This window comes from Ahrensia kielensis DSM 5890 (assembly GCF_000374465.1).
GTDB lineage: Bacteria > Pseudomonadota > Alphaproteobacteria > Rhizobiales > Rhizobiaceae > Ahrensia > Ahrensia kielensis.
Genome location: NZ_KB894532.1, coordinates 1 through 57,671, shown reverse-complemented (window position 1 = coordinate 57,671; position 57,671 = coordinate 1). Strand labels below are relative to the sequence as shown.

Annotated in this window: 55 protein-coding genes and 2 pseudogenes (1 of these 57 running past the window's edge); 23 read left to right on the top strand and 34 right to left on the bottom strand. The window is 49.3% G+C overall.

Annotated features, from left to right (window positions below; all coding sequences use genetic code 11):
* Nucleotides 1-6 carry the 5' end (the start) of an EAL domain-containing protein gene (locus C504_RS17965; RefSeq protein WP_018690018.1) on the bottom strand. 867 nt of this gene lie to the left of the window's left edge, so only the first 6 of its 873 coding nucleotides appear in the window; the start codon lies at nt 4-6; its stop codon lies beyond the left edge, outside the window.
* A 226-nt stretch (nt 7-232) separates the two neighbouring features.
* On the opposite strand from C504_RS17965, the gene C504_RS0114140 reads away from it, so the two are divergent.
* Entirely contained in the window at nt 233-1,435 is a 1,203-nt protein-coding gene (locus tag C504_RS0114140) for a pyridoxal phosphate-dependent aminotransferase (RefSeq protein ID WP_018690017.1), read from the top strand.
* A gap of 94 nt (nt 1,436-1,529) precedes the next feature.
* Here the strand turns inward: C504_RS0114140 and rsgA are convergent, their stop codons facing one another.
* From rsgA to C504_RS0114125, 3 genes are all read right to left on the bottom strand, one after another.
* Nucleotides 1,530-2,600 carry a ribosome small subunit-dependent GTPase A gene (gene rsgA, locus C504_RS0114135; protein ID WP_018690016.1) on the bottom strand — a complete coding sequence of 357 codons (1,071 nt, stop codon included), beginning with the start codon at nt 2,598-2,600 and terminating at the stop codon, nt 1,530-1,532.
* Nucleotides 2,601-3,170: 570 nt separating this feature from the next.
* The gene (locus C504_RS0114130; RefSeq protein WP_018690015.1) at nt 3,171-3,584 is read right to left on the bottom strand and encodes a hypothetical protein; all 414 of its coding nucleotides are present in this window, start codon (nt 3,582-3,584) and stop codon (nt 3,171-3,173) included.
* 149 nt (nt 3,585-3,733) lie between these two features.
* On the bottom strand, nt 3,734-4,207 hold the full coding sequence (locus C504_RS0114125) for a tRNA (cytidine(34)-2'-O)-methyltransferase (RefSeq protein WP_026317521.1): 474 nt from the start codon (nt 4,205-4,207) through the stop codon (nt 3,734-3,736).
* Between the two features lie 187 nt (nt 4,208-4,394).
* Between C504_RS0114125 and C504_RS0114120 the strand changes: the two genes are divergently transcribed.
* From C504_RS0114120 to C504_RS0114100, 5 genes are all read left to right on the top strand, one after another.
* Complete coding sequence (locus C504_RS0114120; RefSeq protein WP_026317520.1) at nt 4,395-4,787, top strand: MAPEG family protein; 393 nt, start codon at nt 4,395-4,397, stop codon at nt 4,785-4,787.
* Between the two features lie 23 nt (nt 4,788-4,810).
* Nucleotides 4,811-5,170, top strand: coding sequence for a YciI family protein (locus C504_RS0114115; protein WP_018690012.1), 360 nt, complete (start codon nt 4,811-4,813; stop codon nt 5,168-5,170).
* Nucleotides 5,171-5,173: 3 nt separating this feature from the next.
* A complete protein-coding gene (locus C504_RS0114110) occupies nt 5,174-6,412 on the top strand; it encodes an RNA polymerase sigma factor (RefSeq protein ID WP_018690011.1) in 1,239 nt (412 codons plus the stop codon).
* 104 nt (nt 6,413-6,516) lie between these two features.
* On the top strand, nt 6,517-7,158 hold the full coding sequence (locus C504_RS0114105; protein WP_018690010.1) for a hypothetical protein: 642 nt from the start codon (nt 6,517-6,519) through the stop codon (nt 7,156-7,158).
* Nucleotides 7,159-7,170: 12 nt separating this feature from the next.
* A complete protein-coding gene (locus tag C504_RS0114100) occupies nt 7,171-8,133 on the top strand; it encodes a YHYH protein (protein ID WP_018690009.1) in 963 nt (320 codons plus the stop codon).
* 44 nt (nt 8,134-8,177) lie between these two features.
* Here C504_RS0114100 and C504_RS0114095 read toward each other — a convergent pair whose 3' ends face one another.
* The 5 genes from C504_RS0114095 to C504_RS0114075 form a co-directional block, all read right to left on the bottom strand.
* The gene (locus C504_RS0114095; RefSeq protein ID WP_018690008.1) at nt 8,178-8,657 is read right to left on the bottom strand and encodes a GNAT family N-acetyltransferase; all 480 of its coding nucleotides are present in this window, start codon (nt 8,655-8,657) and stop codon (nt 8,178-8,180) included.
* 165 nt (nt 8,658-8,822) lie between these two features.
* Nucleotides 8,823-9,731, bottom strand: coding sequence for an NAD(P)-dependent oxidoreductase (locus C504_RS0114090; RefSeq protein WP_281167597.1), 909 nt, complete (start codon nt 9,729-9,731; stop codon nt 8,823-8,825).
* A gap of 43 nt (nt 9,732-9,774) precedes the next feature.
* Nucleotides 9,775-11,166 (bottom strand): D-alanyl-D-alanine carboxypeptidase family protein, encoded by a 1,392-nt coding sequence (locus tag C504_RS0114085; RefSeq protein ID WP_018690006.1) that lies wholly within the window; start codon nt 11,164-11,166, stop codon nt 9,775-9,777.
* Between the two features lie 195 nt (nt 11,167-11,361).
* Nucleotides 11,362-12,012: a GntR family transcriptional regulator gene (locus tag C504_RS0114080; protein WP_018690005.1), complete on the bottom strand. Its 651-nt coding sequence runs from the start codon at nt 12,010-12,012 to the stop codon at nt 11,362-11,364.
* Between the two features lie 185 nt (nt 12,013-12,197).
* Complete coding sequence (locus C504_RS0114075) at nt 12,198-13,592, bottom strand: aminotransferase-like domain-containing protein (RefSeq protein ID WP_018690004.1); 1,395 nt, start codon at nt 13,590-13,592, stop codon at nt 12,198-12,200.
* A 121-nt stretch (nt 13,593-13,713) separates the two neighbouring features.
* Between C504_RS0114075 and C504_RS0114070 the strand changes: the two genes are divergently transcribed.
* The 5 genes from C504_RS0114070 to C504_RS0114050 all read left to right on the top strand — a co-directional run bounded on the left by C504_RS0114070 (nt 13,714) and on the right by C504_RS0114050 (nt 18,859).
* Nucleotides 13,714-15,021 (top strand): hydroxymethylglutaryl-CoA reductase, degradative, encoded by a 1,308-nt coding sequence (locus C504_RS0114070; protein WP_018690003.1) that lies wholly within the window; start codon nt 13,714-13,716, stop codon nt 15,019-15,021.
* A gap of 33 nt (nt 15,022-15,054) precedes the next feature.
* The gene (gene dctP / locus C504_RS0114065; protein WP_018690002.1) at nt 15,055-16,101 is read left to right on the top strand and encodes a TRAP transporter substrate-binding protein DctP; all 1,047 of its coding nucleotides are present in this window, start codon (nt 15,055-15,057) and stop codon (nt 16,099-16,101) included.
* 62 nt (nt 16,102-16,163) lie between these two features.
* Nucleotides 16,164-16,658: a TRAP transporter small permease subunit gene (locus tag C504_RS0114060; protein ID WP_018690001.1), complete on the top strand. Its 495-nt coding sequence runs from the start codon at nt 16,164-16,166 to the stop codon at nt 16,656-16,658.
* On the top strand, nt 16,655-17,977 hold the full coding sequence (locus tag C504_RS0114055) for a TRAP transporter large permease (RefSeq protein WP_018690000.1): 1,323 nt from the start codon (nt 16,655-16,657) through the stop codon (nt 17,975-17,977). The genes C504_RS0114060 and C504_RS0114055 overlap by 4 nt, the downstream gene beginning before the upstream one ends.
* A gap of 9 nt (nt 17,978-17,986) precedes the next feature.
* Nucleotides 17,987-18,859: a hydroxymethylglutaryl-CoA lyase gene (locus tag C504_RS0114050; protein ID WP_018689999.1), complete on the top strand. Its 873-nt coding sequence runs from the start codon at nt 17,987-17,989 to the stop codon at nt 18,857-18,859.
* A gap of 41 nt (nt 18,860-18,900) precedes the next feature.
* Here the strand turns inward: C504_RS0114050 and C504_RS0114045 are convergent, their stop codons facing one another.
* Nucleotides 18,901-19,515, bottom strand: a complete 615-nt coding sequence (locus C504_RS0114045) for a TetR/AcrR family transcriptional regulator (RefSeq protein WP_018689998.1) — start codon at nt 19,513-19,515, stop codon at nt 18,901-18,903.
* 89 nt (nt 19,516-19,604) lie between these two features.
* On the opposite strand from C504_RS0114045, the gene C504_RS0114040 reads away from it, so the two are divergent.
* The gene (locus C504_RS0114040) at nt 19,605-21,650 is read left to right on the top strand and encodes an NADH:flavin oxidoreductase (RefSeq protein ID WP_018689997.1); all 2,046 of its coding nucleotides are present in this window, start codon (nt 19,605-19,607) and stop codon (nt 21,648-21,650) included.
* A 49-nt stretch (nt 21,651-21,699) separates the two neighbouring features.
* Here C504_RS0114040 and C504_RS0114035 read toward each other — a convergent pair whose 3' ends face one another.
* The 5 genes from C504_RS0114035 to C504_RS0114015 form a co-directional block, all read right to left on the bottom strand.
* Nucleotides 21,700-22,107, bottom strand: coding sequence for a WYL domain-containing protein (locus tag C504_RS0114035; protein WP_018689996.1), 408 nt, complete (start codon nt 22,105-22,107; stop codon nt 21,700-21,702).
* A 140-nt stretch (nt 22,108-22,247) separates the two neighbouring features.
* Complete coding sequence (locus C504_RS0114030) at nt 22,248-23,264, bottom strand: AbrB family transcriptional regulator (RefSeq protein WP_018689995.1); 1,017 nt, start codon at nt 23,262-23,264, stop codon at nt 22,248-22,250.
* Nucleotides 23,265-23,269: 5 nt separating this feature from the next.
* Nucleotides 23,270-24,781 (bottom strand): tripartite tricarboxylate transporter permease, encoded by a 1,512-nt coding sequence (locus C504_RS0114025; RefSeq protein WP_018689994.1) that lies wholly within the window; start codon nt 24,779-24,781, stop codon nt 23,270-23,272.
* Nucleotides 24,782-24,785: 4 nt separating this feature from the next.
* Nucleotides 24,786-25,226: a tripartite tricarboxylate transporter TctB family protein gene (locus C504_RS0114020; RefSeq protein WP_018689993.1), complete on the bottom strand. Its 441-nt coding sequence runs from the start codon at nt 25,224-25,226 to the stop codon at nt 24,786-24,788.
* 55 nt (nt 25,227-25,281) lie between these two features.
* The gene (locus tag C504_RS0114015; RefSeq protein ID WP_018689992.1) at nt 25,282-26,274 is read right to left on the bottom strand and encodes a Bug family tripartite tricarboxylate transporter substrate binding protein; all 993 of its coding nucleotides are present in this window, start codon (nt 26,272-26,274) and stop codon (nt 25,282-25,284) included.
* 150 nt (nt 26,275-26,424) lie between these two features.
* Here C504_RS0114015 and C504_RS0114010 point away from each other — a divergent pair, with 150 nt between their 5' ends.
* Both C504_RS0114010 and C504_RS0114005 read left to right on the top strand, forming a co-directional pair.
* Entirely contained in the window at nt 26,425-27,102 is a 678-nt protein-coding gene (locus C504_RS0114010; RefSeq protein WP_018689991.1) for a response regulator transcription factor, read from the top strand.
* Entirely contained in the window at nt 27,065-29,533 is a 2,469-nt protein-coding gene (locus tag C504_RS0114005) for a sensor histidine kinase (protein WP_211097979.1), read from the top strand. Before C504_RS0114010 ends, C504_RS0114005 begins: the two co-directional genes overlap by 38 nt.
* 183 nt (nt 29,534-29,716) lie before the next feature.
* On the opposite strand, the gene C504_RS0113995 is transcribed toward C504_RS0114005, so the two are convergent.
* The 3 genes and pseudogenes from C504_RS0113995 to C504_RS17960 form a co-directional block, all read right to left on the bottom strand.
* Nucleotides 29,717-30,712, bottom strand: a complete 996-nt coding sequence (locus tag C504_RS0113995; protein ID WP_018689988.1) for an LLM class flavin-dependent oxidoreductase — start codon at nt 30,710-30,712, stop codon at nt 29,717-29,719.
* Nucleotides 30,713-30,847: 135 nt separating this feature from the next.
* Nucleotides 30,848-30,987: pseudogene (locus tag C504_RS19120) on the bottom strand (IS6 family transposase); the annotation flags it as partial.
* A gap of 121 nt (nt 30,988-31,108) precedes the next feature.
* Nucleotides 31,109-31,984 (bottom strand): helix-turn-helix domain-containing protein, encoded by an 876-nt coding sequence (locus C504_RS17960; RefSeq protein WP_083923195.1) that lies wholly within the window; start codon nt 31,982-31,984, stop codon nt 31,109-31,111.
* A gap of 189 nt (nt 31,985-32,173) precedes the next feature.
* Between C504_RS17960 and C504_RS0113985 the strand changes: the two genes are divergently transcribed.
* Genes C504_RS0113985 through C504_RS0113965 form a run of 5 tightly spaced genes read left to right on the top strand, consistent with a single transcriptional unit; the run spans nt 32,174 to nt 37,384 of the window.
* Nucleotides 32,174-33,208, top strand: a complete 1,035-nt coding sequence (locus C504_RS0113985) for a TRAP transporter substrate-binding protein (RefSeq protein WP_018689986.1) — start codon at nt 32,174-32,176, stop codon at nt 33,206-33,208.
* Between the two features lie 2 nt (nt 33,209-33,210).
* Nucleotides 33,211-33,777, top strand: coding sequence for a TRAP transporter small permease (locus C504_RS0113980; RefSeq protein ID WP_245555219.1), 567 nt, complete (start codon nt 33,211-33,213; stop codon nt 33,775-33,777).
* Nucleotides 33,774-35,096, top strand: a complete 1,323-nt coding sequence (locus tag C504_RS0113975) for a TRAP transporter large permease (RefSeq protein ID WP_018689984.1) — start codon at nt 33,774-33,776, stop codon at nt 35,094-35,096. Before C504_RS0113980 ends, C504_RS0113975 begins: the two co-directional genes overlap by 4 nt.
* 10 nt (nt 35,097-35,106) lie before the next feature.
* The gene (locus tag C504_RS0113970; protein WP_018689983.1) at nt 35,107-36,828 is read left to right on the top strand and encodes a thiamine pyrophosphate-requiring protein; all 1,722 of its coding nucleotides are present in this window, start codon (nt 35,107-35,109) and stop codon (nt 36,826-36,828) included.
* Nucleotides 36,829-36,850: 22 nt separating this feature from the next.
* Nucleotides 36,851-37,384, top strand: a complete 534-nt coding sequence (locus tag C504_RS0113965; protein ID WP_018689982.1) for a 2,4'-dihydroxyacetophenone dioxygenase family protein — start codon at nt 36,851-36,853, stop codon at nt 37,382-37,384.
* Here C504_RS0113965 and C504_RS0113960 read toward each other — a convergent pair.
* From C504_RS0113960 to C504_RS0113900, 13 genes are all read right to left on the bottom strand, one after another.
* Entirely contained in the window at nt 37,381-38,145 is a 765-nt protein-coding gene (locus tag C504_RS0113960; protein ID WP_018689981.1) for an SDR family NAD(P)-dependent oxidoreductase, read from the bottom strand. The two genes, C504_RS0113965 and C504_RS0113960, sit on opposite strands and share 4 nt — an antisense overlap.
* 10 nt (nt 38,146-38,155) lie before the next feature.
* Nucleotides 38,156-39,655, bottom strand: a complete 1,500-nt coding sequence (locus C504_RS0113955) for an aldehyde dehydrogenase (protein WP_211097978.1) — start codon at nt 39,653-39,655, stop codon at nt 38,156-38,158.
* On the bottom strand, nt 39,624-40,343 hold the full coding sequence (locus C504_RS0113950; RefSeq protein WP_018689979.1) for an ABC transporter ATP-binding protein: 720 nt from the start codon (nt 40,341-40,343) through the stop codon (nt 39,624-39,626). Before C504_RS0113950 ends, C504_RS0113955 begins: the two co-directional genes overlap by 32 nt.
* Nucleotides 40,336-41,064, bottom strand: a complete 729-nt coding sequence (locus C504_RS0113945) for an ABC transporter ATP-binding protein (protein WP_018689978.1) — start codon at nt 41,062-41,064, stop codon at nt 40,336-40,338. Before C504_RS0113945 ends, C504_RS0113950 begins: the two co-directional genes overlap by 8 nt.
* Complete coding sequence (locus C504_RS0113940; RefSeq protein WP_018689977.1) at nt 41,061-42,020, bottom strand: branched-chain amino acid ABC transporter permease; 960 nt, start codon at nt 42,018-42,020, stop codon at nt 41,061-41,063. The genes C504_RS0113945 and C504_RS0113940 overlap by 4 nt, the downstream gene beginning before the upstream one ends.
* Nucleotides 42,017-42,889, bottom strand: a complete 873-nt coding sequence (locus tag C504_RS0113935) for a branched-chain amino acid ABC transporter permease (RefSeq protein ID WP_018689976.1) — start codon at nt 42,887-42,889, stop codon at nt 42,017-42,019. The genes C504_RS0113940 and C504_RS0113935 overlap by 4 nt, the downstream gene beginning before the upstream one ends.
* Nucleotides 42,890-42,919: 30 nt before the next feature.
* On the bottom strand, nt 42,920-44,149 hold the full coding sequence (locus C504_RS0113930; protein WP_018689975.1) for an amino acid ABC transporter substrate-binding protein: 1,230 nt from the start codon (nt 44,147-44,149) through the stop codon (nt 42,920-42,922).
* A gap of 866 nt (nt 44,150-45,015) precedes the next feature.
* Entirely contained in the window at nt 45,016-45,693 is a 678-nt protein-coding gene (locus C504_RS0113925) for a D-lyxose/D-mannose family sugar isomerase (RefSeq protein ID WP_018689974.1), read from the bottom strand.
* Entirely contained in the window at nt 45,690-46,664 is a 975-nt protein-coding gene (locus tag C504_RS0113920; protein WP_018689973.1) for an aldose epimerase family protein, read from the bottom strand. Before C504_RS0113920 ends, C504_RS0113925 begins: the two co-directional genes overlap by 4 nt.
* 14 nt (nt 46,665-46,678) lie before the next feature.
* Nucleotides 46,679-47,791, bottom strand: a complete 1,113-nt coding sequence (locus tag C504_RS0113915; protein WP_026317517.1) for an ABC transporter ATP-binding protein — start codon at nt 47,789-47,791, stop codon at nt 46,679-46,681.
* Between the two features lie 4 nt (nt 47,792-47,795).
* Nucleotides 47,796-48,680 (bottom strand): carbohydrate ABC transporter permease, encoded by an 885-nt coding sequence (locus C504_RS0113910; RefSeq protein WP_018689971.1) that lies wholly within the window; start codon nt 48,678-48,680, stop codon nt 47,796-47,798.
* Nucleotides 48,677-49,549: a carbohydrate ABC transporter permease gene (locus C504_RS0113905; protein ID WP_018689970.1), complete on the bottom strand. Its 873-nt coding sequence runs from the start codon at nt 49,547-49,549 to the stop codon at nt 48,677-48,679. Before C504_RS0113905 ends, C504_RS0113910 begins: the two co-directional genes overlap by 4 nt.
* Nucleotides 49,550-49,641: 92 nt before the next feature.
* Nucleotides 49,642-50,850 (bottom strand): ABC transporter substrate-binding protein, encoded by a 1,209-nt coding sequence (locus tag C504_RS0113900; RefSeq protein WP_425393385.1) that lies wholly within the window; start codon nt 50,848-50,850, stop codon nt 49,642-49,644.
* A gap of 250 nt (nt 50,851-51,100) precedes the next feature.
* Between C504_RS0113900 and C504_RS0113895 the strand changes: the two genes are divergently transcribed.
* Nucleotides 51,101-52,120, top strand: a complete 1,020-nt coding sequence (locus C504_RS0113895) for a LacI family transcriptional regulator (protein WP_018689968.1) — start codon at nt 51,101-51,103, stop codon at nt 52,118-52,120.
* Between the two features lie 366 nt (nt 52,121-52,486).
* Here the strand turns inward: C504_RS0113895 and C504_RS0113885 are convergent, their stop codons facing one another.
* A complete protein-coding gene (locus C504_RS0113885; protein WP_018689966.1) occupies nt 52,487-52,930 on the bottom strand; it encodes a DUF1330 domain-containing protein in 444 nt (147 codons plus the stop codon).
* 57 nt (nt 52,931-52,987) lie between these two features.
* Here C504_RS0113885 and C504_RS0113880 point away from each other — a divergent pair, with 57 nt between their 5' ends.
* Nucleotides 52,988-53,581 (top strand): TetR/AcrR family transcriptional regulator, encoded by a 594-nt coding sequence (locus tag C504_RS0113880; protein WP_083923194.1) that lies wholly within the window; start codon nt 52,988-52,990, stop codon nt 53,579-53,581.
* Nucleotides 53,582-53,802: 221 nt separating this feature from the next.
* Here the strand turns inward: C504_RS0113880 and recQ are convergent, their stop codons facing one another.
* The gene (gene recQ / locus C504_RS0113875; protein WP_018689964.1) at nt 53,803-55,620 is read right to left on the bottom strand and encodes a DNA helicase RecQ; all 1,818 of its coding nucleotides are present in this window, start codon (nt 55,618-55,620) and stop codon (nt 53,803-53,805) included.
* Nucleotides 55,621-55,907: 287 nt separating this feature from the next.
* On the opposite strand from recQ, the gene rlmF reads away from it, so the two are divergent.
* Nucleotides 55,908-56,834 (top strand): 23S rRNA (adenine(1618)-N(6))-methyltransferase RlmF, encoded by a 927-nt coding sequence (gene rlmF, locus C504_RS0113870; RefSeq protein ID WP_018689963.1) that lies wholly within the window; start codon nt 55,908-55,910, stop codon nt 56,832-56,834.
* 279 nt (nt 56,835-57,113) lie between these two features.
* Here the strand turns inward: rlmF and C504_RS19030 are convergent, their stop codons facing one another.
* Nucleotides 57,114-57,236, bottom strand: a complete 123-nt coding sequence (locus C504_RS19030; RefSeq protein ID WP_018689961.1) for a hypothetical protein — start codon at nt 57,234-57,236, stop codon at nt 57,114-57,116.
* Here C504_RS19030 and C504_RS0113855 point away from each other — a divergent pair.
* Nucleotides 57,235-57,671: pseudogene (locus C504_RS0113855) on the top strand (ornithine cyclodeaminase); the annotation flags it as partial. The gene C504_RS19030 and the pseudogene C504_RS0113855 sit on opposite strands and share 2 nt — an antisense overlap.

The following is a 57,671-nucleotide window of genomic DNA, read 5'->3' as shown; positions in this document are numbered from 1 at the left end:
ATCCATCCGACTCATTTGTGTAACAAGTCATGATCCCCCAATCCTTTAAATTTATGGTTAACGAATGGTGAATTCATTGGCTATAGAAAAGTTCATTTTTTCTGCTTTTTGGCGGCCTTTATCTGTACAGGGCGTTCAAACGCTTGCACCTTGAATAAAATTAGCGCATAGCGACGGCGCCTAAATGGAGGCAGCCTGCCTCCGGCTTTTAAACTCGATGGAGACTAAATAAATGGCATTCCTGGCTGACATTCTTTCCCGTGTAAAACCATCCGCGACAATTGCTGTCACGCAGAAGGCTCGGGAGCTTAAAGCTACGGGCAAGGACGTCATTTCGCTTTCCGTTGGTGAACCTGATTTTGATACGCCGCAAAACATTAAAGATGCAGCGATTGACGCGATCAATCGGGGCGAAACAAAATATACGCCCGTATCTGGTATCGTGCCGCTGCGCGAAGCGATTGCTGCGAAATTTAAACGCGAAAACGATCTTGAATACACACCGGCGCAGACGATTGTTGGCACTGGCGGCAAACAGATTTTGTTCAATGCTTTTATGGCGACACTGAACCCGGGCGATGAAGTGATCATTACCGCGCCTTACTGGGTGAGCTATCCTGAAATGGTGGCGATTTGTGGCGGCACGAATGTGTTCGTTGAAACCAAAATCGAAGACAATTTCAAGCTCACACCAGAGGCGCTTGAAGCGGCGATTACACCAAATACAAAATGGTTTATGTTCAACTCGCCGTCAAACCCATCTGGCGCTGCTTATTCATATGATGAGTTAAAAGCGCTGACCGATGTGCTTATGCGCCATCCGCATGTGTGGGTTTTGACCGACGATATGTATGAGCACCTTTGCTATGGCGGGTTCAAATATTACTCACCAGCGCAAGTAGAGCCTAAGCTTTATGATCGCACGCTCACCATGAACGGTGTTTCAAAAGCCTATGCGATGACAGGCTGGCGCATTGGTTATGCCGCTGGACCGCTTGAACTCATCAAGGCGATGGACATGATCCAAGGTCAGCAGACATCGGGTGCGTGTTCTATTGCGCAATGGGCAGCAGTTGAAGCGCTTAACGGCCCCCAAGACTATATTGAAGAAGCGCGCGGCAAGTTTGAAGAGCGCCGTGATCTTGTTGTGTCTATGCTCAATCAGGCATCTGGTCTTGAATGTCCAAAGCCAGAAGGCGCGTTTTATGTTTACCCATCATGCAAAGCGCTGATTGGCAAAACAGCACCATCGGGCAAAGTGATTGAAACGGACGAAGATTTCGTCATGGAATTGCTGGCCGAAGAAGGCGTTGCGGCTGTTCATGGCTCGGCCTTTGGCCTTGGGCCAAACTTCCGCGTTTCATATGCGACATCAACCGATGTTTTGGAAGTTGCTTGCGAACGCATTCAGCGCTTCTGTGCTGCCTGTAAATAAGCTGACTTAAATATGAATGATAAGAACGGGGGCAGGTGATGACCAGCCCCTGTTTTTGATTATCAAAATGCGCGTTTATTTGCGGCACGCCGCTTTATTTTCTGTTTTTCTTTTGGACTGAGCGGATCATTTTGTGCAGCGATTTACCGCTAGCCTTCCGTTCAGCCAAGGTCGATGAATTAAAGCGCTCTTCGGCGACCAATTTGTTCCATCGAGCAAGCCTTGGCGCGTCAATCTCTCCCTCTGTCAACGCTTTTTGAATGGCGCAGCCAGGTTCGGTCTCGTGGCTACAATCTCTGAAGCGACATTGAGATACGAGCGTGACTATATCGTCAAAGAGTTCTGCAATCCCAGCTTCAGCATTTGTCAGCTGAAGCTCACGTATTCCAGGGGTATCCAGTATTGCACAGCCATCGGGTGCGAAGTGCAATTGACGGTGCGTTGTCGTGTGGCGACCTTTGCTGTCATCTTCTCGAATGGCTGCTGTTGCTGCGATGTTGCTTTTAAACAGAGCATTGACCAGTGTGGATTTTCCAACGCCTGATGATCCTAAAAATGCGATGGTTTGTCCATGTTTGCACCATGGGGAGAGCTTGGCAATTGGCTCGTCGGTTCGAGCGTTGAGCACTTCCACGACGACACGGTTTGAAATTGCGCTTGCCGCTTCAACATAGGCTGCCGGATCATCACAAAGATCGACCTTTGTAAGCAGGATCACCGGCGTGACTTCTGCCTCGAAAGCCAGAGCGACATAACGCTCAAGCCTTGCAACGTTGAAATCATCGTTACACGAAGACACGATGAACGCGGTATCCACATTGGCGCCGATTAGCTGCCGTTCGTGATCTGTGCCGGGTGCGCGGCGTTCAAAAACACTGCTGCGCTCCAACACTTTGCTGCGGGATGGGTGATGCTGATCATATAAAAGCCAGTCGCCAACCGTTGCTTCGGGGCCGGGCGGGATCGTGATATCGATGCCGTCCCCAAATAGGCGCAAACCGCTTCTATGGATTTCGACTACGCGAACAGGTGGTGTATCAACAAGTTCGGCTACGCTGGTTTGCTGGCTAAAGAAAGGTTTCCAGCCAAGGTTTTCTAATGGGGAGCGCTCGCGTTTTGGAATGTCGCCTGAGGCTGGTAAAAAATGGGAATAGTCCCGTGCCATTGATAATATCTTTCGTTCTGGAACACGGGTAAAGCCCGCGCCGTAAAGTGTAGGTTGACTAGGTTGCAGAAAACCAGTCGCGCAAAGAGATTGGGCGTTATTCTGGTTTAACTTTGCATCGGGAGGGCGTTTTGCCTCCCCACTTTATCAGGACATAAAATCTCCAAGAACGAGCATGACATACAGCGCGGGCAGCACAGACGCATCCTTGCGGCGGCCACCCAATTTTGAATATCGCCATTATAATGATCGACAAGCACTGCGCATGTCAATGATAAAACTATTGTGGGAATTTCGCTGTCGAGGGTGCCGTGAGCGATTGGACGATTGATCCATTATATGGAAAAGTTGCAGCTTGCTGATGAAACTCGGTGATGCGCATTTAAAAGTTTGTCACAGACATCATTGGTGACCAAGATGGCGCTAAGACGCAAATTCTTTTGCAGCAAGAAGCTCCTGCATAGACCATTGTTTGTACAATGATCGTTATGCATGACGGGGCAATAGCTTCGTGAGTATTCAGCCGCCTAATGAATGCGCATTGAACCCAAAAGGCGGGGCAATTTCAGGTTAAGCAGCGATGGCTTCCTTGTGAATTTTCGCGCTCTCGATTGTATGAATGTTGCTGTCTTTTACTGTCTCAACTGGTGAAACGAGTGATCTTGCAGCTTCAAAATACTGTCTTGATAGCTCTCTTGAGCCAATTAAAACTCTTTTTTCGCTTTCAAATTCTTCCTGTAGCTTAACTTTGTTCAGGTAAAATTCCGCATTGTATTTTTCGACTTTACGAGAAAGTTCTTCAATCAACTTTTTGCATTCCGCTATTTTTGCTTGATGCGCAATATCTTGATTTCGTATCAAGGCTTCATGATTAGCCGTGAGAGCGGTGATCTTATTTCCTAAATTATTGAACTCTCTCTCGTGAAGAGATGAAGCATATTGAACCCGCTGTGCCGAGTTTAATTTTGAAACATTAACACCCATCGTCTGCTCCTAAATACCATTTTGTTAAGCTTATATTTATAGAGGTTAATGGAGTTATTATGGTTAACAGCCCGTTAATAGTTTCCGTAAAATCAATAAAAATGCATGCATTGTTTGATTTTATACTTCGATGTTGCTTGTTTTCAGGTTTAACCGCCGAGCTGTTTACGCATTGCCTGATAAATGACGGCCGTAGCGGTGTTTGCCAAATTGAGTGAGCGCACGACGGGGTTAAGCATTGGCAGGTTGAATACGCGGTCTTTCATGTCATCCAAGATTGCCATGGGCAGGCCCTTGGATTCGCATCCGAAGACTAAATACCCATCCTGTTGGTAATCCGGCTCGTAAACGCTCTGCGCGCCATGTTCTTCAAAAAAATAAAGGCTGTCGCGTGATGGTTTTCGTGTTTCCAGAAAATCTTCCCAATTCTCATATTGGGTTAGTTGAACGTGCTTCCAATAATCCATGCCAGCGCGCCGCACGGCTTTTTCTTCAAGCGAAAAGCCAAAAGGTTTTATCAGTATCAATTCTAAATTGAGGGCCACGCATGTGCGGCCGATCGCGCCGGTATTGTATGGAATTTCAGGTGTCACCAATACGATTTTCATGCGCGGTTCAGACATTGCGTTTGGGGCTTTCCAACTTTTTCGCGCATCTTTGCGCTTTTTGCACCCTGTTAACGCGGTGCGTGTGTGTTGGCAATGTCAGCTGCTCTCACATAAGAATTTCAGAAATAATTTTAGCGATGTCGAAATCTGCAATCCTCAAACGTCACAGGGGTATCGAAACCTCAAACGGATTGGAATGAATATGATTTTTGTTGTTACCCCTCTTTATGCGCTGCCTGTGGCGGCCATTTATCTTGCCCTGTGGATGCGTGTCTCAGCGATGCGCGGGGCCACAGGCGTGTCCTTTGGCGATGGCGGCAATGCCGCGCTGTTGCAGCGCATTCGGCAGCACGGCAATTGCGCAGAATGGATGAGCTTTGTGCTGATCCTCATGATGTTGGCAGAAGGCTTGGGCGCGCCAGCTGCTTGGCTGCACGTATCGGGCGTGTTGCTATTGATCGGGCGGATAGCGCATCCGTTTGGGCTAAAAGCTGACACGGCAGGGCATCCGCTACGCTATGTGGGCAATGGCTCAAACATTCTGGCCGCGCTCACTGCGATGGTTTATATCAGCATCCATATCATTGGCCAATAATTGACACAGCTAGGAATAATTTTATGCAATATATGCTTTTAATCTACAATGATCCTGCCAGTGAACCTGCTTATGGCACGCCTGAATTTAAAGAAATGATGGGCGGGTATTTTGCTGCAAACGAACAGATGAAGGCTGATGGTGTGATTGTATCGGGCGAAGGGCTTCAGGGCGTTGAAACGGCGACCTCGCTGCGCATTAAAGCGGGTAAAACGGAAACTATGGACGGCCCATTTGCAGAAACGCGTGAGCACCTCGGCGGCTATTATGTGATCGATGTGCCAGATTTGGATGCAGCGTTGAAATATGCCGCGCTAATTCCTTCGGCGCATTTCGGAACGGTAGAGGTGCGCCCGCTCATGAACTATAATCCAGCAGGTTAGGTCATGACCAAAACCGCTCCCTGTTCTAGCGCCCGCACCATTGCTGTGGCTAAAGAACTTGAACGTGTGATGCGTTTGGATAGGGGGCGGTTGATTGCGATATTGGCAGCAGGGCTTAGAGATTTGAGCCTTGCTGAAGAGGTGCTGCAAGAGGCAGCTATTTCGGCGCTCGGCCATTGGGGGCGGGCAGGGCTGCCGACTTCGCCGCAAGGCTGGTTGTTGCAGGTGGCACGCCGCAAGGCCATTGATCGATTGCGGCGCGATAAGCGAAGTAAACTTCACGCCGAAACATTGGCTATTCTTGCCGCTGATGATGTTGCGCCCACTGATGATGACATTCCAGACCATCGGTTGCGCCTGATCTTTGCCTGTTGCCACCCCGCTCTGGAAACCAAATCACGCGTAGCGCTGACATTGCGCACGGTGTGCGGGCTGACCACACCAGAGATCGCTCGTGCGTTTTTGGACAATAGCACCACGATGGGGCAACGCTTGAGCCGCGCCAAAGCCAAGATCGCGGCCGCTGGTATATCTTTTGCCGTGCCGGAACCTGAGTTTTGGGACGCGCGATTGGATGCCGTTTTAACCACCATATATCTGATTTTCACCACCGGCTATATCGCTGCGCCAGATGAGTCGCGTGACCTTTGCCATGAAGCTGAATATCTGATGCGCCTGATCGACCAGTTGCGGCCCGATGATCCAGAGATTGAAGGCGCGCTGGCGATGATGTTGTTGATTGGCGCGCGCCGTGCGGCGCGTATCGGACCAGATGGTGCAAGTTTGCCGCCAGCCGAGCAGAACCGCAGCCTTTGGGATAATGCGCGCATTGCCGAGGGGCGTACCATTCTTGCCCGTGCAGTTGAGCGACGAAAGGCAGGGCCGTTCCAGATTAAGGCTGCTATTGCCGATTGCCAGATGGCCGATACGGGCCCCGATTGGCCGCAAATTGCAGCCCTTTACGGCGCGTTATGGACGCATGAACCGACACCTGTCGTCGCGCTGAACCACGGCGTTGCCTTGGCTGAGGCAGGCGAGCTTAAAACGGCGCTAGCGTTGGTTGAAAGCCTTGAGAGCCAGTTGCCCAATTACCAACCTTGGCATGCGGCGTCTGCGGCATTGCATGCAATGTCTGGCGACCACAAAAAAGCTGCTGCTGCGTACCGCCAAGCGATTGCCACTGCACCAGGGGAGGCAGAAGCGTTATTTTTGAAAAAGCGCTTGGCAAAGCTGGCCCATTGATTTGAGCTTTTCAGCGGCAGGCAAATTTCAATGTTACTAATCCTTAACTTGTATACGTGGTGGTCGTGCTTACACAGTAGGCCTCAATCAACAATGAGGTTCCCATGATACGCGCCATCGCCACAGCAACATTGATTAGTCTCTTGCCGACTGTCTCCAGTGCGGAAACACTTTTTGCAGATGTGTGGGCAGACAATTGGTTTGAGATGAGAATTAATGGTCAACAGGTCGCTGAAGATAGCGTTCCGATTACGACAGAGCGTTCTTTTAACGCTGAGAGCTTTGAGTTTGAAGCCGAGCGGCCGTTTGTTGTTGGCTTGGTCGCCAAGGATTTTAAAGCGAACGATACGGGCTTGGAATATATCGGTACACGCCGGCAGCAGATGGGTGATGGCGGCGTGATTGTGCAGATCAAGGATGCCGGCGGTAATGTAGTGACTGCTAGCAATTCTGACTGGCAGTGCTTGGTCATTCATACCGCGCCGCTTGATAAGTCCTGCGAGCAGGCCAGTAATCCAATCGCCGGTGAAGGCGCGTGTACTTTTGAGGCGATGGATGAACCTACCGGTTGGGATTTAGCTGGTTTTGATGCATCAAACTGGCCACAAGCAAATAGCTACACGGAACGTGAGGTTAGCCCGAAAGATGGCTACGACCAGATTAGCTGGGCAAAAGATGCTGAGTTAATCTGGGGGCCCGATCTAGAACAAAGCAATACGGTTCTTTGCCGTATTGTTGTTGAATAAATAGGTGTGGCAATGAAATATGTAATTTCGACAACGCTTGGAATTTTGGTTTTTTTGACGGCGACGCCAGCCGCCTTTGCCCATGATGATCATTGTGAGGCAGTAAAAGATTCTGTTGCTGATGCTGGCTTTGATGACCGTGTCACTGTGTCGTGTACGGATGATCATGCCGTAATTACATCTGATACCTATCCCGACCATGAAAAGATGACGGGAATTGTGGGGACGAACGAACAGCTGCCTGTCCCGGCTGAATATTCTGCACCGATCATTTTATCACCGACACTTGGCACGACGGCGCTTACGCGTGATGCCGCTTTGGGTGTCGCTGTTAACGGTGTGCCTATTTATGATTACACGGGCGGCGGTGAAATGAGCCAAGCGGATTTAGCCCATCACCAAGCGCAACATGATACGCTGCAAACTGAACAGCTTGATGTATGCGGCGGCCATGCTGGGCGCGGCGATGATTACCATTATCACACTAAACCCACTTGCATGATTTCTCAGATGGAAAATGCTGGCGATGATGCGATCATTGGATGGGCGTTTGATGGGTTTCCGATTTACGGTGACAACAATCCTGATGGCACGGCAATTGCCGATGGCGATCTCGATATATGCAATGGGCAAGCGGATGGCACTTTTGGCTATCGCTATCATACGTCGGTTGATGCCCCTTACATCGTGCAATGCTTGATGGGCGTGGTGACTGATTTTGATCGCCTTCCGCGCGTGCGGCCACTTTCAGCCTCAAATGGCGGTGGTGCAGCACCGGGACGCCCGCCGCAGGGCGGGGTGCAGAACCTTGTCTATACAGAAAATCCAGATAGTAGCCGCAGCATGGATTATAACTTCCAAGGTGAGGCGTATTACATTCGTTATAAGCCGTCAGAAAAGCAGGGTTGTTATGATTTTGAAACGCGGACAGTGACAAATGACGGCGATGTGCAAAGCGGTGAATACTGCCGTTAGGTGGTATTTAGTGCGCTTTAGTAAAGCAGGCAGGAGATTAGGCTCTAATTATTCGTGATAGCTTTGCGCATATTGATACCCGTTGGCATATATCCTGCCCTCAAATACAAACGCTCTGCTGATTTATTATCGGCAGCTACCCGCAATCTGATCTCGTCGTAAGCAGAGTTTGAATATAGTTCTTCAAGCGCGATCAAGGCTGACGTGCCATAGCCTAGTCCTCGAAACTGGGGAAATATATAAAAGTCGCTAATGAAAATTGTTCGGTCTTTGATGTTAGGTTTGCACCAAAGATATCCGACCGGACTCTGGCTTTCATCGGTTTTGAGCGTTGGGCATAAAAGAACTTGGTCTGGTGTGTCGACACCCTGCCCAAGATCATCCTCGATGGAGGCTTTTGCTCGCGCTAAAGCCGTTTCCATGGTCACATCGTAATTTGAGGAAATTTCCGCCGCATAGTCTTGAATAAAATAGGCTTTGTATTGTGGAAATTCGTCTGCCTTCATTTTTCGAAGCTGTATCATTTCTTTCTCTCAATAGAAAAAGCCAACTGTTGTGCTCGTTACCTGCTGAGCCTGACTGCCAGACTGAATAGGGGCCGCGTATGACGAATTTAAAGCTTATGAGCGCGATGGTCACCGCTACTCATAAGTTTTAAATCGGAATGTTTTGGACTTTCGCCCTTCGTCTTACTTCCCGCTAAACTTGTTTAAGCGCGCTAATAGCGATGATGTGTCCCAGCGGTTGCCACCCATTTTTTGCACATCGCTATAATATTGATCGATGAGTGCGGTGCCAGGCAGGGACGCTCCATTGTTGTTTGCTTCTGCTAAACAGATCGCCAAATCTTTGCGCATCCAATCAACTGCAAAGCCGTGCTCATATTCGCCTTTGCTCATTGTCTTGTGGCGGTTTTCCATCTGCCAAGAACCGGCAGCACCTTTTGAAATGACATCAATAACGGCTTCAACATCCAGGCCTGCGTTTTGCGCAAAATGAATGCCTTCTGACAGGCCTTGAACCAGACCAGCAATGCAGATCTGGTTGACCATTTTGGTGAGCTGACCTGCGCCAGCGCCGCCCATCAGCGAGACCATTTTGGCGTAGCAATCAATGATCGGTTTTGCCGTGTTGAATGTTGCTTCATCACCGCCGACCATCACGGTGAGGACACCGTTTTCTGCGCCTGCTTGACCGCCCGATATGGGCGCATCTAAAAAGCCGAAACCAGCATCTGATGCAGCTTTATATAATTCACGCGCGACATCGGCTGAAACCGTTGTGTTGTCGATAAAGATTGCGCCTTTTTTCATCGTGCTGAATGCGCCATCTGCGCCCGTTGTTACCGAGCGCAAATCGTCATCATTACCAACGCAGGAAATCACAAAGTCGCAGCCCTCTGCTGCTTTTGCAGGGGTTGGTGCAGCCTTGCCGCCAAACTCGCTGGCCCATTTTTCAGCTTTTGCGAATGTGCGATTATAGACGGTGACATCATGTCCAGCCTTTGCGATGTGGCCAGCCATTGGATAGCCCATTACGCCCATGCCGATAAATGCAACTTTTGCCATTGATAAAAATCCTGATTTTGAAAATGCTATTGTTGTTATAAAATAGCAGTCTCAAATCAGTGACAACACCGCTCTACTTCTGAATCAGCGCCATGCACTCGATTTTTTTTGTTTCCATCAAATTACAGGCTTCAAAAGCATCTTGCATGCTCGCAAAGCCGATAATGCGGGCGCGGTATACTGTGCCGCGGCTTGTCTCAAGCGGAACGGTATATTGGCGCAGCGTTTCAGCGATGTTTTCCAAAGCGGGGCGGGCAAGTGTAAGCCTTTCCATCGCCCGTTCCTGGCTTGGCAATGCGCCAACCTGAATGGCGTAGCGTGAAAGCGTATCGCCTTGTGGATCGATTGAAGCGACTTGCGTATTGGCCATCGCTTCAGCAATTGCTTGTGGTTCAGTCATCACAGCGGGGGCTGCTGCTACAATCGCTTGTTCCAGTTTTTCTTCAGGCGCTTGCTGCACGGATGCAGTTATTTCTTTCGATTGCTTTTCGGCGTTGTCCTTTGTTTCCACGGCGGCAACAACGATGGCGGTGCTAATCTCGTCTGCAGCTTTTTGTGCTATTTTTTGTTCAGAGGCTTCTGCTTTGGCAGCAGCAATCTGTTCTGCTTTATCGGCGGCATTGCGCGCGATGAGTTGGTCTTTTGTGAGCTGATAGATGGGCTTGCGGCCGTTTAAGATATCAATCGCAATCTGATCGCGCTCTTTGGCGTTGCGCCCACCCATAACGACCACAATTTTGTCGCCTGAAATTTCTTCAGAATAGGTGACGACATTAAAGCCGGAGGCATTGATGAAACCTGTTTTAATGCCGGTAACGGTTTTCACTTTTTCAAGCAAATTGTTGTGGGTGTTCCACGTGCGGTCTTTATAGGTCACCGATGGTACGGAAAAGCGCGGGAAAAGCGTTGGGAAATCACGTTTTAAAGCCATGCCCAAAATTGCTTGGTCGCGCGCGGTGGTGACTTGCTCTTTGTTTGGAAGGCCAGATGCGTTTTTGTAAACAGTGTCTTTCATGCCAAGCTGGCGGGCCTTTGCGGTCATTTTGACGGCAAAATCCTCTTCGCTACCTGCGAGCATTTCAGCAATAGCGGCAGCAACATCATTGGCCGAGCGCACAACAAGCGCATCAATGGCTAGATCAACGGGGATGGTTTCGCCCATGCTGTGCCCAAGGCGCGAAGGTGGGCGATCTGCGGAATGACGCGATGCGACAACGCCCGTATCAAGCTTGATTTTACCGCTATCTAAGGCTTCAAACAGCAAATAGAGCGTCATCATTTTGGTCAAAGACGCAGGGTGGCGCAGTGCAGAAGCATTGTCATCAAACAATGTTTTGTTCTTATCAACATCAATGACCAAGGCTGAACGGGGTGGCTCATAAGCTGCAAAAGCAGTCGATGAAGCCATGATATATGAAAGCGTTGAAACGATGATAGCGAGAATAGCGCGGCGCGAAGTCAACATGATGTCCTGTGGGGCTGTAGTGAGTTTGATCGCAATGATCCAAGATCAGTCCACTAAAATGGTAAGCGCGGCATTAATATGGCATGCACGAAAATGAGAAGGCGAAAGTCGATTTTATCCCAAATTTAGAGGGTGCGGCGTACTAAACGGGCTTTTTTCATGGAATGGGACGCTAAAAACGGCCTTAAGTCAGCCTCATTGGCGAATTGCCAGCATGGCCTTTAACGCGCCGTTCAAATGAAGGCGCATGGCTTCTTGCGCGCCAGCCTTATTGCCGCACTTTAGAAGGTCGATGATCATGGCATGCTCTTTATTATAGTGGAGGAGCCGGCTTCTTGAACCAAGTTGAGATTTGCGAAAGGGCGCAAGTTTGAGACGGATATCATGCGCCACTGTTTTAATTTCGTCATTATGCGCGGCATCATAGATTTTAGAATGAAAGGCCGTATTGGCATCTGCATATTCGTCAAAGGATTCTTGAGTGATCAAAAATTCCATTATTCTGTGTTGCTCTTCAAGTTCGGCAAGCTCTTTTTCTGTAATGCGATCGACAGCAAAGCCTGCGCAAACGGCTTCCATTTCCGCCATTGCTTCGAACATAGCCTTAATGTGTTCAATGCTCACATCTTTGACCACAACGCCGCGAAATGGCTGGCGTTCAGCAAGGGAGCGCGAGCAGATAATTTGCAAAGCTTCGCGGATGGGTGTGCGCGATACGTTAAAGCGTTGCGTTAGAGATTTTTCGTCGAGCTTAGTGCCGGGTATTAAATGACCTTCAACGATTTCCGCTTCCAGTTTTTCAGCGATCATCGCGCTGTGAACATTTTTCGCTGTGCTTTTCTGCATCGTACCAAACTTCAAATGGATGAATACAGCTTAATTATTGCCGATCTTTTGGCAAGACGCACATGTTAGAAAAAAGACCTCACATATTTGGGCTTTGTTTTTGGGGGCATGTTAAATGCGGTTTCGCGTCGGCGGTAGCTGAAATGGTGGGGTAAATCTGCCGCGCGACGTTTGCGCTTTGAGCCTCATTGGCGAAGTTCTTCACGTAAAAACTCATAAAGGCGCGGATCTTCTGCATGGCCGACATTGAGTCTTATTCCATGTGGGGCTGAAGCCTTGTCGATAGAAAATAATGAACCCGGTGCAATGAAAATGCCTTTTGCGGCGGCGGCTTTTGCCAGTGCAATATCATCGAAGCCGCTCGGAAATCGCGGAAAGACATAATAGCCATTTTTTGGCGGGGCAAAGCAGTCGAGCCCAATGCTTTCAAGGTTTGATAGGCTCGTTGCTGTTGCTTTTTCAATGCGGTTTTTAAGCCGTTTGATATGTCGGCGGTAGTGACCATTGCTGATAACATTGCTGACAATGCGCTCAATATGGCCCGAACTATTGACCACTGTGATCATTTTTAAATCTGTGAGTGCGGTGATAAGATCAGCGCGTCCTGCAATGTAACCTGTGCGCATTGCCGCTGACAGCGTTTTGGAAAATGTACCGACGAAGATCACATTTTTGAACTGATCAATCGTAGACAGCAAAATATCGCTTGGTCCCATCAGATCTTTAAAGGGGTCGTTTTCGACGATGGTTACGCCGTGGCGCTCGGCAATTGAAAGCACAGCATGCGCTGTCGGTAAATCGATAGAGCTGCCCGTTGGGTTATGTGCATAGGACTGCGTGAAAAATAATTTGGCATTTGTGCGCTGAAGCTTTTCTTCAAAATCATCAGGACTTGGCCCATTGGCTAACCGTTTGACGCCAACAATATTAACCTGCGCTAATTTGAGTTTGGCAAAAAGTGGATAATAGCCGGGGTCATCGACGAGAACCGTGTCGCCCGGTGCGAGAAAGTATCGGATGATCATATCAAGCGCATGGTTGGCGCCCAGCGTCATCAATATCTGGTCAGGATCAACACTGATGGCGCGTTCGCCAAAACCGATGGCAACAAGTTCGCGAATTTTACGAATGCCTTGTGCTGCACCGTAACCTTCCTCATTTTTGCGCAATGCGTTCGGCCCCAAATAGCGCTTTATTTCAGACTCTTCTGTCCAGCTGGTTGGCGGCCTGCCGTCGCCTGCGCGGATGGAATAAGACTTATCTAGCTGAGCAGAAAGCAGCGAGACAATGTCTATCGCCTCTGAAACATGAACAGGGCGCGGTGACTGGCTTGGTGTTTTGGCAGCGTTCACGACGAAGCCAGAGCCGTGTTTGGGCGTCACTAATCCTGCTGATGCTAACCGCTCATAGGCTTCGATGACGGTGTTTTTCGAGACACCAAAGCTTTCAGCCGCCGCGCGAATAGAGGGCAGGCGGTCACCTGGGCGCAAAGCACCTGACTTAATTTGCACTTTGAATTGCTGGCTCAAGCGATCTGTGAGCGTTTGTTTTCGCGGCTTTGGTGGATGACCATATTGCATATTTGTACCCTGAATTTAGAGGGTACAGTTCAAGTTCAATTAAGCAAACTGTACCTTTTTATATGGTATCAGTTAGATAGGTTACGTCAAAATAAAAATTCTATCGGGGAGGTAGGCGGTTTTGTCTGGTACTGAACAAAAACAGCCAAGTGCTAATTATAATTCACGCGTTGAAGGACTTCGCGATCTTTCGCCCGATGAGCGCCGCGCAAAAATTGCGGGCATTGTTGGTCTGACGTCAGAGCAGAGTGATCTTTTGCGCGGCGTTGAAGCGCTGCCTTTGCACATTGCCGACGGCATGATTGAAAATGTCATTGGTAATTTTGAATTGCCGATGGGCGTTGCGAGCAATTTTACAATCAATGGGCGCGACTATCTTATTCCTATGGTGGTTGAAGAGCCGTCTGTGATTGCTGCTGCTTCTTACATGGCGCGTATTGCGCGTGGATGCGGCGGGTTCACAACATCAAGCAGCCAGCCGATCATGCGCGCTCAAGTTCAGTTGACGGGATTGACCGATCCCTTTGGCGCACGGGCCAAATTGCTTGGTGCACGCGATGAAATCGTCGAAAAAGCAAACCAGCAAGACAAGTTGCTCGTCAGCCTTGGCGGCGGATGCCAAGATGTTGAAGTTCATATTTTTGAAGATACGCCTGCGGGACCAATGGTTGTGCTGCATCTTCTTGTTGATGTGCGCGATGCGATGGGCGCCAACACTGTTAACACGATGGCAGAAGCCGTTGCGCCAATGGTTGAAACCATCACTGGCGGCAAAGTGCGGATGCGTATTCTATCCAACCTTGCCGACCGCCGTTTGGCGCGTGCCCGTGTGGAGCTAACGCCGCAAGCGCTTGCGACCAAAGACTTTACGGGCGAGCAGATGATCGACGGTATTCTTGAGGCGTGTGCCTTGGCGATCGTTGATCCTTACCGTGCCGCTACCCATAATAAGGGCATTATGAATGGCATTGATCCTGTGGTTGTTGCCACAGGCAATGACTGGCGTGCGATTGAAGCGGGTGCCCATGCTTGGGCTGCGCAATCGGGTCGTTATACATCGCTTAGCCGCTGGGAGCGTGATGGTTCTGGCAATCTTGTTGGCACATTGGAATTGCCAATGGCGATGGGGCTTGTTGGCGGTGCGACCAAAACACACCCTGCAGCCCGCGCAGTGCTTGATATATTGCAGGTTAAATCAGCACAAGAACTGGCTGAAGTAACCACAGCCGTTGGCTTGGCGCAAAATATGGCAGCACTTCGCGCTCTGGCAACAGAAGGTATTCAGCGCGGCCATATGGCGCTTCATGCGCGCAATATTGCAATTTTAGCAGGTGCTACAGGCGAGCAGATCAGTCAGATTGCTAGCGAAATGGCACAGGCAAAAGATGTGCGGGTAGACCGCGCAAAAGAAATTCTTTCGAGAATGTAAGACGTTACTGTCATAATCTATGGGAGGTCTAATATGACAAATAAATCGAGACGTAGTTTTTTCAAAGCAGCGGGCGCTGGCATGCTTGCCGCACCTGCAATCGTTGCAGTTTCAAGCTTGGAAGCGCGTGCGCAAGAAAAAGTCACATGGCGTATGCAAGCGCTATGGGGCGGCGGCACAACGCCAATGCTTTATGAAGAAAAATTTGCCAAACGGGTTAGCGAACTAACCGGCGGCAGCTTTGAAATCACAACATTTGCCGGCGGCCAGATCGTGCCATCTGCACAATCATTTGATGCGGTGCGCGGCGGTGCATTTGAGCTGATGAAAACATTTGACGGTTACACTGCTGGTAAAATTCCTTCACATGGATTTTCATCAACTGTACCGTTCGGTTTTCCTGAAGCTGATATGTATGAAGCATGGTTTTATGAAGCTGGTGGATTGGACTTGGCGAAAAAGTCCTACGCACCTGCTGGCCTGACATATGTTGCACCAACTGTTTATGGCGAAGAGCCGCTACACTCTAAAGTGGCGATCAGAACCATTGCCGATATGAACGGTCTGAAAGGCCGCTTTGTTGGTCTTGCTGCTTCTGTGTTGGCCGATTTCGGCGTTGCTGTATCACCATTGCCGACATCAGAAGTTTATTCTGCGCTTGATAAAGGCCTTATTGATTTTGCTGACCGCGGCGACGTGAAAGCAAACTATGAAGAAGGTCTGCATGAAGTTGCAAAATATCTGATTTTGCCAGGCTTCCACCAGCCAACAACAGCAACGTCTTATGTGGCCAATACGGCTGCCTATGACAAGCTCAGCGATCAACATCGCGCAGCGCTAGAAGTGTCGGCACGTGAAGTTTCAGGTGCATTGCGCCAGAACATTATGGTCGATAACGCTGAATATCTTGCTAAGTTTGAAGCTGCTGGTGTGGAAATTATCCGCCTAGATGCGGCTGATATTGCACAGGCACGCGTTAAAGCCGTAGCATCATGGGAAAAAGCTGCCAATGGCGATGCTGTTGCACTGGAAATGATGAACACACAAAAAGATCTTATGGCTCAATTCGGCCTTTTATGATCTAGGAATTCCAGACCGCATATATTCATCTATGCGGTCTGGTAAATCTGGGAAAATAACTCATGCTCTATGCAGCGCAACTCGTAACGCGGGTTAATAAACTTCTATTTGATAGCGTCAAATGGGTGATTTTTCTCATCGCAGGATTGATGCTTTTTGAAGTCATCTCCCGCTACACATTTACCGCGCCCACCTCTTGGGCACCGGAACTTGCCACCTTGCTTTTCGGCCCGTTCTTTTTGTTTGGCGGTCCTTATTTGCTGCATATTGGCGGCCATGTGGCCGTTGATATTGTCAGCGCAAAAGCCGAAGGGCGCACGAAGCTTTTACTGACGGCTTTATCGATGCTGCTTGCATTGGTTTTTGGCGCGATCCTTTTGCGCTTTAGCCTGCCATTAGCTGTGAGCGCTTTTGAATATGGTGAAACCAGCTATTCGGGCTGGAACCCTGTGATATGGCCCGCCAAAGCGGCGCTGCCTTTCGCGGCTCTACTTTTAATATTGCAGGCGCTTGCTGAGTTGATTGTTCTGTTTAGCGGAAAAGAGACTGCGCAATGACCAGCTCATTCATTCTTATTGGTATGTTCAGCTCCCTTGTCGCGCTTATGCTTTCGGGCGCTGGGCTGGCATTCGTTTTGGGCGCGATTGCGTTTTTGTCGACCATTTTCATCTGGGGTCCGAACGCGCTGATTGTTACCACGCTCAACACGTTTGAGACGATGACATCTGAATCCCTGATGGCTATTCCGCTCTATGTGTTGATGGCCTCAATTCTTCAGAAATCCGGCATCATTGAAGATCTATATGAAGCCATGGAAAAATGGTTCGGCAATCTGCATGGCGGGCTGGCTATCGGCACTGTGGTTATCTGCACGATTATGGCGGCCATGACTGGCGTTGTTGGTGCAGCGGTGGCGGCGATGGGCATTCTTGCACTGCCGTCTATGCTTAAGCGCAAATATCACCCACCTTTAGCGCTTGGCGCGATCTGTGCTGGTGGCACGCTTGGCATTCTTATTCCGCCATCTGTCGTGACGATTGTTTATGCGATCACAGCGCAGATTTCGATAGGCAAAATGTTTATTGCCGGTATCATTCCGGGCATTATTTTGGCGGCAAGTTACAGCATTTATATCTATGTGCGTGCACGGCTTGACCCCACGATTGCACCGATTAATGAAGATATGGCGGACATTCCGCTTGGCGAAAAACTGCGCGCTTTAAAAACGCTGATCTTGCCTTTCTTTGTCATTATCAGTGTTCTTGGTTCTATTTATGCTGGCATTGCCACGCCAACGGAGGCGGCAGCTGTTGGGGTGTTTGGCGCGATCTTATCAAGCGCTATTTCAGGACGCTTGAAGGTCGACCAGCTTTCACAAGCGGCGGCTGACACATTACGTGTGACCGCCATGATCTTATGGATTACCATTGGTGCGCGTGCCTTTATTTCCGTGTTTGTTGCAACGGGCGGTGCGGATTCTATTTTGAGTTTTGTGCAAGATCTTGAAGCATCACGCTGGGTGGTTTTGGCCGCTATGATGTTCATTTTGATTTTGCTTGGCCTCTTCCTTGATGAAATTGGCATCATATTACTGTGTGTTCCGGTGTTCTTGCCAATCGTGAAACTGCTTGGCTTTGACCCGCTCTGGTTTGGTGTTTTGTTCATGATCACCGCGCAGATGGCCTATATTACGCCGCCGTTTGGATACACCTTATTCTACTTAAAAGGGGTGCTGCCTGATCACATTGGCATTGGCCAAGTTTATCGTGGCGTTATTCCATTCTTTTTGATCCAAGTTGTGGTGCTGATCTTGTTTATTATGTTCCCGCAGATCGTTACATGGTTGCCGGAACTTGGTTCTGCGCAATTACAGTGAGCATGAATTATGCCTGATAAACCAGACATCACAATCTTTGAGGTTGGCCCGCGCGATGGCTTACAAAACGAAGCGCAACATGTCGGCCTAAACGACAGGTTGAAGCTGGTCGAATTGCTGATTGATAGTGGGTTAAAAGCGATTGAAGTTGGTAGTTTTGTCTCGCCGAAAGCCGTGCCGCAAATGGCTGACACGGAGGCGTTGATTGATCTTTTGCCGCGGCCAGACGGTGTGCGTTATTCAACGCTTGTTCCCAATCTTAAAGGCATGGAAAAAGCGATACAAGCACAGGTGCATGAAGTCGCAATTTTTGCCTCAGCGTCTCAGAGTTTTTCGCAGCACAATATTGCGTGCAGCATTGAAGAAAGCTTTGAGCGTTTTGCACCCGTAATGGCAAAAGCCAAGGCGGTGAATATGCCTGTACGTGGTTATTTATCCTGCGCGTTTGGCTGCCCCTATGAAGGCGTGATTGCCGTTGATGCAGTTGTTATGGTTGCGCGGAAATTGATTGAGCTGGGCTGCTATGAAGTTGCGGTCAGCGATACGATTGGAATAGCAACACCGCAAACCACGCAAGTGGTGATGCGCAGCGTGATTGACGAAATTGGGGCAGGGGTAACGGCTGCCCATTTTCATGACACGCATGCACGGGCGCTTGATAATATCAAAGCTTGCTTAGAGTTGGATGTGACCACTTTTGACAGCGCGGTTGGAGGGCTGGGCGGTTGTCCTTATGCGCCTGGTGCAACGGGCAATGTTGCCACTGAAAGTGTTGTTGATATGCTTGCTAAGCTGGGGCTAAACACTGGCGTGGACATAGCGAAAGTAAATGTGGCCGCAGCCTATATTTCTAATGTGCTCAAACCAAATGCAGCTCTTTAGGGCAATAGGGCGCTGTCTGTGCTGGTCATTCGCAGTGAGAATTATTCCTTATGCCGCGCCAAAAAGCGCTCAACATCTTGTTCTTCTGGCGGCGTTCCTGCAAAGGCCTCAACGTAATATTGGACGCGCTCTAACCGTTCTTGCCGATCTTCTTCAATCTGCATCGAAATATAACCAATTTGCGTGTAAATAACCGTCAAGCTACGCGCCTCGGCTTGTTTTTGTGAAAAGCCATAGCGTCGAAACATAGCTGCGACAGCTTCGATCCGGCGGTTATCTGCATCACTCAACTGGTTTTGAAGATCAGGGGCAACGCGCGCCCAATTGCGAATAGCCAAATCGAGGCGGGAATCAAACAGCGCTGTATCAAGCCAGCAATCCATCAAATTGAATAAAGCCCCACCAATATTGGCAGCCGCCATATTGCACCGTTCAACAAGATTGCCGGTGTTTTTACTTTGCCAACGTTCGATCATTGCGGTGTGGAGTTCATCCAGATCGGCAAAAAACCAATAGAAGCCAGTTCGCGTCATGTTCAGCTTTTTAGCCAGTGGCATCACCTTTACGGCGTCGATGCCATCAGAAACCAGCATTTCATAAGCGGCATTAAGCCAAAGTTCTTTTGAGCCGCGCTGGCGTGAGGGTGTATTTTTCATCGTTAGAAAATAGAAAACTTGACATATATGTCAAGATGATTTTCATTCTTTGTGAAACCAGAAAATTATGTGATAGCGAGACGATTTAGATGACCAAAGATCCGTTACTGCAACCATATCAATTGAAGCATCTGACATTGAAAAACCGGATTATGACGACCAGTCATGAACCTGCTTATCCAGAAGATGGGATGCCGAAAGAACGCTATCGCGCGTATCATGAAGAACGTGCAAAAGCCGGTGTTGCACTTGCAATGACGGCTGGTTCTGCAGCGGTTTCTAAAGATAGCCCGCCTGTGTTCAACAATATCCTTGCTTACCGCGACGACGTTGTTCCGTGGATACAAAACCTGACTGATGGATGCCATGAACATGGCTGTGCCGTCATGATTCAGCTCACGCATCTAGGGCGGCGTACAACATGGAACAAAGGCAATTGGTTGCCTTCAGTTTCTTCATCCAAACACCGCGAACCTGCACACCGCGCCTTTCCCAAACTGATCGAAGATTGGGATATTGAACGCATCATCACAGATTTTTCTGATGCCGCAGAGCGCATGAAAGCTGGCGGTATGGATGGGATTGAGTTGCAAGTTTATGGTCACTTGCTCGACCAGTTCTGGTCGCCGCTTACCAATGATTTAGTTGGGCCATATGGTGCCGATACGCTAGAAAACCGGATGCGCTTTCCGCTGGATGTACTTGCCGCTGTTCGCAAGCGCGTTGGCCCTGAGTTTATCGTGGGGTTCCGCTACACGGCTGATGAGGCTCAAAAGGGCGGCATTACCGCTGAAGATGGGTTATTGATTTCCCAAAAGCTTGCCGAAACTGGTCAGCTTGATTTTCTCAATGTTGTGCGCGGGCGTATTCACACAGACCCTGCGATGACCGATTTGATCCCCATCCAAGGCATGAAGAACGCGCCGCATTTGGATTTTGCAGGACAGGTTAAAAAACTAACAGGTATGCCGACGTTTCATGCTGCTAAAATCCCTGACGTTGCTACAGCGCGCCATGCGATTGAAGCGGGGCTTCTTGATATGGTGGGCATGACGCGCGCGCATATGGCGGACCCGCATGTGGTCAGAAAGATCATGGAAGGGCGCGAAGACGATATTCGTCCTTGTGTTGGTGCAACATACTGCCTTGACCGGATTTATGAAGGCGGTGAAGCGCTGTGCATTCATAATGCAGCGACAGGGCGCGAATTGACCATGCCGCACACAATTCAGCCCGCTAAAGAAAAGCGTAAGATTGTGGTTGTGGGTGCTGGACCTGCAGGCCTTGAGGCGGCGCGTGTTGCTGCAGAGCGCGGCCATGAAGTGACAGTGTTTGAGGCGCAGCCCAATCCCGGCGGGCAGGTTCGTCTAACTGCGCAAAGTCCACGTCGCCGCGAGATGATCTCGATCATTGATTGGCGCATGTCACAGTGCGAGGCTCGCGATGTAGTCTTTCACTTCAATTTTTGGGCTGAGAAAGACGATGTCACGGCACTGAATCCTGATGTTGTGATTATAGCTACGGGCGGTATGCCAAACACGGAACTGTTTGAAACAAAGAAAGACGTGCCAAATGTTGTTACATCTTGGGATGTGATTGCAGGTGATGTGAAGCCAGCACAAAATGTTTTGATCTATGATGAAAGTGGGGACCATGCAGGTTTGCAAGCTGCTGAAATCGCGGCGGCTGCAGGATCAACGGTGGAAGTGATGACGCCGGACCGAACCTTTGCGCCCGGTGTCATGGCGATGAATTTGGTGCCCTATATGCGCGCGCTGCAAAACAAAGATGTGACATTTACAGTCACACGCAGATTGTTGGATGTGGCACGCAATGGCAATAAATTGAGCGCAACGATTGGTACAGATTACAGCGATCACACAGACGTAAAAGAGTACGATCAAGTCGTCGTCAACTACGGTACTTTGCCTTTAGATGAGCTGTATTTTGAATTGAAACCGCTTAGCTCAAATGGTGGTGCTGTGGACCATGACGCACTGATTGAGGGGGCGCCGCAGACCGTGAAACGCAATGAGGATGGTGCATTCCAGCTGTTTCGTATTGGGGATGCCGTTTCTGCTCGTAACACCCATGCGGCAATCTATGATGCGTTGCGCTTAGTGAAAGATTTATAAGTCCAAGTTTGGGAGCGCGGCTGAACGAAGTCGCGCTCTTTTGGCTACACTATTCGCAAATATTCTCTTTGATGAAACAGTTTGAACCAATGCAACCATCCCAGCCTTCTGCTTTGATGGATTGTGATTTTTCACTAAATTCACCTTCGACAATTTTTACAGACTTGATTTTATCGAACCGGAAAATTCGTTCGGATGCATAATCGCGCCCCTTGGTGCATCCACGCTTTTGCCAGCCATGCATATACATCTGCCCATTATTGCCAATTGCAATTTGATGCACATCAATGAGACGTGGAAGGCAGCCTTTGCTGGCGTCTTTGTCGTAAACCATTTCTATGGATTGATTTGTCTTTGCCGCTTCGCAAAGCGCAGCTTCATGCTTTGATTGGGCTAGAGCAGGCGAGGATAGCGAAATAGCAACAATAAACGTTGCGATTGTTTGGCTTATTCTCATTGCTGTGCTCCTCAAGATAAGGTGCTTGTCTAACGCATTTTGAGCGATTTTCACAGGGCTTAAAAACCACTGTGAAAATCGTTGTCTCGGCGCGAAGTCCTTCTTGCGGGATGAAGCTTTTTAGAATGAGGCGTTTGCTATTACCGTTTAGCGATAATCAGCGGTAGAATAATAATGAGCATGAACAGCCGGAAGATATGATGGGTTGCTACAAAGACAGGATCATAGCCCAAGGACAAAGCAATTGCGGCCATGCCTTCCACGCCGCCTGGCGCGTAGGAAACCCAAACTTGGCCAAATGGAACGCCCAAAATGGGGGCGGCCAAAGCGCTGGCAATTGCTGAGATGCTTATGGCTAAGGTTGATAATACAACACCAGCGACAGCTAATTTGCGTAACTCGCTGGCTTTAAATTGACCAAAGCGCGAACCGATGACACCGCCAGCAACCACAAATCCTATAAACAGGATCGGTTCCCATGGCCGCCCGTTCACCCAGCCAGCGCCATGCGCGATGCCAGAAACGATAAGGCCGGCGATCAACCATGCCGCTGGCAAATTAAACTTTTCAAACAGCTTTGCTAATAGAAAAGCGCCCACCAGCAAGACGAGACTGACAATAACGCTTGTTGACGCTTCTGCGTGCGCTGAGCTTGGCAGTTCGCCGCCGAGCACAGTGACAAGCGGCGGAAGGAATACCGTAATGGCAAACAGTCTGATGCCTTGCAGCACGGTGACTGTTCGAACATCGGCTTTCTTGTCGACAGCCAAGACGAGTGCATATGACAATGCGCCGGGGGAGGTTGCAAGCAATGCGGTGGTGCTGTCGGTTGCAAAAAAGCGTTTGAGTATCAGCGTTGCGACCAAGGTTGCGATAACCAATGTTACGGTCAACAGCACCAAGCTGAACGAGAAGCGGCTGATATCAGATAAAATTGTGGGTGTTATACCTGCACCCAAGGTTAAGCCGATAATGGCAAATGCAGTGTTGCGCCAAATGTTGGGCACCTGCGGTTTTGCCCCCATGAGTGCGCAGATCGTGACCGCAATTGTGCTGCCCACGAGAGCGGGCGCTGGCATGTGTAAATACATTGCCAGCGCCCCACCTATGCTGCCTGCTGCCAAAGCAACGGCAAATCTTTGTAGTTCTTGATTCATCGAGCTTACGTTGTTGCACCTTTAACAGCGCGGCGACGACGAATGCCAAACCAAACTGGTAGGATGACAACGATCGCAGCCAAAATGTAAAGAACTACACTATCGATCGATGTAAACAAGATAGACCAATCACCACCAGAGATGGAAAGTGCACGGCGCAAATTATCTTCGAACAGGCCGCCGAGCACGAAGCCCAAAATAACCGGTGCGAGAGAAAATTGTAGTTTGCGCAAGAACCATCCAAAGACGCCCAAGCCAATAATCATGTATAGATCATGTGGGTTTGAGACGACCGAATAAACACCAATGAACGCAAGTACGGCAATGAGCGGTGTTAGGTATTGCTGAGGAATGGTCAACATGCGGGCAAAGAGGCCCACAAGCGGCAAGTTGATGATCAAAAGTGCCAAATTGCCAACATACATTGAAGCAATCAAACCCCATGCGATTTCTGGTCGCTGAGTGAACATCAAAGGACCAGGTGTTACGTTGAACAGGAGCAAAGCACCAAGCAGGATGGCTGTTGTGCCTGATCCTGGAATGCCCAGTGTCAACATAGGCACCATTGCACCGCCCGCAGCCGCGTTGTTGGCAGCTTCAGGTGCAGCAAGACCGCGCGGGTCACCTGTTCCGAATGTGCCTTCAGTGTCTGAAATGCGCTTTTCAGAGCCGTAAGCAACAGCCGAAGCAACAGAAGCGCCTGTGCCTGGCAAGATTCCAATGAAAAAGCCAATGATAGATGAACGGATGATTGTCCATTTACAAAAAGCAAGATCTTTCATGGAGATGAAGGTTTTGTCGACTTTGAGAGCCTTCAATGTGCCTGCAGCTTGTTGTTCAACAAGATGGATAAGCTCCGCCATGCCGAACAAACCAATGACGATAACAAGGAAATCAATGCCTGCAAGAAGATCAGGTACGCCAAAAGTAAAGCGCATCACGCCAGTGTTTGCATCAATGCCGATAGAAGCAAGCATCAAACCGATCAACGCGCCGAGAAGTGTTTTGACGGGGTTTTTGCCAACTAATGATGCCAATGATGCAAATGCAAATACCATCAACGCAACATAATCTGATGGTGAAAATGTAACGGCATAAGATGAAAGAAGAGGGCCAAAGAGGCTCATGAGTACAACGGCAAATGTACCACCGATAAAGGAGGCGACAGCCGATATTGAAAGCGCACGGCCAGCTTCCCCATTTTTAGCCATTGGGTTGCCGTCAAGTGTCGTCATAACCGCACCAGCATCACCTGGTACGTTCAAAAGAATAGAAGAAATTCGGCCGCCATACTCTGCGCCATAGTAAATACCAGCGAGAAGAATAAGCGCAGATTCCGGTGGGAAACCTAGGCCATAGGCGATCGGTAGTAGTATGGCCACGCCGTTGATTGGACCAATGCCTGGTAGCGCGCCAATGAGTGTTCCTGCAAAACATCCTGCAAGAACGAGAAAAAGGTTGAATGGCTGTAGGGCAACAGCAAAGCCCTGCGCCAATCCTGAGAATACGAGATCCATTATACTACTCCAAAAAAGCCAGTAGTCCGGCTGGTAAATTGAGCTCAAGTAGGATCGTGCCTATTACATAGCCCAAGACCCCAGTCGTAACTGCGAAGATAAGAGATGCTTTGATATTTGCTCCGAGCATGATGGATAGCGCAGCGCAAAAAATGAATGTTGCAATCACGAATCCTGCTGGTTGGAACAACCAAGCATAGGCGCATAGCAAAACCACTAAACCTGCAAGACGTGTCCAGGTGTTGCGGTCGACTTTGAGGTCCCATACGTCTGGCTTATAAATAACTTGGGCACAGCATAATACGGCCAATACGCCTAAGATTCTTGGCCAAGATTCTGGTCCAAGGGGGTCATATTGGAAAGGAGCTTTGATGAGTGTGAAAGCAATCACACTATAGATTATTGCGCTAAGTAAGAGCAATGAAGCAAAAATTCTATCGGCCATAGTGTCCTCCCTTATGGCAAATGTGGCAGGATACTTAACCCTGCCACATCGTAATTTATTCGATTAGACCAGCTTCCTTGGCAACGTCGCGCATATGCTCAACACGCAGGAGCACGTCTTTCTGGAATTCTTCGCCAGCCATATTGAGAGGGAGCAATCCCTTTTCTTTCTGGATGTTGGCAAACTCTTCAGTTTCATAGGCAGCTTTGAACGCATCAGCCCAAGCATTGTAAGCTTCGTCAGAGACGTTTTTACCCATGTAGAAGCCGCGCAGAATGACCCATTCAGCACCTTCGTAGCCGAGTTCTTTTGTCGTCGGAACCTGGTCGAATGGCGCTTCCAGACGCTCAGGGCTCATAACTGCGAGAATACGCAATTTGTCGCCACCGACATAGGAAACCAACTCGCCTACATCGCCCATATAGGCTTGAATAGAACCGCCCAAAAGCGAGGCAATCGCTTCGCCGCCGCCATCAAATGCAACATAGCGCATTGCTTTAGGATCAAGATTGCGAGATTTGACCATCAACGCACCTTTCATCCAGTCTTGTGAACCGACGCCGCCGCCAGCACCAATTGCGATGGAGCCAAGATCGGCTTCAAGTGCTGTCATCAAATCATCAAGTGTTTTGTACTCACTGTCAGCATTAACAACAACCGCGCCAAAATCGGCACCTGCAGTCGCTACGAATTTAACGTCTTTTTCTCCAAACTGGCCGTATTTACCGGTCGCCATGTTCAAAAGTGAACCTGATGAAAACGCAACAATTGCGTTGGGATCATCTGTACGTGTTGTGTTGAAGAGGTTAATTGCAACAGCGCCGATGCCACCTGGCATAAATGTTACCTGCATTGGTCTGCTGGTCATTGAAGAAAGACCGGCCTGCGCGACACGACAAGTAATATCAAAGCCGCCACCTGGCTGTGCTGGTGCAATACACTCAGGCTTGTCGATTGCCATTGTGTGTGATTCAGCAAGAGCAAATGTTGTCAATGAAGTGGCAAGACCAGCAGCGATTGCTACACTGGTCAATAGGTTTTTAAACATGATTTTCCTCCCATAGGTTTTCATGATAGGCGTTTGGCCATAGCGAATGCTACACATGAGAACTGACGGTGTACTGCCACCAAGCTGACAGGAGGCTGACAAGAAATTTGTCTGCTTTACCAACTCAAAGTGTGGAAGTAGTCTGCCAACATGCGTATGTTGTTGGTCGAAGATAATGATGATCTCGCTGAAGCGATTTTGGATCGCTTACGCAGCGAAGGGCACGCTGTTGACCTTGAATCCAATGGCGAGGCCGCCAACGAACTTTTACGCCATACAAATTTCGATTTGGTTATTTTGGATGTCAATTTACCGGGTCGCAATGGTTTGGAAATATTGCGTTCCTTGCGTTCAAGAAACGACGACACGCCTGTCATTATTCTAACGGCGCGCTCTCAAGTTGATGACCGTGTTGTTGGGCTTGATGCAGGCGCTGATGATTTCATGATTAAACCTTTTGATTTTCGCGAACTGTCTGCGCGTTGCAGAGTGCTGGCGCGGCGGCGTTCGGGTTCTGCGTCAAACCGTTTTGAAGTTGACGGGTTGGTTTTTGACTACCGAGCAAAGCGCGCATTGGTGAATGGCCGCGATGTCGAACTGCGCGCGCGAGAAGTGCAACTGCTCGAAGTGTTCATCGCGGATTTAGGGAAGGTCATTGGCAAGGAAGAGGTTGCCAATAGGCTTTATGAATTTGATGAAACACCTAGTCTGAATGCGGTTGAACAAACGGTTACGCGCCTGCGCAAAAAGCTTGAAGGCTCATCCTTGAATATCAAAACCATGAGGGGGCTTGGTTACTTGGCCTATATTGATGATGCCGCTGGATAGGTTCTACAAGGATAAAGCGCCTTTAAACGAGAGCGACACTTCAACGGGCCATGTTTCACTTAGGCGGCGCTTACTGTCTCTTATGTTTGCAGCATTTGCTGTTCTTGTTGCTATCAACGCAACATTGATCTGGAGTTATGCGAAGGGCGCTTCCAACCGGTCCTATGATCTTTTGCTCGCTGGCGCATCCTTATCAATTTTAGAACGTGTGGGCACAACAACCGAAGGGCTTGGTGTTGATATTCCCTATTCGGCATTGGAAATTGTTGGTCTGGCAAAAGATGACCGTGTGTTTTACGCCGTCAATTCAAATCGCAGCGGATTGTTGACCGGAACGGACGGACTGCCGCGACCTGATAAATACAAACCTTCAAGTGACCCGGTTTTCTTTGATGAAATCTTTAGCGGCGAGCTTTTTCGCTTCGTGTTGCAGTCACGGCGCATTCAAACAATAACAGGGCCCGTATGGGTGGATGTACAGATCGGCCAATCTCGTTTTGCCCGTACTGCGCAGGCAAGGGAACTGTTTGTCAGCGGCGTGGCTGGGCTCGCATTTCTTTCGATTATCGGTCTGATTTTTGTTTGGCTTGCTATTCGGCGTGCTTTGCGGCCCTTAGCAAGCATTGAAAAAGATCTGGCTTGGCGCGAACCAAGTGATCTGTCGCCGCTGACCCTTGATCCACCGCGCGAAATTATAAGTCTGATTAAGGCGATCAATGAGTTCATGTCGCGGCTATCGAGTGCACGCACACAATCAGAAACTTTCATTGCTGATGTGGCTCATCAGACGCGAACATCACTGGCCGCTTTACAAGGACAGCTTGCGCTTGCTGGCGATGCTGACAGTGAACTTATGCTACGCAAGCGCCTGCGATTAGCCGAACGTCAGGCGGAGAAAGCAAGCAGGCTGACAAATCAGCTCTTGTCGCATGCAATGGTGACGCACCGCGCCGACCATGAACCTTTGAAAGAGATTAAACTAGAACCGCTTATTCGTGCGCTGCTTTCTGAAATGTTGCGCGACACGTCCCTGCGCCAGATTGAGTTGAGCTTCGAGGTCACGGGCAGTGACGTTAATGGTGGTGTGATAGCGGGTGATCCGATTTCACTGCGTGAAGCGATTCGCAATCTTATTGAAAATGCTGTGCGCCACGGGCCGCCGAAAAATGAGATTGATGTTTTGCTAAGCTGCGAAGATGCTCATATCGAAATCAAGATTAGTGATGCGGGGCCGGGGATACCGGAAAGCGAATATGAGGCTGTTTTGAAACGGTTTCATTCGCTTGATCAGAAAACGGCGGGTTCAGGTTTGGGGCTTTCAATTGTCAATCAGGTGGCTATTTCGCACAATGGGCAATTCATATTGTCCAAAGCTGCGCGCGGCGGACTTAGTGCGCTGCTTCGTTTTCCAGCGCTTATGGCATCTTTGTTTTTGTTCTTTACCGCTTTACCTGAAAATGCCTATGCCCAGACCGTATTAAAAGTTTGGAGTGCGACTGATACAAAAGCCATGCAGCCGGTTATTGAGGGCTTTGAAAAAGCCAATCCCACGATCGAAATTGAGTACCGTGAATTTCTAACCGTTGAGCTTCACGATACATTTTTGAAGGATAGCACTGCTGCCGATGTTGTAATTTCATCAGCAATGGATTTGCAGTTTGATCTTGTAAATCGCGGCCTTGCGCAGCCTGTTTATACGGCGGAGCCTCTGCCTGATTGGGCCGTGTGGCGATCAGAACTTTTCGGCTTTACCTTTGAGCCAGCCGTGCTCGCCTATTCCACTGAAAGATACGACATCAGTGAGCTGCCATACACGCACCGCGATCTGGCAACATTTTTGCGCGAGCAGCAAACAGAATTGAAGGGCCGTGTTGGCACATATGATGTGCGGCAATCGGGGATTGGTTATCTTTATGCGACGCAAGACGCAGCACAGGGGCAAGAAGCCTTGCGCATGACGGAAGCCCTTGGACGTGTCGATGCGCGGGTATTTTGCTGCACGGTTGTCATGCTCAATGCGATTGCAGAAGGTGAATTAGATTTTGCATATAATGTGCTTGGCTCTTATGCTCTGGCTTCAGCTAAAGCCGATCCGCGCATTGGTGTGATGCTTTTTGATGATTATAATTTGGTCATGGCACGCACTGCATTCATCTCTAAAGATGCAAAAAATCTGGCAGCTGCCAAGCAATTCGTGAATTTTCTTTTGTCAGTAGAAGGTCAACATCTGCTCTCTACAGCGCCTGCGATGATACCGATTATTGATGGCAATGTGCATTTCGAAAATCTCAATCATGGCCACAGCGAAAAAGAAGAATTTTCCTTTCTGCCGATTAGATTGTCCGCTGGATTGCTGACATATCTTGACCGGTTAAAGCGACAGCGCTTTTTGGACAATTGGGAAGGGGCTTTTTCATTAAGTCCGGAATGAGGGTTGTGTATGGCAGTGGGCTGAAAGCTTGTTTTCTGGCGATGATATTATATCTGATGGCGGAATTTATACTTCGGACATTCAGACATTAAATCGCTTCGATGGTAACGGCAAAACCGTTGAATATTGGGGGGCTGCAGCTCATTTTGCAAACGCCCAAAATGGCAATGGATTCTTCTGAAACTACACCGTGCGCAAATCCGCCAATATTTCTGCTGCGATTTGGAATGACTGCACGCGTGCAGCACTATCATGGATCATGCCTGTCACCATGATTTCATCCGGTTGATAGGTGTCGATAAGACTTGCTAATCGGTTTTTGACTGTCTCGGCTGACCCTGTCGCTGAACAGGACAGCGCATGTTTTACACCGTCAAGAATTGGCGCTGGAATTTGCGATGCAATATCATGTATCGGGTGCGGCAATTTTCCCGGTTTTCCTGTGCGTAGATTTGCAAAAGCGAGATATTGCGACGAACGTAGATACTCCGCTTCGGCATCGGTTTCTGCTGCGCAAACACCTGCCGCCATCATCGCGTAAGGTTGCTTCAAATGCTCAGAGGGCTGAAATGAAGCCCGATAAATCTTTAAAGCTTGTGCCAGTTGATCCGGCGCAAAATGTGAGGCGAAGGCATAGGGTAGGCCGAGATGTGCAGCCAATTGCGCGCCATAAAGGCTCGATCCGAGTATCCAAACAGGCACATGGGTTCCAGCGCCAGGAATGGCACGTACCTTGGCGTTATCGGGCGCGTCCCCCAAATAGCCAATCAGTTCCTGCACGTCCTGCGGAAAACTGTCGTCTGGCGCCATATGGCGGCGCAACGCGCGGGCCGTTGCCATGTCTGTTCCGGGTGCTCGGCCCAAACCAAGGTCTATCCTATCAGGATACAATGTCGCCAATGTGCCGAATTGTTCTGCAATCACCAAAGGCGCGTGATTGGGTAGCATAATTCCACCTGCACCAATGCGCATGGTCTTCGTCGCACCTGCCACATGACCGATCACGACGGCGGTTGCTGCGCTCGCAATACCGGGCATATTGTGATGCTCGGCCAACCAGAAGCGGTGATATCCTGCTGCTTCTGCAGCTTTGGCCAGCTCAACCGTATTGGCGAGAGCATCCGCGGCGGATTTGCCTTCGGGGACTGGCGAAAGATCAAGCAGTGAGAATTTATTCATTGTTATGCTCCTTAGCGCCTCAACTAGGTGCCCGTAGCTGCCTTTCCAAGGTCAACGAAGGTTTATTCATTGCAAATCTCCGAAGTCACAAAGGTAAATGCTTTAAGTTGCTTGATGCTGTATGTCTGGACACATTCATCCCGCGAGGGCCGCAAATTGTTTCAAGCGGATTGGCCAGGGGCGTTGAACTGACGCTTTTGGAACATGTGCGCGACTTCGATACATTCTAGTGTTACTGAGGCTGAATGAAAGGACTTGAAGCCTTTTATTTTCCGCTGAAACTAATGGTTATATCTCAATACCGGTGCGCTAACGTAAAACCTAAAACAACCTGACAAAACGTAATCGTTTCTCAAAGTTTGCGACAGAGCCGCAAAGGCTGACTGCAAGAGTGCATTACGGCCAAGCTGCATAAGACAGGTGATTTTTGCTCGAATGTAGGTTTCTGCGCTGGTAGTTGGGTGAGTGGCCACATATTCGTTTATAAAAGCGACTGAAATATGCGGGGTCAGTAAACCCTAACTCTTCTGCAATCTCGGATATTTGCAGGCTCGAATCGTCAAGCAGCGCATCGGCCTCGTGAATAATTCGGGCGTGGATGAGTGTTAAAGGCGGGCGACCGGTGGTACGGCGCAAGGTAGAGTTTAACCGATCTGGGGTAACGCCAATTTCTTGCGCATAACGGGCTACCGTCCAGTGGTCGCATAGGTGCAATTCCACCAATTGCAGGAACTGTAAAGCGATAGTGCGCGGTAGCGGTTGTGCTTCGCGTTGTACTGGCCCAGACATGCGCCACACTGAAATGAAAAATAGACTCAACAGATGCTGTATACTTTCTTGCGCGCCGGAGTCCTCGCCATCTATCTCATCACTGATGTTCTCAAGTGTATGAGATAATTTTTTGATATGCTTGAGATCAATTCTGGTTTTGATAAGCGGATCCATAAGGATTGCACGTATTTGGGAAGAAATAGGTCCGGTTGGAACACTTTGAGCCAGTCCAACCTCCGTTACGGACAGAAGCTCACCGCGGCACCCGGCTTCCAATACGATGCGCGTCGCGGCACCCGGCGGTAGCCAGATCAAGCAAGGCGCAGCAAATGCGATTTCACCACGCTGCAAAACCACATTGCCTTCGCCAGCTAACAAAACATAACAGCGATGACGCTTGTCACGAAACAGGGTTTCACCACGGGTTAATAGGTTCGGAACTGAGGTTACGTCTACCTCTGGAGGAGAGTTGAAATCGTATATTCTGGGCGAAATTACCATCTCTCCTTTCTATCATAAGATGCCTTGAAAAGTACAATTATTATCTGAAAAAATCCATTACTGAGGAAGATGTTCCCCCATATCATCCTAAGGCAAGGTGGTCGGAACCAGTCTGGAGGCGGCAACGATCACCGAAATAGCGCGGGGTATGACGTGATAGGTCATGGCCTGCTTTGTGGAGGAAATATCATGATCAATCGACGACAGATTCTTGTCGGCGGCGCCGCTGCAATCGCGATGCCAGCCTATATACGTAAATCTTGGGCGCAAAACCCCGAAGTTGAACTCAAGCTACACCATTTTTTGGGTCCCAAAGCACCTGCGCATAGCCAGATGCTATTGCCATGGGCGCAGCGAATTCAGGACCAATCTAAGGGGCGGATAAAAATTGAACTCTACCCTGCAATGTCGCTGGGCGGCGCTCCGCCGCAACTGTTCCGCCAAGTCGCTGAAGGTGTGGTTGATATTGTTTGGACGTTGAACGGCTATACGCCTGGATTATTCCCGCGCTCGGAAGTCTTTGAGTTACCGACTGTATTCACGAATGATTTAACAGCTGCAAACCTAGCGATGCGCGATATGTTCGACGAGCATCTCGCATCTGAATTTGCAGATGTGAAGGTATTGTTCATGCATGTCCACGCTGGACAGGCACTGCATATGGCGGAAAAATTAGTGCGTTCGCCGGACGATACAAAAGGCTTGAAATTGAGAGTTCCTGGCCCAACTGGCAATGCAGTTGTCGAGGCAATGGGGGCCACTCCGGTCACGATGCCTGTACCCGATTTGCCGCAAGCCCTCAGCACCAGTGCCGTTGATGGAGCGTTGATACCATGGGAAATCATTCCACCTTTGCAATTGCATGAGGCCACAAAATATCAAATTGAAGGTCCTAATAATAATCGTTTTGGCACTTCGACCTTCCAAGTCTCGATGAACAAAGCACGGTGGGAAGGGCTTCCCGACGACCTTAAGCAGATATTCACCGATAACAGCGGTGAAGACTGGCTCCGCGAAGTTGCCGATATTTGGCGCGGTGCTGATGACTTCGGGATCAAAATGGCGGTCGACAATGGCAACGAACATATCGTTCTAAGCGATGATGAAATGGCCGCTTTTAACAATGCTCTTGCCCCTGTTGTTGACCGTTGGATTGGCGAACAATCTGGCTTTGATGCCGCGGCACTGGTTGCTGCTGCACGCAAAGCTATGGCGGGGAGCTAATCTTGGTCCAGACCATGGATAAGGCGGCAAGCACTGAACCGCCTGCCGCCGCAACCCAAACACGCATTGGCGCATGGATCGTTTGGTCCGTGCGCTGGTGGGCGTTGCTGGGCGGAGTGCTTGTCATGGGATTGGCACTCATGACTGCCGCCAGTGCTGTATCTAATCTTATAACAGGCATACCGTTTTCGGCAGATTACGAGTTGGTGAAACATATCATTGCCATCGCGATTTTTATGTTTCTGCCCTATTGCCAAATCACCGGATCGAATGTGTCGGTTGATGTATTCACCGAGCGGATGAGACCCCGCGCAAAGACTGCGATGGCTGTGCTGTCGTCTGCGCTCGCGTTGGGCTTTGCGCTCTTCATGCTGGTGCTGATGTATGGCGGTTTGCTGAGCTATCTCAAATATCGCGAAGTGACCCCTGTATTAAAGCTTCCACTTTGGACAGCCTTTCCGCCGATACTTTTGTCGTTGCTATTACTTGCGCTTGCCGCGTGCGTGACGCTTGTCGCCCACCTTAGGGCCATGCGGGTATTGAAAACCACGAACGGGACACATCCATGATCGACAGTTTTCTTATTGGCATTGGTGGGCTTTTAGCCCTGCTGTTCTTGATCGCTATTCGTATACCGATTGCTTACACGATGATCTTGATTGGCATCGTTGGCATTTCGTTGCAATCAGGGCCATCGATCATCCTGAACCAGTTGAAGGATCTGGCTTACGCACAGTTCTCGAACTATGATTTGTCAGTCTTGCCAATGTTCATTTTAATGGGCGGTCTTGCTGCTCGCTGTGGGCTGTCAAACGACATTTTTCGCGGTGCGAATGCTTGGCTTGGCCGTTTTCGAGGTGGTGTTGCAATGGCAGCAATCGCTGCTTGTGCAGGCTTTGGAGCAGTTTGCGGCTCATCCACGGCAACCGCATCGACTATGGGGCAGGTGGCAATACCCGAGCTTCGTAAATACAAATATTCAGGCGCATTGGCGACCGGATGTATCGCGGCTGGAGGCACGCTGGGCATACTGATCCCGCCTTCAGTCGTACTGATTGTCTATGCGATCATCGTTGAAGTGAACATTGTTAAAATGTTCGCCGCTGCATTGATCCCGGGCCTAATGGCAACGCTTATGTTTATCGTGACGATCTCGCTTTATGTCCGTTTTGTACCGGGCTCTGGGCCCAAAGCTGAACCTTTGCCTTTGCGCGATTTGGGAGCTGCAACCATAGCAATGTTGCCGGTTCTGCTGATCTTTGGTGTGGTGATTGGCGGCATTTACGCAGGTATCTACAGCCCTACCGCAGCCGCTGCGATCGGTGTTGTTATGGTCCTCATTTATGGGGTTTCGCGCCGCCGACTAAGTTTGCAAAACACCATCGATGCATTTTTGGAAACCGCCCGCAGTAGCGGCATGATTTTTCTGATTGTTTTTGGTGCCGAGCTTTTGAAAATTTTCATGTCTCGCGCGGGCGTTCCGCAGGCCGCAGCTGAATTACTTCAGGGGAGCGGCCTTGCACCGATGACCATCATGGTTCTGATTATTGTCATCTTTTTGATCCTTGGATGTTTGATGGATAGCTTGTCGATGGTGATCCTCGCTATCCCATTCTTCTGGCCCGTAGTCGCTGGTTTGGATTACGGCCTGACGCCAGATGAAACTAAGCTCTGGTTTGGGATCATCATATTGGTGGTGGTTGAACTGGGCCTGATTACACCGCCTGTCGGGCTAAATGTGTTCATCATTAACGCGGTCGCAAAAACGGTTCCTATGCGCGAAACGTTCAAAGGCGTGATGCCGTTTTTTGGCTCTGAAATCATTCGTATCGCGATCCTCGTTCTATTCCCCGGTATCGCGCTGTTCCTTCCAAGATTACTACAATGAGGTTTCCCCGATGAATTCTTCACCTGAGAAAACACCGATGCAGATGACAGCAGGTGGTGCATTGTTGGCGCGCCTGAAATCCATTGGGGTCGAATATATCTTTGCCAATTCTGGTACGGATTTTCCTCCGATCATCGAAGGGTTGGCCGAGGCCGAAGCAAAAGATATCGACCTGCCGCAAGCAATCGTCATACCGCATGAAGCTGCTGCAATGGGTATGGCGCATGGGTATTACCTTGCCACGGGGCGAGCGCAAGCCGTCATGGCACACACGAATGTGGGATTGGCTAATTGTGCTATTGGGGCGATCAACGCCGCGGTTGAGCATATTCCGGTGCTCTTGTTTTCAGGCCGCACGCCAACCACGGAGAAAGACAGATTTGGAACGCGCACTGTGCCCATCGGCTGGGGGCAGGAAATGCGCGATCAAACTGCGCTGGTGCGCGAGGCCAGCAAATGGGATTATGAATTGCGCTTTCCTGAACAGGTTGCCGAAGTGGCGGATCGTGCATGGGCAATTGCCAGTTCTTCGCCGCGCGGGCCGGTATATGTCAGCCTACCGCGCGAGGTGCTATGCGAGACAATATCCGCTGATGGGTTGGATATGCCGCCTTCTATGCAGCCGACAACATCCCATGCAAGTGCAGAGCAAATTAAGCAGGCTGCACATATTTTGGCACAAGCGAAAAACCCCGTTATCTTTGCGCAGCATGGTGCAGGTAGCGCTGAAGCTTTTGCCGCTCTTTCCGAGTTGGCCCAAGAATGGGGCATTCCCGTGTGCCAATACTGGGCCATATCTCTGGCTATTCCGACCGATCATCCTATGGCGGCGGCACCTGATCCTGCACCATTGATTGAGCGTGCGGATGCAATTCTTGTGCTTGATGCTCTTGCCCCTTGGGCGCCTGACATACACAAGCCTGCTGCCGACTGTAAGATTATCCAGATGGCGCAAGATCCGCTATCGATGCGTACTCCGATACGCAACTTCCGCTCTGACCTATCGATTGCTTGTGAAACGTCAGACGGTATTCTTTCTTTGAAACATGCCATGGACGCTTTGCGGCCTGCTCACATAGAGCAGATCACGGAGCGCCAATCTGCCGTTGCTGCAGAAAACGCGGTTGCCCGTCATCAAATATTGGCGCAGGCGGAAGAAGGCTGCGAAGGCCAGATGACCAAAGCATGGGTGAGCCTGTGCTTGTCCCGTGCGATTGAGAGCCGCGACGCAACGGTGTTGTCTGAACTTGGCTGCCCGATGGCCCCCATGACGCTTAACGATCATCAAGCGTGGTTTCAGGAACCACATGCGGGCGGATTAGGTTGGTCCTTTCCTGCTGCACTGGGCATGCAGCTTGCCCGCCGCGACAAGCTGATTGTCGCAACAATGGGGGACGGATCTTACATGTTCTCGAACCCTGTCGCTTGCCATCAGATTGCCGAAGCGCTGGAGCTACCATTGCTGCTGGTGATTGTGAACAATGCGGAATGGGGTGCTGTGCGGCAATCCGTATTGGGCATCTATCCAGATGGCTATGCCGCGCGCACCAATAAAATGCCTTTGACCCAACTGTCACCTGCACCTGATTTCACCAAGATTGCTGAAGCTAGCCGTGCTTGGGCACGACGCGTTGAAATGGGTAATGATTTGCCTACGGCTATCGCCGAGGCCCTTGATCATATCGCGGAACACAGAACGCTCGCCCTTTTGGATGTGCGCGTTCGTCCCTGAGAAATAGAGAAAGGAAATATCTATGCCTGAAATACCTACCAATGAATTTTGGCGTGATCTTAAACCGATCACCAAGGTCTTTCGACCTGATGCTCAACCGGAAGTATATTTACCGGATGCCGCTATCGATGATGAGCGTTATTATGTGCCCTTCACGGATACGGTTTCGTCGCGTCCTCTGTGGATTTCTCCTAGCCAAAACAAATGGTGCGATATTCTGATGTCAAAACAGGCGGGTTTAGTGAACCGCCATTATCATCCACACGAGGTGTTTGCCTATACGATTTCAGGCAAGTGGGGTTATCTAGAGCATGATTGGACTGCCACTGCCGGCGATTTCATTTACGAGAGCCCAGGAGAGGGACATACTCTTGTTGCTTATGAGCACGAAGACCCGATGCGGGTGTTCTTTCAAGTTACCGGCCCGTTGGTTTGGTTGGATGAAGACGGCGAGCCGGATGGTTTTTTTGATGTTCACAACTATATCGCCATGTGCCGCGAGCATTATGAAAAAGTTGGTTTGGGTGCAGCTTATGTCGATAATCTGTTCCGTTAAACGCTCATACCACCATCGACCATATGGGTTGATCCGGTGACAAAACTGGAATCATCGCTCGCAAGGTATAGTACCGCGCGGGCGACTTCTTCAGCGGTGCCATGCCGACCAAGCGGGATCATCTGATTAAAGAACTCAGTACCATCTGCCTTTATCGCAGCGCCCAACCCTTGTTCGACAGCTAATTGAAATCCGTTATCGATAGGGCCAGGATGCACTGTATTGACACGGATACCGCGCGGAGCCAATTCTTTAGCGAGGCATCGCATCAAGCCGACTTGGGCATGTTTGGCTGTTATGTAGGCATAGACGCCCGCGTCCCCACGCACGCCTGCAACGCTTGACGTGATAACGATTGATCCGCCCTTACTCATATGGGGCGCGCAATGCTTGGCCGCTAAAAATGAGCCCTTCACATGAACGGACATCACGCTGTCAAACACATCATCAGGGAAATCCGCAATCGGTGACACTTTGCCAAAATTGCCAGCATTGGAAAACAGTACATCAATACTACCAAAACGGGATAGTGTAGCTGATACATAAGCTGCTACGCTCGCAGGTTCGGCGACATCGGCAACGTGGTGGGCGACATCACCTGCGGGCAGGGACGCCACGGCCTTTTCCAATGCCGCTTCATCGCGGTCAACCAACATTACCTGCGCACCATGCGCAAGGAATAGCTTTGCAGTTGCAAGCCCAAGACTGCCTGCGCCACCGGTAATAAGGCAGGTTTTTCCCGAAAGTTTTTCCTTGTGCATAGTTTTCGCCCTAGATTGGATAATGGATTGGGCCGTCCTGCACAGTAATCCAGCGCAGTTCAGTGAATTCCTGAATAGCTGCTTTGCCGCCGAAACGACCATAGCCGGAGGCTTTCACACCCCCAAATGGCATTTGTGCCTCATCATGGACTGTTGGTCCATTGATATGACAAATGCCGGATTCGATGCGCCGAGCAACGGCCATCGCGCGTACCGTGTCCTTACCAAAGACTGCTGATGACAGGCCGTATTCTGTGTCATTGGCAATTGCGACAGCTTCGTCCACACTTTTGACTCGCGCTATGGTTACAACAGGACCAAAGGATTCTTCTTTATAGACTTTCATTGATGGGGTGACGTTATCAAGAAGGATGGCTGAAACCAGTGTGCCCTCAATGCTGCCACCTGCCAGTAAGGTTGCTCCTTTGGAAACGGCATCCTTTACAATATGTTCGATGCGCTGCGCTGCGGTGGCGTCCACCACACTACCAAGTGGTGCCTGTCCTTCGAGCGGGTTGCCAGCTTTGAGACTTTTGGCTTTGACAGCAAGAGCTGCAACAAATTCGTCCGCGATGCTCTCATCCACGACAATACGCTCAGTAGCCATGCAAATTTGGCCTTGGTTCATATAGGCGCCGAAGGCTGCTGCTGCGACAGCTGCGTCAATGTCAGCATCATCCAGTACAATCAGTGGGGCCTTACCACCCAATTCCATCAATGTCGGCTTAAGGTGACGGCCAGCAAGTTCTGCAATGATCCGCCCAACACGGGTTGATCCTGTAAAGTTAATCCGCCGCACGGCAGGTTGGGCAATCAACGCTTCAACGATAGCTGGTGCATCATCTGGCGCATTAGAAATTGCGTTCAGCACTCCTGCTGGAAGTTCTGCTTCGCACAGTGCATCAATGATAAGACGGTGGGTGCGCGGGCAGATTTCAGAGGTTTTCATCACCACAGTGTTGCCGCAGGCAATAGGCATCGCAATCGAGCGAACTCCAAGAATGACTGGTGCATTCCACGGTGCCATGGACAAGACAACACCTGCAGCTTGACGTACCGCCATCGCCATGGAGCCTGGGCGGTTCGACGGAATGATTTCACCAGTTATTTGTGTGGTCATCGCTCCAGCTTCACGCAGCATGTCGGCCGCAAGCGTGACATTAAATCCGGCCCAACCTGCCGTTGCACCAATCTCAGCTGCCATCGCTTCTACGAATAACGGCATTTTCTCGATCAAAATATCTGCGGCTTTGAACAGTACTTTGCGACGTTCGGCAGGCGTGCTTTGCGACCACTTGGGAAAAGCCGCAGCTGCGGCATCAACTGCAGCTATCGCATCATCCACGGTTGCCGCTGCCGCTTTCGTGGCAAGTTCATTGGTAATTGGGTTACGGCGCACAAAGGTGGCATCGTCTGTTGCGGCTCTATCCTTGCCGCCAATCATCAATCCAAGCGTTTCCAAAATAATCTCTCCTTGTTCAAGTATGTGCCGCGGCGCCCAGAAATGCATTCTGAACCGCTGGGTCATCTGCTAAAGCTTCTGCTGTGCCTTGCCCCACGACGCGTCCTGCCTCTAGCAGGTAGCCACGATCGGCAATTGACAGGCTGATTTTCACATTCTGCTCGACGATCAGCAGGCCAACACCGCTTTCGCGAATTTTTGCCAGTGACTGAAACAGTTCACCTACAAGCACTGGTGCTAGCCCAAGACTAGGTTCGTCTAACATCAACAAGCGAGGCGCAGACATTAAGGCGCGGCCGATTGCAACCATTTGTTGCTCGCCGCCCGACATGGTCGAAACAGTTTGGCGACGACGCTCGGCAAGGCGCGGGAATAAGGTGAGCACATTGTCCAGATTTGCCTGTTCATTGGCGCGCGCCCGTTTTGGGTAAGCCCCTAGCAACAGGTTTTCACGGACGGTCAATTCGGCAAACACGCCGCGCCCTTCAGGCACAACAGCAATTCCCGTTTCAACGACCTCATGCATTGGCATCCCAATTAGGTTTTCGCCCGCTATGGAAATTTGTGCATCCGTACTTGGCCGAACCATACCTGCAACGGATTTAAGCAGGGTCGATTTGCCTGCGCCATTAGCACCGAGAATGACGATTGCTTCGGCTTCGGTCATACTGATTGAGACGTCCTGCAAGGCTTTGTGTTTGCCATAAGTAACGGAGAGGTTTTTGATCTCAAGCATGAGCTTCTCCCAGATAGGCGCGGATTACTTCTGGGTCGGCCAGTACTGCGTGCGTTTCGCCATCCGCAATTTTGCTGCCTGCATTCATCACCACGCAACGACTGCACAGCGCCCTGACAGCTTCCATAACGTGTTCGACCAGCAGAATTGTCATGCCGCTTTTGCGCAACATCGCGATCAGCTCGATCCCAATATGCAACTCGGTTGGATTTAACCCTGCAAGCCATTCGTCCAGCAACAATAAGCGCGGCTGCGCGGCTAACGCACGGGCCAGTTCGACACGTTTCTGATCAATATACGTCAAATTCTCGACCATCTCACTGCCGCGCGATTCAAGCCCTGCATGAGCCAGCAAACGGTCTGCTTCGTCTTGGGCAGTCTTTCCCCAAAGCGCATCGTGCCGGAATGCTAGAGCTGCCACCACGTTTTCACGTACATCAAGCGAAGGCAGAATTTTCACTAGCTGAAAGGTCCGCGCTACGCCTTTGGCTGCAATGCGGTGCGGCGGTAATCCAGTGATGGGTGCGCCTGCTAAATTGATATCGCCACTGCTGGATTTCAGCGCGCCAGAGATCATGTTCATCATGGTTGTCTTGCCTGAGCCGTTCGGCCCTAGCAATGCCAGCACTTCACCTTCGCTCACGTCAAAGGACAGGTCATTTACTGCCGTTAATCCACCAAACCGCTTGGTCACGTTGCGGACTTCAAGAAGTGCACTCATTGATCTGCCTCCTTTACGCGGGCCGGTTTTTCGACCAGATCAGCAGGTGATTTGCGCTGGAATTTGTCCTCAATAAATCCAACGACACCGCGCGGTAAAAGAAAGACAATGATAATGAAAAGAAGGCCCAGCAATATTGAATAATGATTGGGGAAACTTGCTGATAGCCATTCGAAAAGCAGGAACAATGGGATTGCGCCTAGCGCTGGTCCCCAGAGCCTGCTTGCTCCACCAAAAAGTGCCATGATCAATGTGAGGAATGAAACCGTGGGACTGAACACAATGGCGGGTTCAACATAGGTCCAACGCGGCGCTTGGATCGCGCCAACCAGCGTCATAATGATCGCACTTAGCGTAAATAAAGCAATTTTGGTCCAAGCAATGTTTATTCCGATATGCGATGCGACGGTTTCGTCATCGGCAATCACCTTCAGGGCTAATCCAAGCCGCGTGCGCTGAATCCACCATGTCAGAAGAAGGGTCAGGGCAGCAAGCGCAAGAAGCTGCCAATAGATATGCTCTGCTTCTAGCGGTAGAAATATATAGCGCCCAAGCGTACCGTTCACCGAGGTCTCAAACCACGTAACCAACTGGCGCACTAACTCGGCTAGTCCGAAGGAAAAAATCACGAAATAGACACCCGCAAGGCGCAGGGTTGCAAGGCCAACAAGCAGTGCTACACATAGTCCGATGGCTGCCGCAACAAGCAAAACCAGCGGGTAGGGCATCGTTTCACTGAGTACCGCGACAGTATAAGCTCCAATGCCAAAGAACGCGACCGTTGCAAGCGAAACATAACCTGTGCGTCCAGAAAACAGTGCCCAAGCTGACGCCAATGTCACATATCCAGTCAGTCCGATCAGTAAACCAAGCTGGTAGGGGCCGACAAATAAGGGTGCAAAAGCCAAAGCCGTAAGGACTGTTAAAGCAACCAGAAAACCAAGTGCTGTTTTCATTTTTGCACCTTTCCGAATAGGCCCGCAGGGCGGCACAACAGGATTACAAGGAAGATGATATAGACTGCAGCAATTGTCAGGCCTGGGCTGATATAGGCCGCTACGAAAGTCTCGGACAGGCCAAGGATCAACCCAGCGAACAATGCTCCTGCCAAATTACCGACCCCGCCCATAATGACCACGATCAGCGCCTTCATTGTAAAGATCACGCCAGACGATGCGGTGAAGGTTTGATACATCGACACAACGACACCGCCGCTGGATGCCAGTGCGCCACCAAGTGCAAAGGCAAAGCGCGCTGCGCGGTTGGCGTCAATTCCCACCAAAGGGGCTGCTGCTGGGTTCACTGCAACCGCGCGGAGTGTCGTGCCCCAGCGGGTGCGCGTTAGCAGCAAATACAATCCGCCGCCTATTGTTAGCGCAAGACCCAGCGCCAGCAGGCGATTGGCTGCCACCCGTACACCAATAATTTCAACACCAAAGTTTAGGTAATTGTAGCTGATATAGTTTCCGCCAAAGATAACCAGCATTACGCCCTGAATGACGAACAAAAGGCCGAAAGTTGCTAAGATCGAATTGATTTCTAGGGTGGCGGTATTTTCTGAACGGGCGACCAAAGGGCGCATCAAAATGCCATAAACCAGCCAACCAAATACAAAGCCAGCGGGGGCGATGATAACCAGCCCCAAAATGGGGCTGATACCAAGATTGTTATAGAGCAGATAGGCTGCAAAGGCCGAAGCAATAATGGTTTCGCCGTAGGCTAGGTTCATGGTTCGGGCGATACCGTATTGGATCGTCAATCCCATTGCTAAAAGAGCATAAGACCCTCCCAGCACCAGACCTGCGATGAGTGTCGTCATCAACATAATTATACTCCGACCTTCAGCCTGTATTGCTTACTGAGCTTGCCAAGCGGATTTAGGCAAGATTGGTACTGTTGCACCGTCACGGTCTGTTGGCGCTACAGCCACAAATTTTCCGTCTTGCCATTGCCCTGTCAGCCAAAGCGTACGCAGTTGGTTGTCTTCCAAGGTGATTTCGCCGGCTGCAGTCTGGAACGTTCCGTTGGACAATTCATCCGACACCGCGTCTCGATCAAGCCCGCGACGTTTGATGGCTTCTTGCAGCATCTGAAGGCTGGAATAGGTGATAACCGAACCCCAAAGATCAGGCGCTTTACCTGTCACTTCTTCGTGGCGCGCACGATAGGCCATGTTTTCAGGATTATTATAGTCAATCCCGCCAAGGCTCATGATACCTTCGGCATTTGCCCCATTGTTTTTACCGTAGACGGGAAAGGCGGTGCCGACGCCGAGATACAGAACTTTAGGGTTAAAGTTTGCGACTTGTGCCTGCTGCGTTAGCGCAAAAGTTTCAGGCGGATAAGAAAACGCAACAAAACTGTCAGCGCCGCTGGCAGCTGCCTCGTTGATAACAGATGTGAAGTCAGTGGTGCCTGCTGGATAGGTGACATCATAGACGACCTCAATGCCAGCGTTTTCCATTGCTGGACGTGCGGCAGTAACAAGGTCGATGCCAAAGCCGTCAGCAACCGAGATCATCGCAACCTTGCTGTTGATCGTTCCATCGCTTGAGGCCTTGCTCAGTACCTTGGCCAATGCATCGGCATAATCGTGGCCGCCACCGAGTAACCAGTAACTTTTGTCCCAGCGCTTGACGAATTCGGGTGCTTTATCGGTTACGGCAGATACAGCAAGTTGTGGGTAGCCGTAGCGATCAAATAATGGCGCAACTGCAAGGTTAAAGCCAGTTCCCCACGGCGGAAGTATGAAATCGACCTCGTCTTGTGTCGCCAACCGTTCAACAGAACGCACGACCTCTTCGGCCGAAGAACGGTCATCATATTCAATCACTTCAATCGGTAAGCGCGTGCCATCGGGTAGCTCAAGACCACCTGCATCATTAACGTCTTTTACCCAAAGCTCGTAGTTTGGAAGCGTCGTAATGCCGACGCCTCCAGCATTGCCGCCAGTTTTTGAAACTGCGTAACCGATCTTGACTGATGTGCGATCATCGGCAGTCGCAGCAATTGGTGCGGCTGCAGCAAGTAGAATGGCGCTGGCGCCGAGATAGCGCAAGGCATGCCTGCGGGTTATCGTTGTCATAAGAAATCCTCCCTTGGATGGTGGGTATTTTACAATACCACCTTGTTTGCACCGTACAGGCCTCTCCCTGTACGGGCATGTCACCGGGGAAGCGTAGGAGCTATCCTAAATCAACGAAATAGACATTTTTGGGTATGAATGGTACTTTTCAAGGTCTGCTATAGTCGCAGTTAATTGCTTTTGAGCTGTTTTTTACAGCTTTTCTCTTTTTGAGTTTGCGAAATGCGCCATAACGCTCCATGTGCTCAGTGAAAAATATCGAACTGTAAGTCACTGAGTTTCAGCTGAAATAGTTTTCGATTTAATCTGAACGAAAGACCAAGTACGCTTTTTCTGCTGGCTCGCAGGTGCAGGTGAATAAAGCTGTTGAGATGGTCGAAACTTCTTTTCCGAAACATACAGATGAAACGCTAGTGTTCGCGTAATATCTTTAGCGCATCCTCGTTTGAATGCTGTTTACGAGCCATCCTTGTTTCTCCCTGTAACTTTCAAATAGTGGCACAGTTTTAAGAGGCCAACACAGATAGGCTATTCCCCCTAAGACGCTGCCTTTTAGAGGCTTTGACAGACGTCGTCAGCGAGGGCAGAGCAATATAAGAGTATACCAGTAGAGAATTCACATTTACATTTTTTTCATCGAGAACAAGCAATGGGCCGTTTCCGGCCAATAGCAGTTTTGAAAAAATCTCGTACATTTATGCCTTCATTTTCAACCAATTTAGCTATAAACGACATTTCCTAAACTGACCCAACTTTATAACTTTATGGGAGCAGTCGCTAAACTATTGGGGCATTTTGCGCACGGCATAATGATTGCACGCGTGGTTCTCACACCTGCTTAAAGTTCCTCTGGCAATGACTATTTTTTATAAATATTTTTCATAGTCGGACACAAGCAAATGTACCGGTTCTTCGTCCTCTTCGATATCTGCAAAACGGCCGATTTTCATTTCAAAATCATTGTCGAGACGGTCGTCATTTACCGTTGATACTTCGCCGATCAGAACGTCGCCGCCTTCGCCCCAAAATGCATGCCATACGCCGGGCATAAGTGTGACGCTTTCGCCTGGGCTAAGTTTGAGAAGGCCGCCTGCCGGTAGTGTTTTAAGCCGCCCATCGACGGGAACAACAACATCAGAGGTGCGGTCAATGGAGCCGTCTGCTGCGCCTGCAAACAATTCTAAGACAAGTGTGCCGCCGCCGCGGTTGATAATATCTTCCGCTTTTAGAAAATGCCGGTGCATTGGCGATAGTTGATCCTTGCGACTAATCATAATTTTTTCAGCATAGAGCATGCCAGAACCATTTTTGATGTCTTGAACAAGACCGTTTCTCACCGTGAAGAGAAACAGACCCATCTTGTCATATCTGCCCTGACCGTAATCCGTAATGTCCCAGCCCATGCCGCGCTCTTTCAGGATAGCGTGGTCGCTTGCTTTCAATTCTTCTGGCGTCTGGTACGCAAAGGGCGGCAGAACATAACCAAATGAACGAATAAAGGCATCGCCTTGTTTCAAAATCTCATTGATTTGCGAGCGTTTCATAAAAAGTTCTCCGATGGGCCGGATTGACGGCATGAAATTTGATAAGAGGTTGTCCATATTTGATCGGCAACGAGGGGCACACCAAAATGGTTTTGTTCACATTGATGCAAAGCTAGGTGGTTGCCTGCTTGGTCGTTCTGATCGAAAAACGAATGGGTTGGTTCTATGCCAAGACCTGTAAAACCAGCGCCCAAGCCTGTTTGTTCAAGCCCCGGATTTGCGAGCCAGAAAAGACAATGCGGCAGATCGTTTTGGTCCCAATTCAAATGCACGATTGTTTGCTCAGACGGATAGTGCAGGGCAATGTTAGAACGCACGTTCCAAATTTGTAGCAATTCATTACAGGCAACGCCGATATTATTCCACAAGTGGGATTGCGGGTTTAGCTTTGCGCCAGAGGAAAGTTCACGCCTGTCATTTCCGTCAATCTGCCAAGGTGCGCTTGCTCCATGTTCGAAAAATGGAGGTGCGATTTTCATATCATTTGCAACTTTGAAAATGGGGTGTATTCCCACCGGTAATTGACAGTCTTTGCGCGGCTTGATTTCTAATGTGAAATCAAGTGCATCGGTTTTAGGGTCAAGCGTGATCTGCCGTTTTAAGCGGCGCACCACATGATGTTCGGGGTACTTGATTTCAAGCGTTACAGCGTTTTCAGTTCGTGCAGTGACGTGCCAATCATGGTCGACGCAATAGCCGTGATGAGCAGTATCGAGCGATGTTGTGCCGAACGGAACGCAGGCAAACTCGCCTCCTAATATTTGCAGATGGCGTGGCACATCTGATCGCGATAAATGGCGGTATTTATCAAGCCATTTTGCCTCCGCAAATGGCTTGAAAACGCATCCATTTGCTTGTCGCACGGCATAGTGATGAACACTTGCACCGCAGGTGAAAACTTCAGCACTTGCGTTATCTGTAAACAGATTAATGCAGCATGTTTCGCGCTGCTGTTGAACCGATGCTGACATTGTCATGGCTGCATTTATCGTATGCGTAGGGTCGATGCTGGATCAAAGAACACAGCTTTCGACATATTAAACGCAAGGCTTGCTTGTTCGCCTGCTGTGATTTTTGCATCTGCACGCAGCCGCGCGATCGCTTCTTTGCCGCCCAGATTGATAACCGCAAAAGTATCTGATCCTGCAGGCTCAACAACTTCAATCATGCAGTCTTGATGTGCGATTTGATCGGATGTTCTGTCAGCGCCTTCGCGGTCTGTAAGCGCTTCAGGGCGAATGCCAAAAAGAACGCTTTTACCAACATAATCTTCAAGCGCGGCTATGTTCTTGATCGGCAGTTCAAACCTGTTGTTGTCGTTTGAAGCGATTTGAATGACAAGGTTTTCGCCTTTTTTTGCAACGACAGCTTCAATTAGATTCATAGAAGGCGAACCCATGAATGTGGCGACAAACACATTTTTCGGATCGTTGTAGACTTCATCAGGCGTGCCGAATTGCTGTAAATATCCGTCTTTCAAAACAGCGATCTTTGTGGCGAGGGTAAGTGCTTCAATCTGGTCGTGCGTTACATAGACAATTGTGGTTCCCATACGCGCATGAAGGCGCTTGATTTCTGTGCGCATATCAACGCGCAGTTTTGCATCCAGATTGGACAGAGGTTCGTCAAATAGAAAGACCTGCGGATCGCGCACCAATGCGCGCCCCATCGCAACCCTTTGGCGTTGGCCGCCGGAAAGCTGACTTGGTTTGCGGTCAAGCAATTCACCGATTTGCAAAATTGACGATACATTGTCGATGGCCTTCTTTTGCTCGGCTTTATCAATGCCGCGAATGTCCATGCCAAAGCTGATGTTTTGAGCAACTGTCATGTTTGGATATAAAGCGTAGGATTGGAAGACCATAGCAATATCGCGTTTGGAAGGGTGCAGACCTTCGACCGATTTTCCACCGATTTGAATCTCGCCTGACGTGATTTCTTCCAAGCCAGCGATTGTGTTTAAAAGCGTTGATTTTCCGCAACCAGACGGGCCAACAAGAACAAGAAAACCGCCGTCTTCAATCTCAAGATCAATGCCTTTTAAAACCTCAACGGAGCTGTAGGATTTGTGAAGATTTTTGATTTTTAAAGAAGCCACTTTATTATCCTTTGACAGCACCGGCCATTAGGCCGCGAACGAAATATTTTCCAGCAACGATGTAAACAAGAAGCGTTGGCAAAGCGGCGAGAATTGCGCCTGCAAAATGCACATTGTATTCTTTTACACCTGTTGAGGAGTTTACGAGATTGTTTAGTGCAACAGTCATGGGTGTTGTGCCAAAGCCTGAAAATGACGCGCCGAATAGAAAGTCATTCCACTGATTTGTGAACTGCCAAATCACGGTGACTACAATAATTGGCGCTGAGCTAGGCAGCAAAATACGCCTGAATATTTGGAAGAATGATGCGCCGTCGATTTGGGCAGCTTTAATCAATTCAGTAGGAAAGGCGGCATAGTAATTTCTAAAAAAGAGCGTTGAAAACCCAATGCCAGCTGAGAAGTGGATTAGTATCAGCCCCTTGAGGGTGCCAGCTAATCCCAAAAAGCCAAGTACCTTTGCAGCAGGTATGAGGACGATTTGAAATGGGATGAAGCAAGAAAGCAGCATCATGCCAAAAACAATTCCATCCCCCTTAAAGCGCCATTTCGTGAGGACATAGCCATTGAGTGCACCAAAAACAGTTGAGAGAAATACTGCTGGAACGACGATCAAAATTGAATTGATGAAATAGGGTTTAAGGCCGGTTGGCTCGACACCGATTTGAGCCGATGACCAAGCTGATGCCCAAGGTGCAAGTGTCCAAACCTTTGGCAGGGCCATCAAATCACCACCGCGAATTTCATCAAGCGGTTTGAAAGAGTTTGCCACCATCACGTAAAGTGGAAGCAAATAGTAAAATACAAAAACCAAGAGCACGGCATAGATGAGCGCACGCGTCATGCGGCTGCTGCTCACGGCATTGTCTTGAGAAATGGAGCGGGTCATCGGTTGTCTCCGCTTTTAAGTTCGCTGTACAAATATGGAATGATGATCGAGAAAACCATGATCATCATAATGATGGCTGAGGAGGCGCCGACGCCCATCTGATTGCGGGTAAATGTATAGGAATACATGAATGTCGCGGGTACTTCTGTTGCGCGGCCAGGGCCGCCGCCTGTCAGTGCGATCACGAGGTCATACGCCTTGATGGCAAGGTGTGCGAGCACAACAAAGGCTGATAGGAAAACAGGACGCATCATCGGGATAATTATTTTACGATAGATGCGAGCAGGTGAGGCGCCGTCGATTTGAGCCGCTTTAATGATTTCATTATCAACGCCGCGTAGGCCAGCTAAAAACATCGCCATAACAAAGCCTGATGATTGCCAAACGGCGGCGATGACAACTGTATAGATGGCGTAGTTTCGGTCTTTGATCCAATCGAAATGAAAGCTCGTCCAGCCCAAGTTGTGGAAGGTGTTTTCAATGCCGATGCCGGGATCAAGAAACCATTTCCAAGCGGTGCCAGTAACGATGAACGATAGGGCCATTGGATAAAGATAGATTGGACGTATGAAGCCTTCGCCTCTGATTTTCTGATCGAGTAGTATTGCCAGAAAAAGTCCCAACACGGAGCAAATGCCAATATATAGAACGCCAAAAATCGCTAAATTTACAAGAGCGGTATTCCAATGACGCAAGGCAAATAGCTTCGTATAATTCTCAAAGCCAACCCACCCATAGGACGGTAACATTCTGGAATCTGTGAATGACAGATAGCCAGTGTACAAAATGAAAGCGTACACAAACACTAATATGACGAAAAAGCTGGGTGCCAGCACAAGGCGCGGCAACCATTGTTGTAAACGGTTCATGTTTCGATATCCAAAATTGGGAGGCTAACAGATATGGGAATCTGTGAGCCTCCCGATCGAGCCGCCGGGAGGTGACGCGGCCAGTGTTTCAGTTACTTGGCTGCTTCTACTGCAGAAACAAGTTCTTCAGCTGCCGCTGCACTATCGTATTCACCATTGAAATGCGCTGTCACAACATCATAGATCGCATTTTTAACACTGGCAGGGTTTGCGTGGCCGTGTGCCATTGAGCCATATAGACCGCCAGCAGCATTGGCTTCAGCAAAGTCTGCCATGCCTTTTTTGCCGCAATCATCAAAGTCTGTGTTTGGAACGTCAGTGCGTGCCGGAACAGACCCTTTAACAACGTTAAAAGCAGATTGGAATGTCGGGCTCATAACAGATGATGCCATTGCTAATTGTGCTTCGGATGCGCCACCTTGATCAAACATAACGAACTGATCAGAATTAAAAGTAACTTTTCCTTGTGTGCCCGGAAAACGGATACAGACAAAGTCTTTTCCTGGAACTTGGTCGGCTTTCAAAAACTCGCCTTTGGCCCAGTCGCCCATCATTTGCATGCCAGCTTTGCCCTCGATCACCATTGCAGAAGCAAGGTTCCAATCACGGCCAGAGAAGTTGTCATCAACATAAGTGCGCAGCTTTGCCATACGGTCAAATGCTTCGACCATTTGCTCGCCGCCAAGTGCAGCTTCGTCCAGATCAATGAATGCAGCTTTATAAAGCTCAGGGCTAACACCCAAAACAACAGCGTCAAAAATGGTAGCGTCTTGCCATGCCTGACCACCATGCGCCAATGGCGTGATGCCATTTGCTTTCATCGCGTCCAGAACAGCAATAAGCTCTTCCCAAGTTTCAGGCTGTTTGCCGCCAGCGGCATCTAAAGCTTCCTTGTTGATCCAAACCCAGTTGGTTGAGTGCACGTTTACGGGCGCTGCAATCCAGTGACCGTCATGTTTGGAAAAGTCCTGCAAAGCTGCTGGTACAACGTCGTTCCAGCCTTCTTTTTCAGCGACAGAATCCAGATTGCCGAGCTTACCTGTGCTGCCAGCCCAATCTTTAATGTCAAAGCCGAGCATTTGAGCCGCAGTTGGCGCATTGCCGCCGGTCACACGTGCGCGCAAAACAGTCATGGCATCCGTGCCACCACCACCTGCGATCGGCATGTCTTTCCAGCCAACACCTTGGCCAGCCAAATCTTCTTTTAAAACGTTCAAAGCGGCAGCTTCGCCGCCTGCTGTCCACCAGTGTAGTACTTCAACATCGTCTGCAGATGCGATTGTGACGGACGAAGCGATCATTGCCGCGACTGATGCGCTGAGTGCAAAATTACGCATTTTCATAGAATTTTCCTCCAAAACTCAGGGGCATAAACGCCTCCCTGCAAATTTATAACGTTATAAATTTGTGAGAGTCAACTAGGATACCACGAAGATTTTGGGTGCGGTTGTGCAGGAAACCCTTAGTATAAAGCATTCTGATTGATCTATTGTACCTTTGTATATATGTTTTTCTTGTGACTGTAATACAACGTTGTAAATGGGTACCATAATGAAACTTGGCACTGGAGCTGTTACAAAGCGGCCCACCCTTAAAACGGTGGCAGAAAAAACAGGTCTTGCTGTAACAACTGTTTCTAAAGCATTGAACGGTGCGCCGGAAATTGCTGCTAAGACTAGGTTACTGGTGGAAAATGCTGCGCGAGAAATCGGTTATGTGCCAGATCGCGCCGCTCAGCGCCTTAGAACCGGTAAAACCAATGTCATTAGCCTTGTTCTTAGTCCGCATGATGAGATTTTGGGGTTTTCTAATTCTTTGACATTGGGGCTAAGTAGGGCGCTTCGGGCAACCAATTACAATTTGCTTGTGACGCCCAGTTTTGAAGAAAGCACTGAAATCAAAACAATTGAAAAAATTGTTCGTAATAAAATGGCTGACGGCATCATATTTTCACGCACAGAACCGTTTGATGAACGTGTTCGGTTGTTAATTGAAAATAATTTCCCCTTTGTCTGCCATGGGCGCACTGAATTATCCTCGACGCATTCATTTGTTGATTTTGATAATGAAGAATTTGCACGCCTTGCAGTTTCGCAGCTCGCGAATAAGAACAGAAAACGGCTGTTCGCCGTTATGCCAGATCGAAAATTTACTTTCTATGGACACCTCAAATATGGCTTCACGTCGGCGGCAGCTGATATTGGTGTGTCCTATGAAGTGCCTGATGATGTTAATCTTGATAGCGCACCAGAAGAAATTTACGCCTGCATTGCACGGCGCATCGAAAAGGGCACATGCCCTGATGGGTTTGTGTGTGCAGGCGAAGTTGCGGCCATGACGATTATGGCCTGTTTGAGCGATCATGATCTGCTTGTTGGTCGGGATGTAGATATTGTTGCGAAACAAACATCTCGTGTGTTCGATCATATTCGCCCGCGAGTTGATACGATTATCGAGAATATTGCCGAAGCCGGTGCCATGATGGGCAAGATGCTGCTTGATGATATTAGTAATCCGAACGCACCGCGTGAAGGATTCGTTCAGCGTCCAGAAAGTGAACTTTTGTTGTGATAAATTGTTCGCCATCAACGCCTAGTTGACTGATTGGTTTGATTTCCTAAGGAGTTGTTTTCGCTCATCATTATCCTCATGACTTAAATGATGAGACACAAAACCGAGAGGCAGCACGAAATCGACATGTGTTTAAAGATTAGTGAGCGGCGCTTTGGGCGGTAAGTATGATTTCGCGGCGGGTGCACCAAAGTCTGCTATGCGGACTTTGCTGCCGTTCTCTGCGCCCTCACCAATGGCTGCTTTTTGCATATTTCGGCAGCGATGAAGACCAGTGTTTATAAACTGGTCCTCAATTGATTGCATTGTCTGGTTGGTTTAAGTGTGGATGATGCAACGGAAATGAGAGGGAAACAGCTCCGTAAGTTACATTTCAGTTACCAAAACTGATTGCCGGGCGACGGCGGCTGATCGATGTACGAAGGCCTGCATGTAGTCTTTGTTTCCATATAGGTTGAGGAACGCTTGTTGGTTTGGATACTTCCCAATGGCTACCAGATCCCAGTCTTGATCGTCTCCGAGAAAGCTTCCGGCAAATGGCGCTACCAACAGAAACTCACCACCCGCGTTTTGCATTGATGGAATGCTCACATCCGCGTAACGCTGGAAGGCGACATCACCGCTAACGCTCGGCTCTTTGTCGTCACTGTACTTTGCAGTTTCGTTGAATTTGAAAAAGTTGATTAGTGCAAACGGTTTGTTTGAATCACGGTCCAATATGCGCTGCCATTGGACACGGCTAGGCGCGTTTCCGGAGGAGCCCTCGCCATAATGGGCCACAAAAGTATCGAGTATTTCATTGACGTTCATGGGTAATTTCCTTTACGTTACACGTGTCGCTAAAGCCAATAAAAGGAATCGTTACACGTGTCAAGTAATGCGCGAGGCAGGAAAACCAAATCTGAAATACTCAACTCTGCCTGGGAGTTGATTTCTGAAAGAGGTGCGGATATTTCGGTTTCTCAGATTGCGACAACTGTAGGGATTAGTAGGCAAACCATCTATCTGCATTTTGGCTCTCGGGGCGGAATGCTTGTTGCATTGGTCCGCTGGGCAGACCAGCAATACGAAATTAAAAAGCACTTTGATGAGGCGCTTACTCTGCCAAACCCGAAGGAGCGTCTGATGGCGACACTCCGCGCTTGGTTGGATTTCGTTCCAAAAATATTCCCGGTGGCGAATGACCTGATCCGTCTTCGCGATACAGATGACGAGGCCGCGACAGCGTGGGAAGATCGCATGTCAGATCTGCGGGAATGGCTGCGTGATCTCACAAGCAGCCTGCAGCGGGACGGTGCGCTCAAGGAATATTGGACACCTGAACATGCCGCTGACTTTGTTTGGACACAATCCAGCGTTCAGGTTTGGGGGCTACTCACGGAAGATTGTAGCTGGAGTGAAGAACAGGCTACTGACAAGATAATGAAAGCGCTTGTTAGCAACTTGCTGGTCGATGGTTAGCCAACATTCACAAGCATCGCAGAAAACGAGCATTTTGGGCTCACAGCTGCCGTTCGCTGCAAGGTGCACCAAGGTCTGTCATGGGCCGTAAGTGCCAGCCATCTATTTGGTGTGTCGCGTTGTAGTGACCAATTGAAACTACACCGCAAAGTGGTCGTTCAAATTAATTGCATCTTGCGCTGCGGCAATTGCAGCCAAATTTCGTCACGCTATCTATCTTATCATGTCTTGCTGTGTTTAATGATGACGCTCAATAACGGTTTTCCATAGCGTTCCAATTTAGCTTCACCAATGCCACTTATGGTGAGCATCGCTTGGAGGGACTTGGGTTTATGCTGGGCTAGCTCAACAAGCGTTTTGTCGTGAAAAATAACATAGGCAGGAACGTTCTGAGTTTTAGCTAATTCACTTCGTGAGGCCTTGAGGGCATCGTAAAGCGTTTGATCTGCAGTAGTCTTGAAGACGGGCGCAGACTTTCTGTCGCTACGTTGAGTACGCTCTGTTTCGCTGGTTTTCACATACTCACGCATAGAGAGTGTAGATTTTTCTTTTAAAAATGAACGTCCAGTGTGGGTGATTTCCAGACTGCCATAACCCTCAGCATTTGGTGCAAGAAAATTCATAGATACGAGTTGACGAAAGATATTTTGCCACTCCGACTTGCTGAGATCTTTGCCTATTCCATAAGTTGAAACTTGGTCATGGCCGAACCTACGGATTTTATCATTTTTTGCGCCGACCAACACATCAGTGAGATAAGAAACACCAAAACGCTCACCGGTACGATAGGCGCAAGAGATAGCCTTTTGTGCCAATACTGTTGCATCGAATGTTTTAGGCGGCTTTTCGCAGGTGTCGCAATTCCCACAAGGTTCACAAGAATCATCAAAATAATTCAAGAGCGCCTGGCGGCGGCAGGTGGCGGTTTCACATAAGCCTAGCAGCGCATTGAGTTTTTTGTGTTGAATGCGACTTTGCTCATCAGAGGCATCAGAACTGTCGATCCATTGGCGCTGCATCGCGGCATCTTCCATTGCGTAGAGCATAAGCGCATTCGATGGCAGCCCATCGCGGCCAGCACGTCCTGTTTCCTGATAATAAGCTTCGATGTTTTTGGGAATATTCATATGAACCACAAAACGCACATCTGGTTTGTCGATGCCCATGCCAAATGCAATTGTGGCAACCATGATGATCTGTTCGCCACGTAAAAACTCGCGTTGATTTTCAGCACGCACGTCGGCTGAAAGTCCAGCGTGATAGGGCCGTGCGTTTACACCCTGTTGGCTAAGCCATGCTGCAATTTCATCGACCTTTTTGCGCGATATGCAATAGATGATACCGCTATCGTTTGCGTGGTTCTCTTGAATGAATTTCCACACTTGTTGCCGTGGTGAACTGCGTAGCGCGATGGTGTAGTGAATATTTGGTCGGTCAAACCCGCTAACAAAAGTGCGACCGTTTTCCAGCCCAAGTCGCTCCACGATATCTTTGCGGGTAGGGGCATCTGCTGTTGCTGTAAGTGCGATACGTGGCACATGCGCAAAGCGCTCGGCCAGCACAGATAGTGCCGCATAGTCGGGGCGAAAATCATGCCCCCATTGTGAAACACAATGCGCCTCATCAATTGCAAACAGCGCTAGGTCACACTTATCTAGTAGCCTTAAAAACTCTGGCATTAAAAGTCGCTCTGGGGCGACATATAGCATGTTTAACGCACCTGCTTGAATCTGCCGATATGTGTTTGAGACTTGCTCAGAACTCATGGATGAGTTGATTGTGGCAGCCTTGATATTCATTTGCTCTAGCGCTGATATCTGATCTTGCATTAAAGCGATCAGCGGAGACACCACGACAGTCAAACCATCTCTGCACAGCGCGGGAATTTGATAACAAAGAGATTTTCCGCCACCAGTAGGCATCAAAACAAACGCGCTGCCACCATCGATGACATGATCGATGATTTCGGCCTGTGATCCTCGAAAAGAATCGTAGCCGTATAAATCTTTTAAAATGGAAAGTGGTTGCCTTGGTGTCATAGTTCATCGCAATGGTGTGGTGAAGCGCTCAGACAATGAGGCTGAATAAGGGCGATGTTTGAAACAATTATAGCAAAAATGGAACCTTTGATTTGTAGTTTGTTCCGCAAGTTTGCCACAGTCCAACAAAGTTTGGCTGCGGGCTTATAATTCTAATGCTATGTCAATTCAATCGAGCCTGTGCTGAAGTATACTGGACTTCCGTTTTGAGTACATAAGGACGGAGACTACAATCAGATCGTTTGGTCTGGCTGATTACTTACAACAACATCAACTAGGGCATCTGAATGGCCACTAAAACTAAGCTGCACCCCCGCAATCAACACAGAGCAGATTACGATTTTGTGCGTTTGGTCGCGCAATCGCCTGAACTTGAGCCATTTACAGTCATTAACCCAGCTGGTCAGACGACTATTGATTTTAAAGATGTGTTGGCAGTCCGTATGCTTAATCGAGCGTTGCTTAGGAATTATTACAATATAAATTTTTGGGATATTCCCGCCGATTATCTATGCCCGCCGATACCTGGTCGAATTGACTACATTCACTATCTTGCGGACTTGCTTGCATGTGACAACAATCAAAAAATCCCTCGCGGCCGTCATATCAAAGCGTTGGACATCGGCACCGGTGCGAGCTTGGTGTACCCCCTTACGGGTCAGAGTGAATATGGCTGGCACTTCACTGGCGTCGATATAGACCCGATCGCTATCAAATCGGCAGAGCAAATTTGCAAATCCAACAAGCTGCAAATCACCCTCAGATTACAAAAGAATCCTGAGAATATTTTGAAAGGTGCGATCCAACCCGGCGATGCCTTTCACATCACTCTGTGCAACCCGCCTTTCCACGCTTCGATGGAACAAGCGACGAAAGGCACCCAACGTAAGTGGAGAAACCTTGGTAAAGGGCATTCAAAAAAACTCAATTTTGGAGGACAAAACGCTGAACTCTGGTGCCCTGGCGGCGAGATAAAGTTTATATCAAGCTTGGTGGAGCAGAGCACGGAATTCGCCGATCAGTGCCTTTGGTTTAGTTCGTTGGTATCGAAAAAAGACAACCTCAAGCCACTCTATAAAATTTTAGAAAAAGCAAACGTTGATGATTACAAAGTAGTCGAAATGGCGCAGGGACAAAAAACAAGTCGTTTTATAGCGTGGACTTACATTAACGAAAGCCAGCGACCTTTGTATATGAATGGTGCTAATGGATAGAACGGATGGTAACAGCCCAAATGGACCTTGTGGGCAAAATGGAGTGCGGTCATTTTATCCGCATTGTTGCCATATGTATAGTGGGTTTCGCCGCGGCGTGCCGTCTGTCCAGTTCATGAAAAGCGTTTGGAGCTAATTCCGAAAGGTCTGCTATTACGAGGTCACAGTCATTTATGTCGTTGATAACGGTATCAGTAATCATTGATGACGAACAAGATGGTTTTTGCATCTCTACCTTCTAAGGCAAATTTTGCTGTAAGCGGATGAATGTTTTACCGGCTAATTACCGGTAATATTCATCGCGATTGTATCGACGGTATCGTGAATGGTTGTGCCCGATTCATTTTTATGCATGGTCACGAGCAGCTTCACATTTAAGATATCGGATGCATTCACGATCATGGACATACAATTTATTAAATCGACCGACGCAGATCACCTTATGAATTGGCAAATGATCTGTGATGCAATCATAGCAGGCCACAAATTGCCTAAGGCGACACTTGGCGATCAGTTTTTGGACTGCGGCAACAAAACCCTTCTTTCACGCGCTGCGGCCATTCAAGGACTTGGCCAAGGCGTCAAATCAGTTACCGTCAGTCCTGATAACCCGCAGCGCAATTTGCCAACTGTGCAGGGCGCTATGTTGATCTTTGACGATGAGACCGGCACGCCCAAGGCGATGATTGAAAGCGATATTGTCACCAAGTGGAAAACAGCTGGCGATAGCGTTTTGGGTGCAAAACTATTGGCAAATCCAGAGCCTGAAAACCTATTGATTGTGGGCGCTGGAACCGTTGGCGATAATCTTATTGATGCTTACCGCGCCATTTTTCC

Coding starts and splice junctions, on each gene's coding strand:
- C504_RS0113945 (WP_018689978.1), bottom strand. CDS start 41,064: ATGAGTGCACTTCTTGAAGTCCGCAACGTGACCAAGCGGTTTGGTGGA.
- C504_RS0114030 (WP_018689995.1), bottom strand. CDS start 23,264: ATGAATCAAGAACTACAAAGATTTGCCGTTGCTTTGGCAGCAGGCAGC.
- rsgA (WP_018690016.1), bottom strand. CDS start 2,600: ATGGCACGGGACTATTCCCATTTTTTACCAGCCTCAGGCGACATTCCA.
- dctP (WP_018690002.1), top strand. CDS start 15,055: ATGACAAATAAATCGAGACGTAGTTTTTTCAAAGCAGCGGGCGCTGGC.
- C504_RS0113985 (WP_018689986.1), top strand. CDS start 32,174: ATGATCAATCGACGACAGATTCTTGTCGGCGGCGCCGCTGCAATCGCG.
- C504_RS0114085 (WP_018690006.1), bottom strand. CDS start 11,166: ATGTTGACTTCGCGCCGCGCTATTCTCGCTATCATCGTTTCAACGCTT.
- C504_RS0114125 (WP_026317521.1), bottom strand. CDS start 4,207: ATGTCTGAACCGCGCATGAAAATCGTATTGGTGACACCTGAAATTCCA.
- C504_RS0114130 (WP_018690015.1), bottom strand. CDS start 3,584: ATGGGTGTTAATGTTTCAAAATTAAACTCGGCACAGCGGGTTCAATAT.
- recQ (WP_018689964.1), bottom strand. CDS start 55,620: ATGACACCAAGGCAACCACTTTCCATTTTAAAAGATTTATACGGCTAC.
- C504_RS0114050 (WP_018689999.1), top strand. CDS start 17,987: ATGCCTGATAAACCAGACATCACAATCTTTGAGGTTGGCCCGCGCGAT.
- C504_RS0113995 (WP_018689988.1), bottom strand. CDS start 30,712: ATGAATAAATTCTCACTGCTTGATCTTTCGCCAGTCCCCGAAGGCAAA.
- C504_RS0113910 (WP_018689971.1), bottom strand. CDS start 48,680: ATGACCCGCTCCATTTCTCAAGACAATGCCGTGAGCAGCAGCCGCATG.
- C504_RS0114040 (WP_018689997.1), top strand. CDS start 19,605: ATGACCAAAGATCCGTTACTGCAACCATATCAATTGAAGCATCTGACA.
- C504_RS0114115 (WP_018690012.1), top strand. CDS start 4,811: ATGCAATATATGCTTTTAATCTACAATGATCCTGCCAGTGAACCTGCT.
- C504_RS0114015 (WP_018689992.1), bottom strand. CDS start 26,274: ATGTTTAAAAACCTATTGACCAGTGTAGCAATCGCTGCTGGTCTTGCC.
- C504_RS0113940 (WP_018689977.1), bottom strand. CDS start 42,020: ATGAAAACAGCACTTGGTTTTCTGGTTGCTTTAACAGTCCTTACGGCT.
- C504_RS0114045 (WP_018689998.1), bottom strand. CDS start 19,515: ATGAAAAATACACCCTCACGCCAGCGCGGCTCAAAAGAACTTTGGCTT.
- C504_RS0114100 (WP_018690009.1), top strand. CDS start 7,171: ATGAAATATGTAATTTCGACAACGCTTGGAATTTTGGTTTTTTTGACG.
- C504_RS0114035 (WP_018689996.1), bottom strand. CDS start 22,107: ATGAGAATAAGCCAAACAATCGCAACGTTTATTGTTGCTATTTCGCTA.
- C504_RS0114080 (WP_018690005.1), bottom strand. CDS start 12,012: ATGCAGAAAAGCACAGCGAAAAATGTTCACAGCGCGATGATCGCTGAA.
- C504_RS0114110 (WP_018690011.1), top strand. CDS start 5,174: ATGACCAAAACCGCTCCCTGTTCTAGCGCCCGCACCATTGCTGTGGCT.
- C504_RS0113905 (WP_018689970.1), bottom strand. CDS start 49,549: ATGAACCGTTTACAACAATGGTTGCCGCGCCTTGTGCTGGCACCCAGC.
- C504_RS0114140 (WP_018690017.1), top strand. CDS start 233: ATGGCATTCCTGGCTGACATTCTTTCCCGTGTAAAACCATCCGCGACA.
- C504_RS0113900 (WP_425393385.1), bottom strand. CDS start 50,850: ATGATCGCTTCGTCCGTCACAATCGCATCTGCAGACGATGTTGAAGTA.
- C504_RS0113925 (WP_018689974.1), bottom strand. CDS start 45,693: ATGAAACGCTCGCAAATCAATGAGATTTTGAAACAAGGCGATGCCTTT.
- C504_RS0114010 (WP_018689991.1), top strand. CDS start 26,425: ATGCGTATGTTGTTGGTCGAAGATAATGATGATCTCGCTGAAGCGATT.
- C504_RS17960 (WP_083923195.1), bottom strand. CDS start 31,984: ATGGTAATTTCGCCCAGAATATACGATTTCAACTCTCCTCCAGAGGTA.
- C504_RS0114020 (WP_018689993.1), bottom strand. CDS start 25,226: ATGGCCGATAGAATTTTTGCTTCATTGCTCTTACTTAGCGCAATAATC.
- C504_RS0113950 (WP_018689979.1), bottom strand. CDS start 40,343: ATGCTTGAGATCAAAAACCTCTCCGTTACTTATGGCAAACACAAAGCC.
- C504_RS0113960 (WP_018689981.1), bottom strand. CDS start 38,145: ATGCACAAGGAAAAACTTTCGGGAAAAACCTGCCTTATTACCGGTGGC.
- C504_RS0114075 (WP_018690004.1), bottom strand. CDS start 13,592: ATGCAATATGGTCATCCACCAAAGCCGCGAAAACAAACGCTCACAGAT.
- rlmF (WP_018689963.1), top strand. CDS start 55,908: ATGGCCACTAAAACTAAGCTGCACCCCCGCAATCAACACAGAGCAGAT.
- C504_RS0113895 (WP_018689968.1), top strand. CDS start 51,101: ATGAAACTTGGCACTGGAGCTGTTACAAAGCGGCCCACCCTTAAAACG.
- C504_RS0113885 (WP_018689966.1), bottom strand. CDS start 52,930: ATGAACGTCAATGAAATACTCGATACTTTTGTGGCCCATTATGGCGAG.
- C504_RS0113930 (WP_018689975.1), bottom strand. CDS start 44,149: ATGACAACGATAACCCGCAGGCATGCCTTGCGCTATCTCGGCGCCAGC.
- C504_RS0114055 (WP_018690000.1), top strand. CDS start 16,655: ATGACCAGCTCATTCATTCTTATTGGTATGTTCAGCTCCCTTGTCGCG.
- C504_RS0113935 (WP_018689976.1), bottom strand. CDS start 42,889: ATGTTGATGACGACACTCATCGCAGGTCTGGTGCTGGGAGGGTCTTAT.
- C504_RS19030 (WP_018689961.1), bottom strand. CDS start 57,236: ATGATCGTGAATGCATCCGATATCTTAAATGTGAAGCTGCTCGTGACC.
- C504_RS0113920 (WP_018689973.1), bottom strand. CDS start 46,664: ATGTCAGCATCGGTTCAACAGCAGCGCGAAACATGCTGCATTAATCTG.
- C504_RS0114025 (WP_018689994.1), bottom strand. CDS start 24,781: ATGGATCTCGTATTCTCAGGATTGGCGCAGGGCTTTGCTGTTGCCCTA.
- C504_RS0114060 (WP_018690001.1), top strand. CDS start 16,164: ATGCTCTATGCAGCGCAACTCGTAACGCGGGTTAATAAACTTCTATTT.
- C504_RS0114105 (WP_018690010.1), top strand. CDS start 6,517: ATGATACGCGCCATCGCCACAGCAACATTGATTAGTCTCTTGCCGACT.
- C504_RS0114095 (WP_018690008.1), bottom strand. CDS start 8,657: ATGATACAGCTTCGAAAAATGAAGGCAGACGAATTTCCACAATACAAA.
- C504_RS0113970 (WP_018689983.1), top strand. CDS start 35,107: ATGAATTCTTCACCTGAGAAAACACCGATGCAGATGACAGCAGGTGGT.
- C504_RS0113975 (WP_018689984.1), top strand. CDS start 33,774: ATGATCGACAGTTTTCTTATTGGCATTGGTGGGCTTTTAGCCCTGCTG.
- C504_RS0114120 (WP_026317520.1), top strand. CDS start 4,395: ATGATTTTTGTTGTTACCCCTCTTTATGCGCTGCCTGTGGCGGCCATT.
- C504_RS0113955 (WP_211097978.1), bottom strand. CDS start 39,655: ATGCATTTCTGGGCGCCGCGGCACATACTTGAACAAGGAGAGATTATT.
- C504_RS0113965 (WP_018689982.1), top strand. CDS start 36,851: ATGCCTGAAATACCTACCAATGAATTTTGGCGTGATCTTAAACCGATC.